This is a genomic window from Intestinimonas timonensis (assembly GCF_900626145.1).
Classification (GTDB): domain Bacteria; phylum Bacillota; class Clostridia; order Oscillospirales; family Oscillospiraceae; genus Intestinimonas; species Intestinimonas aquisgranensis.
Window position 1 is genome coordinate 1,861,224 of the sequence record NZ_LR130817.1, and the last position, 56,208, is coordinate 1,917,431.

A 56,208-nucleotide genomic window follows, 5' to 3' on the forward strand; every position below is an offset into this window, starting at 1 on the left:
CCTGCTCCAGACGGGACATGCCCAGAATATCATTGATGAGTCCCAGAAGCTGCCGTCCGGAGTCCGTGATCTTCTCCAGGTAGTCCTGGACCCGCTCCGGTTCCCGCACATGCTTCTTCGCCACATCGGTGAGCCCAATGATGGCGTTGAGCGGAGTGCGCATGTCGTGGGACATATTGCTGAAAAAGGCCTGTTTGGTCTTTTCACTCTTTCTGGAGGATTCCAGCGCATTCTCCAGCAGCTTACGCTCTTCCAGCTGCCGGCGCTTCTCCTGGTCCACTTCCCGGAAGGACAGCACCGCCTCGCCCTCCTCCAGAGTTTTGTCAAAGAGAATGCACATGTTCACCCAGCGGTACTCTGTCCCAAAGCGGCGGCGGAAATCGCCTCCAAACTCCCGGACCCCCTGCTCCACCAGTTTTTGGACGTTGGCCAGAGAAAAACCCTCCATGTACTCCTGATAGGCGGCCTCCTCCATAACCTCTCCAGCCATACGGATGAGATCCTGATACCGCCCATGGACAGACAGGCTCTGCTCAGCTTCCTCCGATCCCTTGATGATCTCATAGGTGTCCCGCAGTACATCCACACGATAGAGAGCGTAGTAGGAGTTGCCCAGGACAGTCACCGTCTCGTTGGTCCGCTCCATCCTGATACCGAGCCTGATCTCCCGCCAGGTGAGAAAACCTACACTGAGCAGACTGAAAAGATATACGAGCACAAACACTGCTTTCGCCTGCTGCAGATCCGCGAGGAGCGTGTCATACGGTATCGTAATGATCGAAAGCCAACCGTTGGGCATGTTGCTGTAATAGACGCTTCTCAGTTCCCCTGCAAGGTCAACAACATGGGTATCATAAGCCTCCAGCTCCCCACTCCATATCCGCTTCTGCAGCCCCTTGACATAGGACTCAAGCCTCTCCTGCTCATAGGACGCGGCAGTCTGAAAGTAGACCAGGTTGCCCTCCGTGTCACAAAGATAAAAGGAGGCATTCTCCGGCAGGTCCAGCATGCTGGAGCGGAATTGAAAGTCCTCCAGGAAAATATCAAAGGCCAGTACCGCATCCGAGTTCCGGCACTTCTGCGCCACTGTGATGACCGGCGTACCGTATACTGTGTCGGTATAGACATTGGTGAAGATCACATCGCCTCCGGCCATCAGGGCCCCCTGGTACCAGACGGCGTTCTCCACGTCGTAGTGCTCCATACCCTCCCACGGGTTGGCCGCCAGAATCTCACCGTTCAGAACCGCATAGGGGTCCACACCCCTCTCTCCCAGCACATCCTGAAGGCGCTGAAAATACATCGATATCCACGACTGCATCTCCTCCTGGTCCGCGTTCTCCTGAAGTCGCCAGTCGATAGCCTCCGTGCCGAAGGCAATGAGCGTCTCATAGATCGTCAGGTTGTTCCGTTCTTCCGCCGCATAGGTCTTTGCCAGAGAGGTCCCAAGCTCTTTCGCGTTTTTCAACAGATCTACACGCAGGATATGGTAGCACACCATACCGACGACCATAAATGCCAGCAGGACCAGGAAATTGGTCCGCACATTCCGAAAGATCCGTTTCCGCCTTCATCTGGCGGCCTTCATCCAAAGTTCTCCCGTATCGCCCGGTTCACCCGCTCATAGGACTGGGTGATGGCTGGCATCAGGCCGGCCGCCCCGGCTTCATCTCCCTCCCGGAGCATCTGGACCTGCCGGGTGAAGAGATCAAACAGTTCCGTCATGGAGAGGTTCCCGCACACACCCTTCAGGCTGTGGGAAGCTGTGACAGCCCCCTCCCGGTCGCCGGTATCCAGTGCCGTCCGGAGTGCCACATAGTTGCCGTCTTCCAGGAATTTTTTCAAGAATTTCTCCAGCAGCGCTTCACTGCCCATGAAACGCTCCAGTGCACCGTCCACGTCAATTCCAGCCGCCTTCAGGCGGGTACGCTTTCCCTCGTCCATGCCTTTTACGCCTCCCCGTTGGTCCCGTAAAACTTCCAGATCTCCTGCTCCACGGCAAAAAATCGCTCCAACAGCGCCGGGTTGAAGACCCCGCACTGTCCCTCCCGAATCATCTTCAGGGCTTCTCCCCGATCAAAGGCATCCTTATAGACCCGTTTACTCACCAGAGCATCGTATACATCTGCCAAGGAGACGATCTGCGCCCAAAGGGATATCTCATCACCCTTCAGGCCGTCGGGATAGCCACGGCCGTCCCAGCGCTCATGGTGATGGCGGGCGATGTCGCAGGCGTAGTGATAGGCCCCGTGCTCCTTGAGCTGAGGAATATGCTCCAGCATCCGCTCCCCTTGCACGGTGTGGGTCTTCATAATCTCAAATTCCTCCGGCGTCAGCCGTCCCGGCTTGTTGAGAATGGCATCCGGAATGGCGATCTTCCCCACATCGTGGGTAATGGCCGCCAGAGCGATGGAATCTATCTCCTCCGACGTCAGCCCCTCTCCCAGCTCAGTCTGGGTGAGCATATACCGGGTGATATTGTGGATACGGCGGACATGCTCCCCCGACTCGCCGTTGCGGAACTCAATCGCGGCAGAAAGGGATTCGATCATGCCCCGGTTGAGCTCGATGATCTGTTCCGCCTGGCGCAGCAGCTCCGACTGCTGCCGCTCCACCACGCTGCCCAGACGCCTCCGGGCCTGGTAGAGCTCCACCACCGACTTCACCCGCCGGTCCACCATGTATGGGATGACAGGTTTGCTGATAACATCCATGACTCCCAGCTCATAGGCTTCCCGCATGGTGGAGTTGCTGGCCTCTTCCGTGATGAGGAAAATGGGAATCTGGGCGGGGATCCCCTCCTCGTTCAACCGCCGCAGCACCTGCAGGCCGTCCATCTCCGGCATCACCACGTCCAGAAGCACCGCGCATAGCTGCTCCTTGTTACAGAGGATCTTCTCCAACCCTAATCGCCCGTTATCGGCCTCCGCCACCTTGTACTGGGAGGAAAAAATGTTCTCCAAAATCGCACGGTTGATCTCATCGTCATCCACAATCAGGATCGTGTCATAAGTGCTTTCCGCCGGTATATTGGTCCGTTCCTCTTCCATCCATCTCATTCCTTTCCGGCGTCATGTGCTCTTATTTTGATGCCAATTTTGGTACCTACATTCTCATCATTATAATACCTTCTACTTCCAACCGCAAGCCTGAAAGCCAGTATTCCCAAGCCATTCCGCTCCATTAGCCTGCCAGGGAAAAGCAAACAGCACCCACCCTGCACAGTCTGGGCTGTCCACAACAAGAACGCCGCCCATGCCATAACATGGGCGGCGCTGTGCTCACTCCGTAAAGGTCAAAGTGACAGGTCCGGTGTACATCCGGTAGGGCACCTGGGTCGCGGGAAGCGTGGCAGTACTTTCCAGCAAAACTACGGCAGTGCCCGGCGTCTCGGAGAAGAGGCGACCGTTCTCATCCATTTTCACTACTGCATCTCCGCCGATCTGGAGGAAACAGTCGGCATTGACCGTCTCGCTGCCGCACCGGGTCTGACGGACTACCTGGAGGGCACTGCCCCCCTCTGTGCCGGCCTTGAGGTCAGCCTCCGCACTGACGGTCTCCACCGCCGTAAGATAATAGGATGCGTAATCGGGCCGGTCGGTGGTGATGCCGTGGTAGCCGTCATAGTATTTTTGCTCAAAAAGCTCGTACTCGTCCACGGTCCAGGGGTGGATCAGGATACCGCGGTGCCGGGCCGCCCGGGTGAGGGCGGTGGTCTGGGCCTCCTGGGGGCAGCTGTAGAAGGCGCACAGAGGGTCCAGCACCTCCGCCATGGCCTTCAGATTGGCAGCCGTATCCGCCCCGCTCTGGGTGCAGGCGGCCAGATAGCCCACCGCCGCCTCCGGCATCCGGGCCCGAATCCTCTGGAGCTGCTCTGTGCTGTAAGAGAGGAAGACCACCCGGTTCTCCATGCCGGCAGCATACACCGTCTGGACCAGGGGCTCGATCAGAGCCGGGTCCTCACTTTTGATCTCCACCAGGAAAACGGTATCACTCTCCCGAACCGCCTGGAAGAGCTGGGCCAGGGTGGGCATCCGATCCCCGGCAAGGGCCTTGTCCCGGAACATCAGGCTCTGGAGCTGGAGCCGGGTGGCTGCAGAGATCCAGAGGTTTTGATTCATCAGGGCGCCGGTGGTAGCGTCATGGTTCACCATTACCACCCCGTCAGCGGAAAGGTGGACGTCGCACTCGATAGCGTCCGCACCCGCCTGCGCCGCCAGGACGGCGGATCGCTCCGTATTCTCCGGCGCCATCTCGTGAAGGCCCCGGTGGGCGGTAATGACAGGGGTACGGGTAAGAGTGCGCTGACCTGCCGGGAAGGACTCAATGGCGTCCATGACGCCCTCCCAGTCGTCGGTGACCAGGCCATCCGCCCCGGAGAGTATGGCGGTATAGGCCGCTTCTCCGCCGTTCGTACGGACCCAGACGGCTACTCCTCTGGTCTGAATAGCTTTCACCGTCTCAGGCAGGGCGTCGGACTGGTCCAGGATCACCACTCTGGCCCCCGCCCGGCCGGCCAGGGACGCGGCCTCAGTGGGGTCTGCCAGATCCATGGAGGAGCAATCCAGGACAGCCCGGACCCCCGGACTCCCGGCACAGGCCGTCTGGAGGACCTGGAGCTGGCTGGAAAAGACGTTCACATCCATGATGCCGTTTGCAGAGACATACTGGGCAAAGGCGGCGGCGGTGGTCAGGTCCTCGATGCGGAATCCCGCCAGCACCCGCTTATCCAGCCGTGACAGATACTCGTTCAGCGGAATGCGGCTGCCCCGGTCCAACACCGTGAGGTCGGAGAAGACCCCCTTAATCAGCGTGGCCGGGCGTCGCTCACCCGCCGCCGTATCTGCAGCGTACAGGCTGTCCCCCTCCGCTACCACTGTGGGGGACATGACTAACCCCGTTTTGGGCTCGTAGACCTGGGTGTCGTAGCCGTTGGCGGTGAGGGGCACCTCCGTGGGAAGGTTGGGCAGCTGGTCGGTGACCGACAGGGAGAGGAGCTCCGCCGATGCCCCGTCAAAGGTGAAGGCCACCCGGCCATCCACCGTGGATTGGTCGGCCACATCGGCCCGCAGCACCAGAGCTCCGTCCACGTACTGGCAGACCACTCCGTTCTGGTAGAGGATGGTAAGGGTATAGACCTGTCCCTCCTCCATCGCCGCACTCAATGGGGCGGCGCACTGTGTGCTCCATGCCCCGCCGGACAGCATACGGGCACACTCCACCCCGTTGGAGGCGGTGGGGTCCTGCCGCAGGCCCAGCTGCCAAAAGGAATATTTGGAGTTGGTCCCACTTCCGCCGGTGGAACGGACACCGAAGGCCAGTCCGCACCAGCGGCTGCTACTCACAGCGTCGTTGATCCGGACCTCTGCCTGAATACAGAAATCCCGGCCATAGTTCCAAACAGGAAAGACAACCGCCTCATATCCGTTACCCGCCACCCCCACGGTGTTGATGGTGCCGCCGGCCACGTAGATGTCATCGGCGGCGGCCAGCCGGATGCCGCAGCGGTTCAGAAGCGCGGGGCTGTCGAAGGTCAGGTCCACCCGGCTGTTGAGGTAGAGAGGGGCCTCCAGCTCCTGACCCTGGCGTTTGAGGGCCACATACCAGCAGCCCTCCTCTTCGCTCCAGCGAACAGTCACCGTCGTCTTCTCGTCCCCCACCATGGCAGAGGCCTGGGCGGCGATGGCCTCCGCCGTGATCTCATCCGCCGTGTCAAAGGAGAAATCCCCTGTCAGGACGGCTTGCAGCTGTCCCTCCAGCACCTCCTGACCAGTGGCGTCCCGGCGGTAGAGGCTCACCTTGGTGGGCAGGGTCACCGTCTGTCCCTCGCCCGTCAGGGTGATGGTGAAGCCCTTCTGCTCCTCCCCCGTGACCCGGATCTTTCCGCCGGCGGCGGTAAATCCGGAGGGAGCCAGGGTATTCTCGATCTTCTCCGCCACCGCTGTCCGTACCGTGAAGGCGGAGGCATCCTTCGCCACCGTCACAGTCAGCCGGTCGGGCGCCAGGGATATGGCCCACTCCAGGGCCGAAACCACCTCCAGGGACACCGTCCCCGTCCGTCCGCCAGCTTCCAGGCTCAGAGTGTAGTCTCCCACCGCGTTGCCCACCACCGGCAGCGTCGCCTCGCCTTTGTCAAATTCCAATGTGAGCTGGGTCTCGCCGTCGGCCTCCAGGGCCTGCCCCTCCACCGTGAGAGCGGGGGCCGCCCCCACCTCGTCCAGGTAACCGGAGACCGTCACGGTTTCAGCTCCGTCCAGACTGCGGGTGCCGCCGTCCAGCTCCAATACCTGCTCTGCTCCCAGAGGAAGCCGGTCCGGCGCCTCGATCTCCAGCCGTCCCGCCGCCTGGGCTCCCACGGGGAGAAGCAGCAGGGCCAGACAGCTCCCGCACAATAAATTTGACAACGCTCTGACTTTAGACATGGGCATCCTTTCCGCGCTCACTCGCTGTTTTCTGTCTCTATGGACCTCTCTGTTAGCATGACCAAAAGAAATAAAAAAACTCGCCGCAAGCCTTTTCACGCTTGCGGCGAGTTGGCGCAGAAGGAGGGATTTGAACCCTCGCACGGTTTAACCCGTCTACTCCCTTAGCAGGGGAGCCCCTTCGGCCACTTGGGTACTTCTGCATGCCGAATCAATCTCTCTGATTCACTTGTGAGCCCCGCCGCGGGGAGAAGAAATATGGCGGAGAGAGTGGGATTCGAACCCACGGCTCTTGCGAGTCACCGGTTTTCAAGACCGGCTCCTTAAACCACTCGGACATCTCTCCACGTCCCGAGCGCCACCATCATATCAAACGCAGGTGTTATCATACCATAACGTTCCCTGCTTGTCAACACCTTTGGAGAAAAAAACCGGGGCCCGCAGGCCCCGGTGGATTTCGCTCAGCTGAAGAAGGCGTGCGCGCCGATGGTAGTCACATAAGTGCGGTTGCGCTGGGCCCAGCTGTTGGGGGAAATAGAGGGATTGACGAAGTAGAGGCTACTGCCACCCACCCGGACACCCTCCAGGATCAGCTTGGCTGCCACCACGCTCTCGGCGTTGGGTTCCCGATAGATGCTGCCGCTGCTGGCAGGGGTGAACTGATTGGGGGCAAAGATCACATCATAGATGGTGTTGGGGAACCGGGGACTGTCCACCCGGTTCATGATGACGGTGCCCACGGCCAGCTTGCCGTCCAGAGGCTGGTTTCCGCTCTCCGCGTTGATGATGCGGGAGAGCCAGTAGAGGGAGTCGCTGTCATAGTAGCTGTCGCCGGAGGCAATGGGGCTCTCGCCGCTGTAAACCTCCACCACGCCGCTCTCCTGGTTCCAGCTCACCCAGCCGCCCAGGGCCTGGGCGATGGTGCGCACGGGCACCAATACGCGGCCACCGCCGTCGATGACACCATTGAGGACGTACAGGCACCGGCCGTTGGCCTGGATATACTGGTCACCCACCCGGGCCCGGAGGTCCAGACCTTCGGCGGTAACCACCACGTACTCGCCCTCCCAGCCAATGATGGCGTCAGGCCGCAGAGCCAGCACCGCATTGACCAGAGAGACATAGGTGATCCCGTTATATACGGTAAGACCGGGATCCTCACAGACATTGCCGTCCACCAGGAAGTAGCTGCCCGCGGCGGGTTCCTCCGCCGCCAGAGCCCAACTCCCCATGGGAAGGATCGTTGCCAGACAGAGCATTAGGCATAGGATACGCATGCGCATGTCGTATGCTTCCTCCTCACTGTTGTTGTAATCTTGTCGTTTCTTTTGTAACCAGATTGTAACCTATTTGAAGGCAAATTGCAAGACTTATTTTTTGCCGAGCGCTATCACATTTCCTGAAACCATTGGGGCGCAACGGTTTTCTCCATTCTGACCCCTTTGACTTTTCCGCCCTTTCCGGCGCCGGAAACGGTAACAAAACCGTTTCTCCTCCCACCGCCCACCGGATGCGAAACCGGCATCCGGCGGGCATAAAAAATGGGAGCAGGCGATGAACGCCTGCTCCCATTTTGATATCCTCTAAAGAGAGATCGTCATGCTCTCCCCGCCGCTCGTGATCGTCACCGTATATCCTTCCGTATACTCCTTAATGAAGGCAAGTGCCAGATAATCGGTGAACTCTACATCGCCAAAAACATTTTCCTCTTTAAATTCCATAAATTTGGAATTGCAGCTATCTTCAACGCTTATCTCCGATGTATCACTGAGTCCTGTGATATAAATGTAATGGTCCTCTATACCCACATACCACAAAATGTTAACTACGTATCCGTGGCCAATATTCTTTGTAATAATTTTTCTTCTGATATCTGTTCCTATTTTATACCCTGATTTCTGCCTTGGAGCAATCATCATAGTATAGCTATCTTCGTCCGTATAGAGAATCAGACTAGAGCTTTTCCCATCTACAATACAATTCACATCATCCCCACATGCATATTCCGCAACACTTTCCACCGTTGGGAAGGTGTAAAATACATTTTCGATCCTGCACAGTGAGAGAGTAATAGTTGCGATCAGTGTTGCGGCCAAAGCCACCCCCCTTCTTCTTCGTTTCTTCGAACGTTTATCCCTTAAAAACAATACCAGAGCAGCAACGAATAGTAAAAATGCAATATCCCGAATGATTAAATTCCACATTTTATTTGATTCGCCTCCCGATCCCTGCGCTGCTCTTCCGAATCGCTCTCCCATGCGGCCTTAAATCATATTTTCATTATAACACAGGTAACCCTTTTCCGCCCGCCTCCAGGGCATAAAAAAATCGGAGCAAGTGATAAACACTTGCTCCGATTTTGGCGGAGAGAGAGGGATTCGAACCCTCGAGACGCTATTAACGCCTACACGATTTCCAATCGTGCGCCTTCGACCAGCTCAGCCATCTCTCCATGGCCGGGACAACGTTGCTTATTATAACCACTTTCTCTCCATTCGTCAAGAGGTAAAATGCAAATCTCTGAAAAAATTTGACGTCGTTGCAATCCCACCCCAACTGTGCTATAACAGTAGCATCCTAACGCTATGATTGTATAAGGAGTGTTTGACCATGGAACTGACCCGCGCCCAGGCTTTGGAGCTGCTGAAAGAATATAATAAGGAGCCCTTCCACATCCGCCACGGCCTTACCGTGGGGGCGGTTATGGAGTGGTTCGCCAAGGAGCTGGGCTACGGCGACAACGCTAAATTCTGGTACCTCGTGGGTCTCCTCCACGACCTGGATTTCGAGCAGTGGCCTGAGGAGCACTGCATCAAGTCTCAGGCCCTTATGCGCGAGCTGGGTCTGGATGAAGCCCTCATTCATGCCACCGCCAGCCACGGCTGGGGCGAGGCCTGTGACGTGGAGCCGGAGCACGAGATGGAAAAGGTCCTCTTCGCCTGCGACGAGCTCACCGGTCTCATCGGCGCCGCCGCCCTCATGCGCCCCTCCAAGAGCTGCTCCGACATGGAGCTCAAGTCCCTGAAGAAGAAGTTCAAGGACAAGAAGTTCGCCGCTGGCTGCTCCCGCGAGATCATCCAGAAGGGTGCCGATCTGCTTGGTTGGGACCTGGACAAGCTGCTGGACATGACCCTCCGGGCCATGCAGGCCACCGAGGCCGACATTGAGGCCCAGTTGGCCTGACACCCACCACATCACCCAAAAGGAGTTTTTTATGAACGGGAATTCCCCCCGCAAGCCCATCGGCAAAGCTGCCCGCGTCCTCATCAGCCTGGCCGTCACCCTGGTGTTCGGCCTCGCCTACTTCTACCTCTCCCTCCCCGCCCTGAATCTCCAGGATGGGAATTTCTACACCTTTGTCTTTGTCCTCTGCATTGTCTTTGTGGTTGCCTCCCTCTTCACCTCCGGCTTCCGCATGGCCCCCGGCTCCGGCGTGAAGGAATACTTCCGCTTTGTGAAGACCCAGTGCCTCCCTGTGGGCGTCCTCATGGTGCTCCTCATCGCCGTGGGTATCATTGGCACCCTGGTCTCCATGCCCATCTTCCGGGCCTCCGCCTACCGGGACCTGCTTACTGTGGAGGACGGCAACTTCAACCAGGATATCGCCCAGATCTCCTTCGACAAGATCCCCACCCTGGACCGCTCCTCCGCCGAGTACCTGGGAGACCGCCAGATGGGCACCCTCAGCGATATGGTGAGCCAGTTCGAGTATTCCAACGACTCCACCCAGATCAACTACCAGGGCCGGCCCGTCCGGGTGGCACCCATCGACTACGCCGACCTCATCAAGTGGTTCACCAACCGGGGCGAGGGCCTGCCCGCCTACGTGCTGGTAGACATGGTCACCCAGGAGGCCAGCGTGGTGCGGCTCCAGGAGGGCATGAAGTACTCCTTCTCCGAGCCCCTCAACCGTAACATCGTGCGCCACCTGCGTTTCCGTTACCCCACCTACCTCTTTGACACCCCCCAGTTCGAAATCGATGAGGAGGGTACGCCCTACTGGATCGCCCCCCGGATTGTCCGGACTATCGGTCTCTTCGGCGGCACCGACATTCAGGGCGCCGTGCTCTGCAACGCCATCACCGGCGAGTGCCAGTATTACGACATTGACGATGTCCCAGCCTGGGTGGACAACGTCTATACCCCCGACCTCATCATGGAACAGTACGACTACCACGGAACCTTCATCAACGGTTTTCTCAACTCCATCCTGGGACAGAAGGGCGTCACTATGACCACCGAGGGCTACAACTATATCGCCCTCAACGACGACGTGTACGTCTACACCGGCGTCACCTCCGCCAATGCCGACCAGTCCAACCTGGGCTTTCTCCTCTCCAATCAGCGCACCAAGGAGACCCGGTTCTACGAGGCCCCCGGCGCCACCGAGTACGCCGCTATGGGCTCTGCCGAGGGTGAGGTACAGGACCTCAAGTACGTGGCCACCTTCCCCCTCCTTCTCAACATCGCCGGAGAGCCCACCTATTTCATTCCCCTCAAGGACGCCACCGAACTGGTAAAGAGCTACGCCATGGTCAACGTGGCCCAGTATCAGCTGGTGGCGGTGGCCGGCTCCGTGTCCCAGTGCGAGCAGGTGTATATTGACCTGCTCTCCCAGCGGGGCATCGTGTCTGAGGAGGAGCGGCCCGAGACCCAGATCTCCGGTGTGGTGGATGACATCCGCTCCGCCGTCATGGACGGCAGCACCTACTACTTCCTCCGCCTGGAGGGCGGTGAGGTCTATTACGCCGTCTCTGCCTCGGAGAACCCGGTGGCGGTGCTGCTGAACCTGGGTGACAAGGTCACCATCGGCCACGCCGTCCAGACCGGTGAGGAGGACGCCTCCATCCTCAGCGCCTACTCCCTTACCATCGACGGTAAGGCTGCCCCAGCCGAGCCGCTGGTCACCCCCAACGAGACAGAACCTGCCGGCGATTCTGCCGACACATCGGAGGACGGCGCCGTTACGGTCCCCATCTACGGCTGACGGTTCCAAGTCCACGAAAAAAGCGTCTCCCCTCCGCAAAGGAGAGGAGACGCTTTTTTCAGTCCGCTGCGGCCTTTCTGGGAATGGTCCGTCTCTCTTCCCGCCGTTCTGCCCAGGTCCGGAGCAGGCGGAAGGCCTCCGGCGACAGCAGCAGCAGAGCGATCAGATTGGGCAGAGCCATCATGCCGTTGCAGATGTCAGCCACCTGCCACACCGCCCCTACATCCCCCACGCTCCCCACTACAATGAACAGAAGGAAGCATAGCCGGTAGAGCCCCGTCCAGCGGCGGGTGCCGGTGAGGAAGGCCAGACCCTGCTGTCCATAGTAGCTCCACCCCAGCAGGGAGGAAAAGGCAAAGAGGAGGAGGCACACCGCCACAAAGGGGCCTCCCCACCGGCCCAGCACCGTGGAAAAGGCGGCGGCCGATAGGGCGGCCCCAACCATGGCGTTTTCCACCGTCCCTGCCTCCAGAGCGGCCAAGGCGGCCTGCGGGTCATAGACCCCGGAGGTCAGGATGGCCAGGGCGGTGACGGTGCAGACCAGCCCGGTGGCCACAAAGACCTCAAAAATCCCCCACATGCCCTCTTCCGCCGGGTGGTCCACATCGGCGGCGGCATGTGCCATGGCGGAGGAACCCAACCCCGCCTCGTTGGTGAAGACCCCCCGGGCCACCCCATAGCGCATGGCTGTCGCCATAGAGTATCCTAATCCGCCGCCCACCGCGGCTTTTGGGGCAAAGGCACCGTGGAAGATAGCGGAGAAAGCCTCTGGCAGGGCGTGGGCGTGGCAGAGGACCACGGCACCGCCGCCCGCCAGGAACAGAATGGCCATGGCGGGCACCAGCCGCTCGCTGACCCGGCCGATGCGGCCGATCCCTCCCAGGATGATGGCTCCGGTGAGCACAGCGGTGACCGCCCCCACTGCCAGCCGGCCCCAACCGAAGGCGTGCTCCAGGGCGGCGGCAATGGAATTGGCCTGGACCAGGTCTCCGCCACCGATGGAGGCGGTGACGCAGAAGAGGGAAAAGACCAGGGCCAGAGGCCGCAGCCCCAGGCCCTGGGTCATGTACGCCATGGGGCCTCCCTCCCAGCCGCCGTCCCGGCTTTTGTGGCGGTAGCGGACGGCCAGGGTCTTTTCCACGCAGCCCGTCATCATCCCCAGGAGAGCGGAGACCCACATCCAAAAGACGGCGCCTGGTCCGCCGTAGAAGATGGCGGTGGCCACCCCCGCGATGCTGCCGGTGCCGATGGTGGAGGCCAAAGCGGTAGAGAGGGCCTGGAGCTGGGTGAGTCCGCCCCCCTTCTCCCGCTCCTTCGGACGCAGCAGGGCACCGACAGTGGCCCCCAGCCACCGCCGCCACCCGAAGAGCTGAAAGAAGCCGGTGCCCACCGAGCACCACAGGCCCAGCAGCAGAAAGCCCCCCAGCAGCCACGGGTCCCAGATCCAATCGCCCAACCGCTCCAAAAAGGTCATGCGCCCCGCCCCCTTCTCCACAGGGGTATGCGCCCGGGGCAAAAAACATGCCCTTCCCTTTACACCTCGGAGAGCAGCTTCAGAAAGTCCCGACCGATGAAACCGTTGGCGGCGGCGATGCCGCCACCCGTAGACAGGGAGGGCTCTCCCCCCTCCGGGGTGGCCGCCATGCCGCCGGCCTCCCGGACCAGCAGCATGCCCGCAGCGTAGTCCCAGGGCTTCAGTCCATCCTCTACATAGGCGTCCAGCCGCCCGGAGGCTACATAGCTCAGGCACAGGGAGGCAGCCCCCATGCGCCGGACGTCGTGGCAGTGGTCATAGAGGGTACGCATCCAGCGGAATGCCCGGTCGGCCTTCTGCCGCTGGCTGGGGTTGGTGCCCACGTCCACCAGCGCGTCGGCCAGTCTGCGGGCACCGCTTACCGAGATGGGCCGGCCGTTGCAGAAGGCTCCCTTCCCCGCCAGAGCGGTGAAGAGTTCTCCGGCGTAGGGGTCGTACACCAGGGCCATGGTCACCTGTCCCTCCTCCGCCAGGGCCAGAGAGACGGCGCTGTGCCGGAATCCGTGGATAAGGTTGGTGGTGCCGTCCACGGGGTCCAGAATCCAGACCGCCCCGCTCAGGTCCACACCGCTGTTGTCCTGCTCCTCCCCCATGAACTGTACCTCCGGAGCCAGCTCCTTCAGCCGGCTCCGCAGCTGCTCCTGAACATTGACATCCACCTGGGTCACAAAGTCCGTGGCCCCCTTTTGGCGGATCTGCTCCGCCATCTCCTGGTGCCCGAACAGGCGTCCCGCCTGATGTACCGCCTCCGATACCCGCTCCAGCAGTTCCTCTCGCTCCGGCAGCATAGCCGTTCCTCCTTTTCCGGGCGATGTGCCCATGCTTTCCCTTCGATGATACCACCTTCCGCCCCGCTCCGCAATCAGGCCTGCTCTCCCGCGGCACCTCTTTTTTGCATTTTAAGAAAAACATCATCTTTTCTCTATGGCCCCGGCGGGCACTGTGTGGTAATCTATGGTCAGCGACAGAACAAGGAGATCTTTCCATGAAAAAAAATACCTGGTTCCTCACCCTGCTCATCACTGTTCTTTTGCTGGCCGCCGGCGGCGTCCTGCTGTGGCGGACCGGCTTCTTTCAGGCCGCGACTTCTCTGGAAGGTCTCCAGGCCTATATTGAGACCTTCTCCCCCTATTCCCACCTGGTGTTCTTCCTGATCCAACTGGCCTCCGTCGTGCTGGCCCCCATCCCCAGCAACCTGACCGCCCTGGCCGGCGCCCTCCTCTTCGGGACCCTGCCCGCCTTTCTCCTCACCTGGGCGGCGGTGGTGGTTGGTTCCGCCCTGGTTTTTCAACTGGCACGCTGCCTGGGGCAGGCCTTCGTGGACCGTTTCGTCAGCCAGGCCCTCTCCGACCGCTATCTGGATATCATCCGCCGCAAGCGCGACGTCTTTTTGGCTATGGCCTTTCTCTTTCCCTTCTTCCCCGACGACATTCTCTGCATCCTGGCAGGTCTTACCGAGATCAGCTTTCCCCGTTTCCTTGTCATGGTCATCCTCTTCCGCCCCTGGGGGCTGCTGGTAGCCAGTGCCGTAGGGGGCTCCGTCGTGAATATCCCTCTTTGGGGCATGGCTCTGCTGGGCATGGGCGGCCTGGCTGTCTTCCTCCTGGGCATGAAATACGGTGATCGGCTAGAAGAGGCACTTCTCCGCCGCTTCCGGCGCAAATGAAGAAGAAAAATACCCGTCCCCGGCGGATAGACCGTCGGGGATGGGTATTTCTTACCGCGAGACTTCGCGTCACTTCCGGCAGCAGCCGGGCAGGTCGGGCTCCCGCTTGCCGCCATCGGCACAGCCCATGGCGTTGGGCGGGAAAAACTCGTTGACAGGGAACTTCACCTGGCGGAAGAGCTCGCAGGGGTCCTCCTCGCAGCAGGAGCCGCAGACGCACTCCTTTTCCGGCATACAATAGTCGTACACCGGCATGAGGAGCTGGGTCTCCCGCTCCAGGCGGATGATGGAGAACTGGCCCAGGGTCACATAGACCCGCTTGCCCTCGCCGCCGAAGTTGAGATCGCTGCCGAAGCAGGAGCAGATGCAGGGGGGGATCTCGGTGAGCTCGCAGTCGCAGGGACGGCACTCGCACACATCCACCAGCTTCATGTTGAGCACGATGGGGTCCACCGCCTCCACCACAGCAGAGGGCAGGCCGCTCTTGCGGATCTCCTGCTCATCCATCTCCCCAAAGCAGGCCTGGGAGCTGAAGGTCTTGGCACCCCCATCGCTGCCGAAGAGGATGACCCGCTTGTCAAAGACGCACAGACCGCTGATCTCCACCGGCCGGGCGGCGCCCACAAAGGCGTCGGCGGTAACGCGGTAGAAGTAGCGTACATCCACGGTGTAGAAGCCGCGGTTGAAGCTCACAGGCTCCACATCGATGTATACATGCAGCAGCTCCGCACAGCCGGGCTTGATGCTCACGGCGCGGTCAATGGCACACTGGGAGCTCTGCGTGGGGTAAAGGCGGAGGTCCTCGATACAGTCTTTGTCCTTACAGCTATCGAAGATCTTTTTGGTGTGTATGCACACGGCCTCCCGGATGCAGGCGCTGTCCTGCACGGGACCGGGCACGACCTTTTCAGGCATTGCAATACCTCCTAAAAATGGCGTTGGGCAAAGGCGGGCGGTGTGGTCCGCCTCCACCCCATTCTATGTGCCCGGCCGGGTTTGGTGCCGCTTCAGAAAAACAGAAAAACGCCCGGACCGCAGTCCGGGCGTTTTCTGTTTCGTTGGGTTTTGGAGCTTAGAAGAACATGCCCCAGACCAGGAAGCCGCCGCAGGCGACCACACCGGTGAAGATCAGGACGATGACCAGGTAGCCCATGATGTTGCGGGCGGACAGGCCGGCAACACCCAGAGCGGGCAGAGCCCAGAAGGGCTGGATCATGTTGGTCCACTGATCGCCCCAGGCAATGGCCATGGCGGAACGGCCATAGTCGATGCCCATCTGAGTGGCAGCAGGCATCACGATAGGAGCCTGCACGGCCCACTGGCCGCCGCCGGAGGGAACGAAGAAGTTGATGATACCGGCGGACAGGAAGGTCAGCATGGGGAAGGTGATGTTGGTGGAGATGTTAGTGAAGAAGTTGGCGATGATGGAGGCCAGGGACACGCCGGTCTCGGGGTTGGCAGCCACCATCAGGCCCATGATGCCGGCGTAGAAGGGGAACTGCAGCAGGATGCCGGCAGCGCCGCCAGCGGCCTCGCCGATGGCGTCAACATACTTGCGGAGATCACCGTGGAGCAGGATACCCAGGAACATGAAGATCATGTTGACGATGTTCAGGTCCAGGTTGAAGCCCTTGGTGGCAAAGTAGTAAATGATGTAAGCGAAGCCCAGAACCAGAGTGATGACCCACAGAATCTTGCTGTGCTCGATCTTCTCAGCGGGGGTGTTGATGGTGTAGGTCTTCTCCTCTTCCTCGACCAGCAGGGCGGGGTCCACGGTGATGGTGTGGGCGGCGTCGGGATGCATGGCGTAGTTGATGAGAGGCATCAGGATCAGGATGACCAGCACCATACCCAGGTTCACGGGGTGGAAGATGGTCTGAGAGATGGGGGCGGAGTACACCACACCCAGGATCTCAGTGCCGCCCTCGGCGCCCATCTGCAGGGGGATGGAGCCGGAGAGGCCGGCGTGCCAAATCACGAAGCCGGAGTAGGCGGAGGCGATCAGCAGGGGGTAGTCCACGTCCTTCACGCGGCGGGCAACCTCCTTGGCCAGCAGAGCGCCGGCGATGAGGCCGAAGCCCCAGTTGAGCCAGCAGCAGATGGTGGACACGAAGGTGGTGACCAGGATGGCGCTCTTCTTGTCCTTGGCGATGGAAGCGATGGCGCCCAGGATCTTCTTACAGACCTTGGCGGAAGCCATGGCAGAACCCAACACCAGCACCAGGGCCATCTGCATGGAGAAGGACAGCAGACCCCAGAAGCCGCTGGAGTTACCCCAGGAATTGACCAGAGCGATGGGGCTCTGCTGGGTGCCGATCATCGAGGCAATGAAGACCACGATGGTCAGGATGATGGCGAACAGGAACGGATCAGGCAGCCACCGGTTGACTACGCGCACGCAGCCATTGGTAAACTTTTTGAACATGCGTTTCCCTCCTTATAATGTACAACCATGAACAAACCCCAACACAATTTGTTCACAATTTCGGTTCCCATTATATACGAAAAAAACCCGTTTGTCAACCGACGCCTCGTGTGCGTGTCAAAAATTCCTCAAACCCATTGTCTCCCAGTCATTTTCCGTTTTTTTGCTTTCTGCTTTTTTCGTGATTTTTGCCTGTTTTCGTCTTTCTGTTCTACTGACCAGAACAACTATTTGTGTATAAAGCGAAGAGAAATTTGCAACTTTTTTGGGCAAAAAGTGCCCAAAAACCCTCACTTTCAAGTGGCCCCACCAATTATTGAGTGGTCCTGTTTTCGGCACTGTAACTAATTTACATTTTTACCGTTGAAACAGAAAAAACGTGCAGAGATTGCTCTCTGCACGTTTCGAACGAAGGTATTTTTAGCGCCGATGCGTAATTTCGTGGCGTTTGGGGCCGGTGGAGACGATGGTGATGGGCACACCGATCTCCTTCTCCAGGAAATCCACGTAGCCCTTGGCCTCGTTGGGCAGGCGGTTGTAATCGGTCTCGCCCCGGATATCGCACTTCCAGCCGGGCAGGGTGGTGTAGACCGGTTTCGCCCGCTCCAGCAGCGGGGTGACCGGGAAGTCCCGGGTGATTTTGCCGTCGATCTCGTAGCCGGTGCAGACCTTGATCTCGTCCAGATAGCCCAGCACGTCCACGGCGGTGAGGGCCACCTCGGTGGCGCCCTGAACTTTGCAGCCGTAACGGGTCGCCACGGCGTCAAACCAGCCCACTCGACGGGGACGGCCAGTGGTGGCGCCGTATTCACCGGCGTCGCCGCCCCGGTGACGCAGCTCCTCGGCCTCATCACCAAAGAGCTCAGACACAAAGGCACCGGCGCCCACAGCGCTGGAGTAGGCCTTGGTAATGGCCACGATGCTCTTGATGTCCTGAGGGGCCACGCCCACGCCCATGCAACCGAAACCGGCCAGAGTATGGGAAGAGGTGGTGAAGGGATAGATACCAAAATCGGGGTCCTTCATGGCGCCCAGCTGGGCCTCCAGCAGGACCTGCTTACCCTCGGCCAGCGCCTCCTTAACGAAGCTCATGGCGTCGCCCACGTAGGGAGCGATCTGATCCCGGTAGCCGGTCACCTCATCGAAGATGGCCTTCGGATCAAGCTTGGGCTTATGGTACAGGTGCTCGAAGAGCACGTTTTTGATGGCACAAACCTGCTCCAGCCGCTCCATCAGGCGGGGCTCATCAAAGAGCTCACAGATCTGGATGCCGTATTTGGCGTACTTGTCGGAATAGAATGGGGCAATGCCCGACTTGGTGGAGCCGAAGGCGTGACCGCCCAGCCGCTCCTCCTCATACTGGTCCTGAAGGACGTGGTAGGGCATGAGCACCTGGGTGCGCTCATCGACGATGATATGGGGGGCGGGCACGCCGCCGTCCCGCAGGTGCTGGAGCTCCTCCAGGAATTTGGGTACATTCAGTGCCACACCGTTGCCGATAATGTTGGTGATGTGGGGATAAAAGACACCGGACGGCAGCTGGTGCAGGGCAAATTTTCCATAATCGCAGATGATGGTATGGCCCGCATTTGCGCCGCCCTGGAACCGGACGACAACGTCAGATCCCTCCGCGAACAGGTCGGTGATCTTTCCCTTGCCTTCGTCGCCCCAGTTGGCTCCGACGATCGCTTTGACCATAGTTGATTCCTCCCGTGTGTTCAGTGTTCCGAGGACTGAAGTATTATATTCCATCCATTCTTCAGATGCAAGAAAGAATTTCCCATTTTTAGACTTTTTCAGGATTTTTCTGGCCATCCAAAGTCTGGTTTTTTTGCTCCAGGGGCAACAAAAATTCTATGATCCCACTTTCGTTTGGACCCAACGCTCCCGTGGGAAAATAGATCCTGAGTCCAGCCGGCGTGAGAAAAAAGCAACCTGCAGAAAATCGGGTTTCCGCCAGTCGCTCCGCATCCTTCCATAACATGATCCCCTCCTCCCGCATGCCTCTGAGTCCTTCACGCACCTGAGCCAGCACCTGTCCCCGCCAGTGCCGTTCCCATGGAAACAGCTCCCCAAGGGTGAGCGGCAAACCATCCTGCCTGGTCCAGGTAGCCGCGGTGCGCACCGCGCGGCCCTCCTCCCTCCCCTGCCGTTCCCCACCCTCCATCCACAGGCTGCACACCCGGTCGTCCTCATAGGTCAAAGCGGCGCTCAGCCGGGCCCGCCATGGCCAGAAGGGTCGGGCACGCTCCCTGGCCCTTGCACAGTCCGCGCAGGCCGCCCGGTAAAATTCTCCCGTCCAGCGCCGGTACCACAGAGCCCCCAGACGGGCGCACCAGCGCCCCATACGGTCCGCCGCCCGATCGTGCTCCACCGGCAAGGGTACCGTCATCTCCAACTCAGCCACCGGTTCTTCCTCCCAATATAGGGTTTCCTTCCAGCAAATGTATCTCCACACCAAAAATCACCTCTCTTTCAGTATATGCAACATGAAAAAGTGCGCTTCATGCACAAAATTCCCTTTACTTTCATACTTCAGTGTAGTAAAATTTTAAGGGCCCGGCCCGTTCAACGCACGGGCCAAGGATAATGAAAGAGGTGTCTTCCCCCTATGACAAAGAAAACCAAGGAGAACGGCGACCTGCTCTATGAGAGCATCCTGACTCTGAGGGACCTGGACGAATGCAAGCGCTTCTTTGAAGACCTGTGTACCGTGGCCGAACTGCGGGCCATGGAGCAGCGGTTTGAGGTGGCTCTTCTGCTCAACGACGGAATGATCTACAACGACATTCTGGAGCGCACCGGCGCCAGCAGCGCCACCATCAGCCGAGTGAACCGGGCGCTCAATTACGGCGCCGATGGCTACAAGCAGGTCCTCCCCCGGGCCAAGGAGCTCCGGCAGCGGACCGAGGAGGATGCATGAGCAGCTATGAATCCCTGGCGCTGCGATATGACGCTCTTACCGCCGACGTGGACCACGAGGCTTGGGCCGACTATCTGGAAAAGCACTTTTCCCGCAGTCCGATCCCCATCCACACTGTCCTGGACTTGGCCTGCGGCACCGGCGCCATGACCTGCCTGCTGGCCCAGCGGGGCTATGAGATGATCGGCGTGGACCTGTCTGCGGAGATGCTCTCCGTGGCGACGGAAAAGGCGCAGGACCTCACCGGCGTCATCCCCCCCATGTTCCTCCAGCAGCCTATGGAGGAGCTGGACCTCTACGGCACCATCGACGCCTGCGTCTGCTGCCTGGACAGCATCAACTATGTGACCCGTCCCAAGGCCTTGCTGCGGGCCTTTCAGCGGGTCCATCTCTTCCTGATGCCCGGCGGGCTCTTCCTCTTCGATGTCAACACCCCGGAGAAGCTGGAGGGGCTGGACGGCGGCATGTTCATCGATGAGACCGATGACACCTACTGTGTCTGGCGGGCGGACTATGCCCGTCGGAGCAGAATCTGCACCTACGGTTTCGACCTCTTCTTCCGCCAGGACGACGGACTCTGGCGCCGGGAGGAGGAAGTGCATCAGGAGAGGGCCTACACGCCGGAGGAGCTCACCGAGCTGCTTCGGACGGCTGGCTTCACTCACATCAAGCAGTATGGCGACCGAAAGATGCGGCCGCCCAAATCCGGCGAGGACCGGATATTTTTTGCAGCCCGAAAGGAACTATAATATAGTATGGATGAGATCGTACGCATGATTACCGGCGACGGCTCGGTAAAGGCCATTGCCATCACTGGAAAGGACTTGGTGGAGCGCGCCCGTCAGATCCATAAGCTCGCCCCCCTGGCCACCGCCGCTCTGGGCCGCAGCCTCATGGGCTGCTCCATGATCGGCGCACCCCTGAAGGAGGAGAAGGGCTCTGTCACCCTGCGCATCAAGGGAGGCGGTCCCCTTGGGAGCATCATTGCCGTGTCTGACTCCCAGGGCAACGTTCGGGGCTACCTGCAGAACGGCCAGGTGGAGCTGCCCCTGAAGGGGCCCGGCAAGCTGGACGTGGGTGCCGGCGTGGGCACCGACGGCTTTTTGACCCTCATTAAGGACATCGGCCTCAAGGAGCCCTATGTGGGCAGCGTCCCCCTGGTGAGCGGAGAGATCGCCGAGGACCTCACCGCCTACTTTGCTACCAGCGAGCAGATTCCCACAGCCTGCGGCCTGGGCGTACTGGTGGACACCGACCAGTCCGTCCTCTGTGCCGGCGGCTATATGCTCCAGCTCCTGCCCGGCGCCGACGATGCCGTCATCGACCGCCTGGAGGAGGCTGTCCGCAGGCTGGGACCCGTGACTGAGGTATTACGTCAGGGCGCCGACGCCGCTGAGGTGCTGAACCGGCTGCTGGAGGGTATGGAGCCCGAGCTGCTGGAGCGCACCAGCGTCTCCTATAAGTGCTACTGTGACCGGGACCGGGTCTCCCAGGCCGTCATCAGCCTAGGCAAGGAGGAACTGCGGGACATGATCGACAAGGAGGGCTCCGCCGACCTCACCTGCCAGTTCTGCGATAAGGTATACCACTTCTCCAAGGAGGAGTTGGAGGAGCTGTTGGCCTCCGCCACGGAGGACTGAGCTTCTCCCCTTTCCGCACTGGAAGGGCCCTGCTGGGCCCTTCCAGTGGGCTGGAAAGAAAAAATGAAAAAATTTGATTTTTAGTGTTGACAGATCGGGATCTGCTTGCTATAATAACTTTCGCCGTCTGACGAGAGCGGCCAACAGGGGAGCATAGCTCAGCTGGGAGAGCGCATGCCTTACAAGCATGATGTCACAGGTTCGAGCCCTGTTGTTCCCACCATAGGTCCTGAACCCAAAGCAAAATGGCGTGGTAGTTCAGTTGGTTAGAACGCCGGCCTGTCACGCCGGAGGTCGAGGGTTCAAGTCCCTTCCGCGTCGCCATTTGCCTCTGTAGCTCAGTTGGTAGAGCAGGGGACTGAAAATCCCCGTGTCGCTGGTTCGATTCCGGCCGGAGGCACCAGAATTTCTCCGGAGGATTCTTCGGGTATCCTCCGGAGAGATTTCCTTCTTCCCTAGCATGAAACGCAGATCATCAGCATAACATGTACTGTGATTTGCAGGTGTAGCTCATCTGGTAGAGCGCCACCTTGCCAAGGTGGAGGTAGCGAGTTCGAGCCTCGTCACCTGCTCCAGCAAATGATAACAGAAGCAAGCGATTGCTTCTGTTATCCATATGGCGACATAGCCAAGTGGTAAGGCAGAGCTCTGCAAAAGCTCCACCCCCAGTTCGAGTCTGGGTGTCGCCTCCATATTGTAAAAAAGGTATAGATGCCGTAGGCTTACAGCCTACGGCATCAACCTTTTCCGGGTTTTTACCCCCCTCAAATTCAGGGTTTGAACAATAGATGACATAGGCTATTCCGGTGGATGAGCAAAGATTTGAACCACTATGCTGCCACCATTTTGCAGGATTATATGCCGGTGCCCTTTTTGAAAGCGTTTTTTTCAAAAAAGACACCGTTTTTCAGACTAAAAAGATTCACAAAATTATGGGCACCGTTTTGTTGGTTAGGGAGAACCATCAGAGTGGCGCCCTTTTTTGTTTTCCCAAAATTCAAAAAGGGCACCATTCGACGCAGGATATCAATGCACGAGGCAATTAAGCATTGTGGTTTGTTTTCCGAATTATACTAGGGCTTGTTTGAAAAAAGGCGGAGATTGTGCTAAAGCAACAAAATAGCGATGGAGGCAAGATACACAAAGGCTAGGAAGGAAGCATCCGACTTGTCATATCTGGTGGCGATTCTGCGAAACCACTTGATTTTCTGGAAAAAACACTCCACCAGATGGCGTTCTTTATACAGATGCCAGTCAACCGGCCAGGGATCGGAAACGTTGCTTTGCGGCGGGATCACATAGCTGGCCCCGTGCGCTGAGATATATTCCCGAATCGTCCGGGCACCATAGGCCCGGTCTGCCAGCACGGCACTCCCGCCGATTCTGACCTTTTTCAGCAGTTCAACAGCGTGAACCGAATCGTGGTCATTTCCAGCGGAGAGAAGGAACTCCACCGGGTTTCCCAGACCGTCTACGACAGCGTGGAGCTTTGTGTTCCACCCGCCTTTGGTACGGCCAACCGCCTTATCCGCCGTTTTTTTCCCCGCCATTTGCGCTTTCATGCACCTTTACGCAAGTGGAGTCCATGCTCAGGTTCTCCATATCCGCGTCCGCAGACCGTGTGTGGAATACCGCTTCCAGAGTGCCCTCATTCCGCCATTTGGCGAATCTTGCGTATATAGACTGCCAAGGACCATAGGTCGCCGGCAGCTCACGCCACTGCGCACCGCTCCGGACGATCCAGAGCATTCCGTTGAGCATGATCCCGCTATCCTTCCGGGGACGACCCCGCTTTCCCGTTTCTTCCGGTGGCAGCAGCGGCTTGATTCGTTCCCATTGTTCTTTTGTTAATTCATATCGTTTCATGCTCATAGCTTCGCATAACTTGGTTTCTTGTGCAACTTTTATTTTTCAAACAAGGCCTAGTAAGACTCGTGCATCCGCTGAACCCATGTAGCGATATCCCAGTTAGGCTGTCTGGCAGAGAAACGGAAGTCAAATTGATGCAATCTTGGAATGCATATGAGCACATGAGAAGGATCCCTTCTCCAATCACCACCGAGCGAATCTCGTCCCGGTACTTGTACCAAGCCGTATCCTCTGCACTCCAGTCGGGTTTTACTGTGTTGGGACCTTCATCGTACATATATCCATCACCATTGAAGGTCAGTGTACCCTCGCTGTCCAATGTCCAAGTCATATTCTCGCCGCAGATTCCGCTATCCACGATCTCCGCCGCTTCCGCTTCCGGCAGCAGCCCGCCCAATGGGGTGCACAGCCCCAGGACCAGTGCCAGGGCGGTCAGAATGCTCAGAATCCGTCTTTTTCCCTCTCTCATGTTCCTCTCTCCTTTTCTTATGTCCCGCAGGTCCGCCCCAGCGCCTCCAGCTCCGCCGCCGTCTCCTCCGCCCCCAAAGCCTGGGCGCTGGCGGGCAGGTGGGTGAGCCAGCCGTGGAAGGCCCGGCACAGGTCGGGCTCCTTTACCTGGACGGAGCAGAAGCCGTCCTGGAGCGGGAATCGCTCTGTGGTGAAGAAACCCACCCCCGAGCGCTGGGAGGTGGTCATGCTCAGGTAGTCGGGGAAGGTTCCCGACGACAGGATACGGCCGGTGATGTCCCCGCTGTGGATGTGCCCGGCCAGGGCGTTCAGCAGCTGCCGCCGCGTCTCAGGCGGGAAAGGCGCCACAAAGGCCACCGGGAAGTCGTCCAGGGAGCCGGTTTGACAAAACCGCTCCACCCCGCTGCGGGTGAAGAGGGTGTAGAACCGCTCCACCGACCGCAGCCGTCTGAACCGCTTCCGAGCCACCTCCTCCAGCCGGTCGTGGAAGGGCAGCTCTGACCGCAGGTACCAGCCGATGGTGGCCTCGTCGTAGAACCGGCCGAAGCAGGGCTGGTCCATGACCATGTAAAAGCCGTCGTCGTCGGTGCAGCCGTCATAGGACTCCAAAATCTCCACCGGGTCGGCGGTGTACTGGATCAGGGGGTGACAACGCTCCAGCAGGGTCTGGAAATGCCGGTGGTAGCCCTCCACCTGGTCCTCCCCCCGCAGGAGCATAGCCTGTCCTCCGCTTTCCGAGAGACAGACCACACAGCCGTGGGTCACCAGGAAATAGGGGTAGGGGTCGGTATATCGGGCGGCCAGGGTGTCGTCGTAATAGTAGTAGGGGTGGTAGTGCCGCTTGGACAGCAGACAGATGGGGAAAATGCTGCAAAAACACCCCAGATTGTGGAGGTTGATGTCCTCCGCCGCCCCGGAGGCGTCGAAGGCGATGATCTGCCGCACCTCCGCCCCCATACGGCCGTCCAGATATCGGCGCAGCAGCTCCCCCGCCAGAAAGGCGTCGGTGGGCGGCACCGTCAGCTCCACCCGGGCGTCTGGCCGGGTGAGCTCCTGGGAGCGCACCATCCGCAGCAGGGGCTGCACGTTGGTGGTGCCGTTGAAGATAGACCGCCGCCCGGCGTAGCCCTCTAGGTCCAGCAGCAGCCGGCTCTCCTCAAAGGCCGGCGGGGCGAAGTCCAGTTCGGCCAGATCGGCGAACATCCGGCCCACCATGGCACGGGAGCGGCGAATGCCCTCCTTTTCAAACTGGGCATCGTAGCAGTCCCGCAGCCGCCTCTCCTCATCCGGGGTCAGGCGCAGGTGGTTAATGAGACCGTCCAGTGCGTCATAGGGCAGCACCCGCTGGCCCGCCAAGGTCTTGGAGAGGGCCGTCCGCTCCACGCCTGACAGCCGCGCCAGCGCTGAAATGTTCATCTGCCTGACTTGTATCAAATCCCGGAGGTACTGGCTGAAAAGCTGCATATCTCCACCTCAAATCCCATGATATGGATTTTTATTTATTATTTAGTATACCACAGAACCCTTTTGCCGGGTGTGCAGAAAAGAAACGATTTTACCGCACACACCAGCGCACACTGTTCACCGGCCCCGCTGGGCAGTTTTCATAAGAAGAAGCCCCATATCCGACGGGATTTTCACTTGACAGCCGGCGGGAAATGTTGTATCATACTACTCGTGTAAAGCCGTCATGCTTTACAAGACGGAACGGAGGTGCCGCAATGAAGAACCAGGCCTATCGGATGGCAATGCTCTATGATTTCTACGGCGACCTGCTCACCGACCGTCAGAAAGAGTTTTACGACCTCTATTACAATGAGGACCTCTCCCTGGCTGAGATTGCTGAAAACTACGGCATCACCCGCCAGGGCGTCCGTGACGTCATTGTCCGGGCGGAGGCCTATCTCACCGAGATCGAGGACAAGACCGGCCTCATCCGCCGGTTTCACACCATGCAGGGCCAGCTCCGTGAGGTGGCCGACTGCGCCCAGAAGGTCCTGGACCTGAATGACGCCAAGCTGGGCAGCGACGAGCTGGAGACCCTGGCCGGGCGCATCAAGTCCCTGGCCGACACCCTGATTCAGGAGTGACCTATGGCATTTGAAGGACTGACCGAAAAACTCTCCAACGCGTTCAAAAAGCTGCGGAGCAAGGGGCGCCTCTCCGAAAATGACGTCAAGGACGCCATGAAGGAGATCCGCATGGCCCTCCTGGAAGCCGACGTCAGCTACAAGGTGGTCAAGGAGTTCACCAAGACAGTGACCGAGCGGGCCATCGGTGCCGACGTGCTGGAGAGTCTGACCCCCGCACAGATGATCGTCAAGATCGTCAACGAAGAGCTCACCAACCTCATGGGCGGCGAGAGTGCCAAGCTCAACATCTCCTCCAAGCCGCCCACGGTGGTGATGGTCGTCGGCCTCAACGGCGCCGGTAAGACCACCAACTGTGCCAAGCTGGCCGGCTTTATGAAAAAGCAGAATGGCAAGCGGCCCCTCCTGGCCGCCTGCGATACCTTCCGTCCCGCCGCCATCCATCAGCTGGAGGTGGTGGGCGAGCAGCTGGACATTCCCGTCTTCCAGATGGGGCAGGCCGACCCGGTGGACATCGCCAAGGCCGCCATTGAGCATGCTCGCAAGCACGGCAACGATCTGGTGTTCTTGGACACCGCCGGCCGCCTCCACGTGGACGAGGAGCTGATGGATCAGCTCAAGGTCATGAAGGCGGCGGTAGACCCCGACGAGATCCTCCTGGTGGTGGACGCCATGATCGGCCAGGACGCGGTGAATGCCGCCAAGGCCTTCGACGAGGCCCTGGACATCACCGGCGTCATGCTCACCAAGCTGGACGGCGACGCCCGCGGCGGCGCGGCCCTCTCCATCAAGGCCGTCACCGGCAAGCCCATCAAGTTCGTGGGCGTGGGCGAGAAGCTGGATCAGGTGGAGATCTTCCACCCGGACCGCATGGCCTCCCGCATCCTGGGCATGGGTGACGTGCTCTCCCTCATCGAGAAGGCACAGCAGACCTTCGACATGAAGAAGGCTGCCGAGCTCCAGGAGAAAATGAAGAAAAACCGTCTCACCCTGACGGATTTTTATGAGCAGATGCAGCAGTTCAAAAACATGGGTTCCATCGCCGACCTGGCCGGGATGCTCCCCGGCGTGGACGCCAAGGCCCTGGAGGGGGCCGATCTGGACAAGAATGCCCTAGGCAAAACCGAGGCCATCATCCTGTCCATGACCCCCGCCGAACGGGAGAACCCCTCCATCCTCAACAGCAGCCGGAAAAAGCGCATTGCCGCCGGCAGCGGTACCCAGGTGGTGGACGTGAACCGGCTCCTGAAGCAGTTCGAACAGATGCAGCAGCTCACCAAGCAGATGGCCGGCATGTCCGGCGGCAAGATGGCCCGGCGCATGAGCCGGCTGGGGAAGTTCAAGGGCTTCCCCTTCGGATAAGTTGGTCCGTACCGGCGGAGGATTCTCCTGTGGTACTGCCATATAAGGAATTTTGAAAGATCATTTGGAGGTGACGATACATGGTTAAAATCAGACTGCGTCGCATGGGCGCCAAGAAGGCTCCCTTCTATCGCATCGTGGTGGCCGACTCCCGCTATCCCCGTGATGGCCGTTTCATCGAGGAGATCGGTACCTACAACCCCACCACTGATCCCGCCGAGCTGAAGGTGGACGTGGAGCGGGCTCAGGCCTGGATCAAGACCGGCGCTCAGCCCACTGAGACCGTGAAGGCTCTGCTGAAAAAGGCCGGCGTGTAAGCCGACAGGAGGCGCACATGAAAGAGCTTCTTACCTATGTGGCTCAGAACCTTGTGGAGCACCCGGAGGCCGTTTCGGTCACCGAGACCCAGGGGGACGGCGAGACTCTGCTGGAGCTTCGGGTAGCCCCCGAGGACATGGGCAAGGTCATCGGCCGTCAGGGCCGCATCGCAAAGGAGATCCGCACCCTGATGCGCTCTGTGGCCCAGCGGAAGGGAACCAGGGTTTCCGTCGAAATCGTCGACTGAAAAGCGGCGGGCGTAAGTCCCGCCGCTTTTTCTTTCATTGGGCCATCAGGCCGGAAAGGACTACACCATATGAAAAACAAATTTCTGGAGGCCGGGCAGATCGTCAACACCCACGGCATCCAGGGCGAGGTGAAGATCGTCCCCTGGTGCGACTCCCCGGAGTTCCTCTGCTCCTTCTCTACCTTATATATAGACGGCGCCCCCATCAAGGTCCTGGCCGCCCGGCCCCACAAGGGTAATGTTCTGGCCCGGCTGGAGGGGATCACCGACGTGAACGCCGCCATGCGCCTGAAGGGCAAGACCCTTTCCATCGACCGCACCGGCGTGGAGCTCCCCGACGGCCGCCACTTCCTGGCCGACCTCATGGGCCTGGAGGTCCGGGACGCCGAGACCGGCGACGTGCTGGGCACCATCCACGACATCCTCACGCCCCCCGCCCACGAGGTCTACGTGGTCCGTGGCGGCGGCAAGGAGTATATGATCCCCGCTGTGGACGAGTTCGTCAAGGAGATCGACGTGGACGGCGGCTTCATCCGGGTCAAGCTCATCGAAGGGATGGCCAGCGATGTATAATATCGACATCATGACCCTCTTCGACGAGACCGTGGGCGACATGATGAACGAGTCCATCCTGGGCCGGGCCCAGGAGCGTGACATTCTGCGCATCGAAGCCCACCAGATCCGGGACTACACCTTAAATAAGCAAAAGCAAGTGGACGACTACCCCTACGGCGGCGGCCACGGGGCGGTGATGCAGGCCGACCCCCTCTACCAGTGCTGGAAGCACATCACCGAAACCTACGGCCCCGGTCACACCATCTTCCTCTCCCCCGCCGGCAAGACCTTTACCCAGACTGAGGCAAAGCGCCTCCTCCGGGACTACGACCACCTGATCCTGGTGTGCGGCCACTATGAGGGCATCGATGAGCGCTTCATCGAAGAGTGCGTGGATGAGGAGATCTCCATCGGCGACTTTGTCCTCACCGGCGGCGAACTGCCCGCCATGGTGGTGGCCGACGCGGTGGCCCGGATGGTGCCCGGGGTTCTCTCTGACCCGGAGTGCTTCGAGGAGGAGAGCCACTGGAACGGCATGCTGGAGTACCCCCAGTACTCCCGTCCCGAGACCTGGCACGGCCGTACCGTCCCCCCCATCCTCCGCTCCGGCGATCACAAGAACATCGCCCGCTGGCGGCGGAAGCAGAGCATCCTGCGGACCTGGCGTCGGCGGCCGGACCTCTACCAGAAGCTGGAGTTCACCTCCAAGGAGGACAAAAAGCTCTTCGCCGAGCTCCAGTCAGAGGTGCCGGAATTGCCCCTTCCCGGGGCGGAGGACTGAACTTTTTCCGTCCTCTTGCATAAAGTTTTCGTCGACGGCACCCCCTCTTTTTCCACAGGAGTCCCAAAGATATTTTCCATGTTTTTGTATTTTATACTTGATATTGGTTGTAAATGCCCTAAAATATGGGAACAGAGGGGAGAAAATCTGGGGCCAGTCCCCAGTTATCTCCCCTTTTCCCGTCCCAGTGTCCGCGGCAGCGGAGTCGGAGGCGGGAGCCGCTGAGCCCCAGGGCTTTGAGCTTGTTACTATTTGTAACCTTTTGTTTCTTTTCTCCATCCCAGGCGACGGCAAACGACGGAAAAAAATGGCTTCCTTTTTGCGTATGCCTTCTGAAAGTTCCTGGTTGATTTGACTTTTGCTAAAAAAGTGGCTATAATCCCACCTGTTCCACGCAATGCAAATGATTACAGAATCAACGGATACATCCTTCAGGAGGAATTTTTCCATGTTTGACCGATCATCCAGGGGCGACCGTACCGCCGCCCTGCTGATCTCCGGACTGCTGGCCACCCTGTTTATCACCGGTTCCGCCAGCCCCCAAACCACTTACCACATCACCGACGGCGAGGCCGTCTACACTGTCACCGGCAAATCCGATGACACTGAGGGCGCCCTGGCTCTGGCCGGGGTGGAAGTCTCCGAGCGGGACCGGGTCACCTCTGCCGTTCGGGACGACGGCTCGGTGGCCGTCACCGTGGAGCGGCCGGTGACCACCTACGAGGAGCAGGTGGTGGAGCTGCTGCCCTATGACACCGTCCGCCAGGCTGACCCCGACCTGCTGCTGGGCCAGGAACAGGTGGTGCAGGCCGGCACCCAGGGTACCGTAGCCGCCAGGAGCCGGGTAGTCACCGATCCCGACGGCAGTCTGCGCATCACCTCTATGGGCACCTATGTCTCCCAGGAGCCGGTGGACGAGATCGTAGCCTATGGCACCCGGGTAGCCCCCACCACCCAGTCCTGGCTCAGCGTCACCGACGACGTGCTTACCCGCATCGATGCCGACGCTGACGGCGGCGGTACGCTTACCACAGCATCCGGCACGGAGCTCACCTACACCCAGGTCATCAGCTGCAAGGCCACCGCCTACACCACCCAGCGCCAGTCCTGGAAACGGACCGCCACCGGCACCACCGCCAGAGTGGGCGCCATCGCCGTAGACCCCAGTGTCATCCCCTATGGCACCCGGATGTTCATTGTCTCTGCCGACGGCTCCATCACTTACGGCGTAGCCACCGCCGAGGACTGCGGCGGCAACATCAAGGGCAACCGCATCGATCTTTTCTTCGACACCTACGACGAGTGCATCAACTTCGGGGTCCGGACCTGCGACGTCTACCTGTTGGCCTGACCTCTTCTGTCCCCTTCCGGAAAATCGGAAGGGGAACTTTCTTTTCCCCGCTTTCAGTTGACTTTTCCTATGGCCTATGGTAGAATCTAATTTACAAAATGAGATTAGGAGATTGTCAGCATGAGTTTTAAAGTCATCGTGGACAGCTGCTGTGACCTGACCCCCTCTCTCCTGCGCGAGGATGCCTTTCTCAGCGTACCTCTGACCATCCGCGTAGGCGACAAGCACTTTGTAGATGACGCCGGGCTGGACCGTGCGGAGCTACTGTGGCGGATGAAGGAGTGCGAGAGCGCCCCTCAGACCGCCTGCCCTTCCCCCGCCCAGTATCTGGACGCCTTTGACTGCGGCGCTGACGATCTGTATGTGATTACTCTCTCGGCTCTGCTCTCCGGCTCACACAACAGCGCCCAGCAGGCTCGTCAGATCTGGCTGGAGGAGCATCCCGACGCCCATGTCCACATCTTCAACTCCTGTTCCGCCTCCGCCGGCGAGGTGCTGCTGGCTCTGAAGGTGCGGGAACTGGCCGCCGCCGGCCACCCCTTCCATGAGGTGGTCAGCCAGGCCACCACCTTCTGTGGTGGGATGAACACCCTCTTTGTGCTGGAGACCCTAGAAAACCTGCGGAAGAACGGACGTCTCACCGGTCTTCAGTCGGTGGTCACTGCTGCGCTGCGGATCAAGCTTCTTATGGGCTCCACCCCCCAGGGTGAGATCTGCAAGCGGGGACAGGCCATGAGCATGAAACAGGCCCTGGGCAAGATGGTAGAGATCATGGAGAAGGACCCCAACCATGTGGGAAAGCTGCTGGTCCTCTCCCACTGCAACTGCCTGGAACGGGCCTTCCAGCTCAAGGAGATGGTCCGGAAGAACTGCCGCTTTTCCGAGGTCTTCATCTGCGAGACCGGCGGTATCAGCACCGTCTACGCCAACGACGGCGGCATCGTGGCCGCATATTGAGCAATATATGAAAAATGGCCCCGCGTGTCTGAAAGACACGCGGGGCCATTTTCATTTTCTTCAGTTGAACCAGCGCTCCAGGCAATCCCGGACAGCGCCCTCGTTGTTGGAGCAGACCACGGCGTCGGCCACCGCCTTCAGCTCGGGGGCTGCGTTGGATACCGCCGCGCCGATGCCGGCCAGTTCCAGCATCTCCTTGTCATTGGGGGCATCGCCCACGGCCACTACCTCCTGAGGGTCGATCCCCTCCAGCTCCAGGATTACCGACAGAGCCGCCCCCTTAGACACTCCCAGGGGAAGGATCTCCAGATAGGTATCCTCGGAAAAGACGGTCCGGCCCAGGCCGGGGAGCTGGGGGGCCAGCCACTCCTTGACCTCCAGCAGGGCCTCGTGGTCCTGGGTCATGAGGGTCTTGTTCCAGGGCCGTGGGGAGGTGTCCACCGTGGTGGGCAGCGCGGGCCGCTTCTCCTTTGCGATGAGCCCCTCCACATAGGGCGTCACCCGGAAGGAGCAGAAGCCGTCCAGGCCGTAATAGGCCACGGCTCCCATTTGGGGGAACCGGGCGATGGCCTCCTTCATGATGGGGCAGACCTCCTTGGGAAGGACCCAGCGGCGCAGGATGCGGTCGCCCCCCCCCAGGTCCACCACCTGGCCGCCATTTCCGGTGACCACCGGCAGGTTGATACAGGGCAGCAGCTCAGGGAAAACCCGGATGGCCGCCGGCGCCCGGCCAGTGGCTACGGTGAAGAGGCCGCCTTTGGCCACATGACACCGGATGGCCTCCAGATTCTCACGAGAGAGCTGAGAGTTCTCATCCAGCAGGGTATGGTCCATATCCGAGACCAGCAGACGTCTCTTCACAGACCCGCGCCTCCCATCTCAGCCTTCTGGGCATACCGCCGGGCCAGCTTGACGCCGGAGAGGAGGATGGCGAAGAGGAACCAGAAGATGACCATGACCCTGGGATAGTTCCACAGATAGTCGGCCAGGCAGTCCACCAGAATGCCCGCCACCGCGGCGGCGGCGCCGATGGTAATGAGGCGCACCTCATGGGGGCAGTGGAGCTTGCAGGCCTTAGCGGCGGACTTCAGGCCACAGATCATGGCCGCCACGTAGGAGACCACACCCAGCAGACCGGTCTCCAACCAGATCTGGAGGTACAGGTTATGGGAATGGACAAAGGGAGCGGTGCCGTGGTAGAGGTTCATGTCCTTGATGGCCAGGCGCACCGCGTCGGTGCCCAGGCCAGCGCCCCGGATGGGTCGGGTCTCGATCATCCTCAAAGCCGCAGCATACAGGGGGAAGCGGCTGGAGGTAGAGGAGTCCTCCAGATTAAAGATGGTGAGGATACGGTTGAAGATGGTGTCGGGCAGGAAGGGAATGGCGCACAGGCCCAGCAGCAGGAAGCCGGGGATGAGCTTCCGGTTCCACAGGAACACAAAGACCGCGGCGGCAAAGGCGGCGCCGATCCAGCTGGCCCGGGAGTAGGTCATGCCCAAGGCGGCCACGCCCACGCCGGCGGCGCACAGAGCGCCGATCCGTCCCCACCAGGAACGGCTGCACAGCACCAGGGCCACCGCCAGGGGGATGAGCATCACCAGCACCTCGGCAAAGGCGTTGGGGTTTTCAAAGACGGAGAAGACACGGCCGGGCATACCCTCGTTGAGGAGGGGGTCCACATAGGAGTAGTTGACCTCCACACCCTGAATGCGCTGCACCACGCCGTAGGCAGAAGTTCCGAAGAGGGCCAGGCTGGCAAAGCCCGCCAGGCGCTTGAGGTCGTCCACATGCTCCACGGCGCTCACCGTCACCCCCACACACAGCATGGCCGTGATATGGAAGAAGAGAAAGCGCAAGGAGGCGCTGGAGGAGTAGGACACCGGCCAGGCCAGGCACACGGCGCCGGCGAAGATGAGAGGATAGGGACCCACGCTCTTCAGGTCCACCCGCAGGGACCGGTTCCTCATGCCGCCAACGATGAACAGCAGGGCCATGAGGATGAAGCCCAGGAGGGAGTACCGGTTGTCCCAATGCTCGTAGGGATAGATCATGATGCCAACCATCAGCCAGCCGATGGCGGCGGGGGTCTGGTTGCCCATGGCAAAGCCCAGCTGGGCAAAGAAGCTGTTGTCAAAGAGGGGCTTCCCCTTCCGGTAGATCCAGTGGAGGATGGCGGCGGGGAGATTGATGATGGTCTCGGCCAGACCGCAGAAGAAGCTGTCCCGCCAGGCTTTCGGGAAGGTGCCGTCCCGGACCAGCAGGTTCATGAGGGCACTGCCGTGGAACCAGCTGGTCCATACCCGGGAGATGCCCCGGAGGAGCCTGCACACACCGCTGCCCTCATACCAGCGGTACACCACATACCAGATGGAGAGCAAAATGCGCCCCACCACACTGTTTTCCATTACTTCCAAATAGAATACGCCTCCTTACCGCCGGTTCTTCACGGCGTACATCAGGGCCAGGAGCCCAAACCACCGCCGGCGGACCAGTCCGGCCACCAGCTGCTTGTTCCGCCCCATGCCTTGGGGGTTCAGGTCCCGGATGGCCTCCGCCATGCCGGGCTCCCGGGTAAAGCCCTCCACCCGGCGGCGCTTCTCCGCCAGAGGGGCGGGATTGCCGGGGGCGAACTCGTTGCCGATGGCGATGAGGAGCCCCGCCCAGCAGGTGCTCTGCCGCCACTGGGGATCGTCTCCTTCCAGGCCGTACCGCTCCACCACGGCCTCCTTGGCCGCCAGGAAACGGCGGAAGGTGTCCATATAGTCGGGCAGGTAGTTCCGGGTCACCGAGGCGGGATTCTGAAGATAATAATAGAGGGGCTCGTCCACCATGGCCAGCTTCTGCGCCAGGCAAAAATACTCCATCAGGAAGAGCTCGTCCTCCAGATAGGCGCCGGAAAAGCGGATATCATGGTCGATGATGATGGCCCTGGAGAAGAGGAACCGCCAGATAAAGCCGTTGAGGACCTCTCCCGGCTTCCCCAGCCGCTGGCCCAGGAGCCGGTCCACAATACCCTTCCGGATGGCCCCGGCGTCATACACACCGGCGGGCAGAGCACCCGGCTCAGCCCATTTCTCGCCGCCGGGCTGGATGTTCCAGTGGGCGCAGCCGGCGGAGTCGGCTCCCGCCTCCTCCAGAGCCCCCAGCAGGACCTGACAGGTATTGGGTTCGATCCAGTCGTCGGCATCGATGAAGAGGATGTAGTCCCCATTCGCCTTCTCCATGCCCAGATTGCGGGCGGAGGAGACACCGCCGTTTGGTTTATGAAAGACCTGGACCCGGTCATCCTGACCGGCGTAGTCGTCGCACAGGGCACCGCTGCCGTCGGGTGAGCCGTCGTCGATGAGAAGGAGCTCCCAGTCGGCAAAGGTCTGGGCCAGAACGGAGTCCACACACTTGGCTAACACGTTCTCCGCCTTGTAGACGGGGACAATGATGGAGATTTTTGGCATACGCCGCCTCCTTGCCTGATTTTATCGTTTCATTATACCGTTCTTTCCCGGGAAATGCAACAGCGTCGGCGGCCCGGAACGGCAAAAAGGAGGCCCGGAGTCGTGCTCCGGGCCTCCTTTTACGATTGGATGATTCAGGCCAGATACTGCTTGAGGGCCTCCACCCGGTCGGTCTTCTCCCAGGGCAGGTCGATGTCGGTGCGGCCGAAGTGGCCGTAGGCGGCAGTCTGCTCGTAGATGGGCCGCAGCAGGTCCAGGTCACGGATGATGGCGGCGGGGCGCAGGTCGAAGTGGCGCTCCACGATCTTGGAGAGCTCCTCCTCGGGGAGGACGCCGGTGCCGAAGGTATCCACCAGCACGGAGACCGGGTGAGCCACACCGATGGCGTAGGCCAGCTCGATCTGGCACTTGCGGCACAGGCCGGCGGCCACCAGGTTCTTGGCGGCATAGCGGGCCATGTAGGCGGCGGAGCGGTCCACCTTGGTGGGGTCCTTGCCGGAGAAGGCGCCGCCGCCGTGGGCGGCAGCGCCGCCGTAGGTGTCCACGATGATCTTACGGCCGGTGAGGCCGGTGTCGCCCACGGGGCCGCCCACCACGAAGCGGCCGGTTGGGTTTACGAAGAACTTCGTGTCGGCGTCGATGTACTGGGCGGGGATGATGGGCTTGATGACCGTCTCCACAATGGCCTCCCGCAGATCCTTCAGGGCAATGTCGGGGTCGTGCTGGGTAGAGACCACGATGGCGGGGCAGCGGACCACCTTACCGTCCTCGTCGTACTCCACGGTGACCTGACTCTTGCCGTCGGGACGGACCCACTTGAGCTCGCCGCTCTTGCGGACCTGGGCCAGCCGCCGGGTGAGACGGTGGGCCAGGGAGATGGGAGCGGGCATGAGCTCGGGGGTCTCATCGCAGGCGTAGCCGAACATCATGCCCTGGTCGCCGGCACCCACCAGGTCCAGGGGATCGCTGTCGCCGCCCTGCTGGACCTCATAGGACTGGTTGACGCCCATGGCGATGTCGGGAGACTGCTCATCGATGGCGGTCATGACAGCACAGGAGCGGTAGTCAAAGCCGTAGGCGGGATCGGTGTAGCCGATGCGCTCCACGGTGCGGCGGACGATGGCGGGGATGTCAGTGTAGTGGCTGGTGGTGATCTCACCCATGACCGTTACCATACCGGTGGTGGTGAAGGTCTCACAGGCCACGTGGGCATGGGGATCGCTGGCCAGGATGTCATCCAGAACAGCGTCAGAGATCTGGTCACAGACTTTGTCAGGATGTCCTTCGGTAACAGACTCAGAGGTGAATACGCGGTGGCTCATAAACATTTCCTTTCTTTTTTCCGTTGGCGGCGGAAAACGGCAACAAAAAAGCGCTCCCACCGACGGAGCGCACGAGATTTTACCCTCATCTTTCGAACACTGCCGCCGGATTTGGCACCTTGCGGTCTCCCACAGGTTGCCGGGCTTCATCGGGCCGTTCCCTCCGCCACTCTTGATAAGGTTATGGAGTTGTATCTTTATTATAGCATCTTCGTGGAAGATGTCAAGGCCTCTTAGCCGGGGCCGCACGGCGTCAAATTGGAAAGTTCACAATTTTCTCATAGACTTCCCGGCGGAAAGAGGGTAAAATACTTAGCGCACGAATCCAACATCTTTGAAGGAGGCTCCCACATGCGCTCCGTGGACAGCTGGCTGGACCGCTTCGCGTACCGGCACCCAAAATTCGGCATCCCCAACCTGATGTACCTCATCATCGCCGGCACCGTGGCCGTCTTTCTCCTGGACCAGTTCAGCGGCGGCACCTTCTCCGCCCTGCTGGACTTCTACCCTGCCGCTATTCTTCACGGCCAGGTCTGGCGGCTCATCACCTTTATCTTTGTCCCCCAGACCTATAAAATCTTTTGGTTCATCATTTCCATGTTCTTCTACGCCTTTCTGGGGCCCTTCATGGAGCGGGAATGGGGCAGCGCCAAGTTCACCCTCTTCTACGCCTGCGGCATCCTGCTCAGTGTGATCTTCGGTTTCCTCTCCTACTTCATCACCGGCTTCTCCATGGGACCCACTGCCTCCATGTACTACGTGAACATGTCCCTCTTCCTGGCCTTTGCCACCCTCTATCCCGACGCGGAGATGCGCTTCTACTTCGTCATCCCCATCCGTGCCAAGTGGCTGGCCCTCCTTTACGTCTTCCTGATGCTGTGGGACATCATCCAGACTCCTACTATGTTCCTGCCCATCGTTCTGCCTATGATGGTCCCCTCCATCTTGGCTTCCCTGGTCAACTACGTACTCTTCTTCTGGAGCTACCTCACCCCCTATTTCCGCCGCTTCCGGCACCAGAACTCCCGGCAGACCATCAATTTCAAAAAGGCTGCCCGGGAGGCCAAGAAGGACAAGGGCTACCTCCACAAGTGCGCCGTCTGCGGCATTACAGACGCCGACGACCCCAACATGGAATTCCGCTACTGCTCCAAGTGCAACGGCTACTACTGCTACTGCGCCAACCACATCAACAACCACGTCCATATCCAGTGATATTGTGAGAGGAGGTCATCCTATGACAGAACGGGAACTGGTGGAACGGGCCTTTTCCATGTTGGAGCGGTCCTATGTACCCTACTCCCACTTCCCCGTAGGCGCCGCCTTGGAGTGCGCCGACGGCAGCGTCTTTACCGGCTGCAACGTGGAAAACGCGGCCTACGGCTCCACCATCTGCGCCGAGCGCACCGCCGCAGTAAAGGCTGTCAGTGAGGGGCACCGGGACGACTTCGTCCGCATCGCCATTGTGGGCAACTCCACCGACTACTGCTGGCCCTGCGGCGCCTGCCGTCAGTTTCTTTTTGAATTTGCCCCCGACCTGGAGTGCCTCATCGCCCGGGGCGACCACGAGTACGTAAAGCTCCCCCTTCGGGAGCTCCTTGCCCACGGCTTCGGCCCCAAGTCCCTGCTGTAATCCGTTTTTTTGACGGCTGCATAAAACCTCCTCGTTTTGGTCATCCTAAGCCCCGGATACCAAAATGAGGAGGTTTTTTCCGTGATCGTGGATAAGATCGCCCTGATCCTCGCCATCGTGGGCGGGCTCAACTGGGGCAGCATCGGGATCTTCGGCTTTGACCTGGTGGCCTTCCTGTTCGGCGGCTCCGGCAGCGCCTTCAGCCGGGTGGTTTACACCCTGGTGGGCCTCTCCGCCGTGTGGTGCATCTCCCTCCTGTTCCGGGACACCACCGCCGGAAAGCAGACCTGAATGAGACCGCCGCGCATACCCAAGGGTATACGCGGCGGTCTTTGTCTGTCTATTCCACTTTATAGGTGAGCAGCCAGATGCTCGCCGTCAGGCCGGTGAGGATGACTCCCAGGCCCACAAAGCCCAGGGGGAGGCTCCTGAGGAAGAACCAGAGGAGAAGCCCGGTCAAAATAGTCATAACGGCAGCGGTAGACAGGGTGGCCCGGTGGCGCTTCTTCCCACTTTTGCAGCACAGGGCGACGGTAATGGAGAGCACATAGAGCCCCATCCCCAGGAGCAGCGCCGTCAGAAAACCCGCTCCGCCTGTCCAAGCCTCCAGCCGTGCCACCTGCTCCGCCCCGTCGGAAAAGATCTGTGGATATAGCGCCTTGAACCACTCCAGGTGGATCCAAAGGGAGGCCTGCTGGAGGGCGGAGCCCACGGCTATGACCGCCGCCCAGGCTAAAGTCCGGCCCAGCAGCGACTGCCAAGCCGGTCTGTCGCTGGTCCGCTCCAGGTCAAAGGAACCTGTGAAGGGCCACCGCAACCCCTGACACACCGCCAGGATGGCAAATACAATGAGATGGAAGCTCAGATGACCCGTCATGGCCACGCTGCCCCAGCTCCGGGCGGAGACCAGGTCGTAGATTGCCCAGAAGCCCAGAAATAAAAGGACCTTCCAGTTCAGCAGTCCGCTCTCCCGGAGCTCCCATTTGGCGCTGTTCCATAGTCCCTTCACCGGCCGCCACCTCCAAAGACCTCCATATACTTCTCCTCCACCGACACGCCCTCCCGCTGCCGCAGCCCCTCGGCGGAGGCGGACAGGACCACATAGCCAGAGCGGAGGAATAGCACGTCATCCAGGATGGGCTCGATGTCGTGGACCAGGTGGGTGGCCATGAGGAGGGTGTTGTGGTCCTCCATAACCCCCGCCGCCGCCGACAGGATCTTCGCCCGCTCCACCGGGTCCACGCCTCCCAGAGGCTCGTCCAGGATATAAAGGTCGGCGTTCCGGGCCAGAAGCAGGCCCAGGTCCAACCGCTCCGCCTGTCCCTTGGACAGCCGGGACACCGGCTCCCCCTCGGGAAGGTTCCCCGACACCGCCCGGAACCGGTCCATGTCCAGGCCTGGGAAGAGGTCCCGATACCACTGGATGGCCCGGCTTACCGTCAACTCCCGGGGCAGCAGGGTGTGGTCGGCCATATAGGCCACCTTGGGCCGCTCCCGGCGGGTGATGGGCCTTCCGTGAAGGAAGATCTCCCCGCCGTCGGGCCGCCACAGCCCGGCGATGGTCCGCAGCAGGGTGGACTTCCCCGCCCCGTTGGGGCCCAGCAGGCCGGTGATATGGCCCGGCTTCAGAGAAAAGCTGCACGCCCCCAGCACGATCTGTCCGTCCAGATACTTACAGAGCCCTTTGACTTCCAGCAGACTGTCCACCGTCTCCCTCCTCCCCACTCAGCCGCTCGGCGGCCTCCAGCCGTGAAAAGCCCAGCCCCGCCATGCCCTTGAGGTAGGTCTCCACCAGAGTCTGGGCCATCTCCTCCCGGAGGGCGGAGAGCCGTTCCCAGTCCCCGGTGACGAAGGAGCCCACCCCCCGCCGGGTCTCCAGCAGGCCCTCCCGCTCCAGCTCGGAGCACACCCGCTGCATGGTGTTCAGATTGATGCCGTACCGGGCGGCCAGCACTCGTACCGACTCCACCCGGCTCCCAGCCAGCAGGCCACCCGTCACCATCTCCCGCTTCATGTCCTCCATGACCTGGAGGTAGATGGGTACGCTGTTGCTGAACTGCACGGTGTTCCCCTCCTTGTGTCTCAGTGTTCTATATAAATAATACACTAGTACAGAAAAAATAGCAAGAAATTTCTTGGCCGTGCCGCTGAAAGCGGCACATGGCCCATTTTGCTCTGCTTTTGCAGCGCAAAAAAGGCTTGACAGGGACACCCCCTGGGGGTATTATAAGAACACCCCCCACCCCCGAGGGGTGTAATTAGGACCATCTAACATGGGAGGGACCGGCCATGATGGCAGATCAGAAGACGGTGCTCCGGCTCTTGAAGACGGCGCGGGGCCAGATAGACGGCATCATCAAGATGGTGGAGGAGGACCGGTACTGCATCGACATCTCCACCCAGGTCATGGCGGCGGAAGCCATGCTGAACCGTGCCAACAAGGAGATCCTCACCGCACACCTGAAGCACTGCGTCAACACCGCCCAGACCCAATCAGAGCGGGAAGAGAAAATCGACGAACTGGTGGACATGCTGGGCAAAATCCTGAAGTGACTTCTTTTTCTTGCCTTCTTTTTCTTGAAAGAAAAAGAAGGCAAAAAGAACTTTGGGCTTTGAACTAGCTCTAACTCTCCGCTTTTCCACTCTTTTCCTTCTTGCTAAAAGCAGCACCACACAAAACAAGCCACGGGGGAAAAGTGTGAAAGGGGGGCGGTGAGCCCCCACTTTCGCGTGCAGTCAGGAACTTTTTCGATGCAATCGAAAAAGTCAGCAGCTTGTTGAAAAGACATTTGGATCTTTTCAACAAGCTGCAAGAAGCAAAAAGAACTTTAGGCTTTGGACTGGCTCTGACTTAAACGCATTTTCCTCTATTCATAGGTTTCTTACATGGAAAGACTGAGGTATTTATGAAACAGAAGTTTACCGTAACGGGCATGACCTGTTCGGCCTGCTCTGCCCACGTGGACAAGGCGGTGCGGAAGCTGGAGGGCGTCAGCGAGGTCAACGTGAACCTGCTGGGCGGCTCCATGACGGTGGAGTACGACCCCGCCTCTGAGTCCCCGGAGGCCATCATCGCCGCCGTGGACGCCGCTGGTTACGGCTGCGCCCTGCCCCAGGCGGCAGCCAGCAAGGGCAATGCCCGGGTGGACGCCCGGGCCGAGGCCGCCAAACAGATGGAGGAGGAGCTGGGCGGCATGAAGCGCCGCTTCCTGGTGTCCCTGTGCTTCCTGGTTCCCCTCTTCTACATCGCTATGGGCCACATGATGGGCTGGCCCCTCCCCGCCTTCCTCCACGACAGCCGGAACGCCCTGGCCTTTGCCTTTATCCAGTTCCTGCTGGTACTGCCCATCATGTATATCAACGACAAGTACTACCGTGTGGGCTTCAAGACCCTCTTCCACGGCGCCCCCAACATGGACTCCCTCATTGCCGTTGGCTCCGCCGCCGCCGTGATCTACGGCATCGCCGCCATCTTCCAGATCGGCTACGGCCTGGGCCACGGCGATATGGAGCGGGTCAACCACTGGGCCATGGACCTCTACTTCGAGTCCGCCGGCATGATCCTCACCCTCATCACCCTGGGCAAGTTCCTGGAGACTCGGTCCAAGGGCAAGACCTCCCAGGCCATCAGCCGCCTCATGGACCTGGCTCCCAAGACGGCCACCGTCCTCCGGGACGGCGTGGAGACCGAGGTACCCGTGGAGGAGGTGGCGGTGGGCGACCTCATCCTGGTCCGGCCCGGCGCCTCCATCCCCGTGGACGGGGTGGTCACCGAGGGCAGCTCCTCCGTGGATGAGTCCGCCCTCACCGGCGAGTCCATCCCCGTGGAGAAGGGTCCCGGCAACAAGGTGGTCTCCGCTGCCATCAACAAGTCCGGCTCCTTTACCTTCCGGGCCACCCGGGTGGGCGACGACACCACCCTGGCCCAGATGATCGCCCTGGTGGACGAGGCCGCCTCCTCCAAGGCCCCCATCGCCAAGCTGGCCGACAAGGTGGCCGGGGTCTTCGTCCCTGTGGTCATGACCATCGCCGCCGTCACCGCCATCGTCTGGCTCATCGCCACCGGTGGCGACATCACCCGGGCCCTCACCGCCGGAGTGGCCGTGCTGGTCATCTCCTGCCCCTGCGCCCTGGGCCTGGCCACCCCCGTGGCCATCATGGTGGGCACCGGTAAGGGCGCAGAAAACGGCATTCTCATCAAGTCCGCCCAGGCCCTGGAGACCCTCCACAGCATCCAGACCATCGTTCTGGACAAGACGGGCACCGTCACCCAGGGGAGGCCCAGGGTCACCGATATCCAGCCCGCCGAGGGCGTCACCGCCGAGGAACTCCTCTGCGTAGCCGCCTCCCTGGAAAAGCCCTCCGAGCATCCCCTGGCCGAGGCCATCGTACACGAGGCGGAGGATCGCAGCATCCCCCTGGTCCCCGCCGAGAACTTCAAGGCCCTCCACGGCCGGGGTGTGCAGGCCGACCTTCAGGGCTCCGCCTTCCTGGCAGGCAACCGGGCCATGATGGAGGAGCACGGGGTAAACCTGGGCACCCATCTGGCCGCTGCCGACGCCCTGGCCGAAAATGGGCGGACGCCCCTCTACTTCGCCCAGGATGGCAAGTTGATGGGTGTCATCGCCGTGGCCGACACGGTGAAGCCCACCAGCGCCGCCGCCATCGCCGCCTTCCGTGACCTGGGCATCGACGTGGTCCTCCTCACCGGCGACAACCGTCGCACCTCTGATGCCATTGGCCGGGAGCTGGGAGTGAGCACCGTCATCGCCGAGGTGCTGCCCCAGGACAAGGAGCGTGTCATCGCCGACCTCCAGGCCCAGGGCAAGAAGGTGGCCATGGTGGGCGACGGTATCAACGACGCCCCTGCCCTGGCCCGGGCCGACGTGGGCCTGGCCATCGGCGCCGGCACCGACGTGGCCATCGAGTCCGCCGACATCGTCCTCATGAAGAGCGACCTCATGGACGCCGTCACCGCCGTGGAGCTCTCCAAGGCCACCATCCGCAACGTGAAGGAGAACCTCTTCTGGGCCTTCTGCTATAACTCCATCGGCATCCCTCTGGCCGCCGGGGTCTTCTTCCCCATCCTGGGCTGGCAGCTCTCTCCCATGTTCGGCGCCGCCGCCATGAGCCTGAGCTCGGTGAGCGTAGTGTCTAACGCCCTGCGGCTCAAGCTCTTCAAGCCCAAGCACACCGCCCCGGCCTCCCCCGAGGTCCCTGCGGGATCTGAAACTACAAAATCTACACCACAAACTGAAAAAGGAGTGTCTATTATGGAAAAAAAGATCATGATCGAAGGTATGATGTGCCAGCACTGCGTGGCCCACGTCACCAAGGCCATCACCTGCCTGCCCGGCGAGTCCGCCACTGTGGACCTGGAGGGCAAGTGCGCCACCGTCAGCGGCCCCGCTACCGACGAGGAACTGAAGAAGGCCGTGGAGGACGCCGGCTATCAGGTGGTCTCCATCCAGTAACTTTCAATCGCAAAGAGGGCGGGCCCACATCGTGGGCCCGCCCTCAGGTTGTCGAAAAAGGGCATATACGTCAGATTTTGTGCAAGAGCCTCGCAGAGTTCCGTCGTCCGCAGACGACGGAATCAAGTACAGTCTGTTTTTTCCGGGGACATGTGCCTCGGAAAAAACACTGCTCAGGCCGCAAACGTGCGAGCGAAGCGAGTGCGATGCAGCGGCCTGCATCTTTTCGAAAAAATGCCTGCATTTTTGAGAGAGCCTGTCGACTTTGTCGACAGGCTCGGGCGGGCCCACATCGTGGGCCCGCCCTCTTCCTATCTTCTTTAACCGGCCTGCCGGACCCGTTTCCGTAGCTTGAGGATGAGCACCAGGGTCACCGCCACCACGGCGGCCACTAGCACCGCTGCCAGGATGACCTGCGTCCGCTGAGCGCTCCTTACCTCGTCCGCCCGGGCCTCCACCCGCTCCACCACGGCCTGGTCAGGCTCCACCGATGTCCCCGCGGGGTCGGACAGGCAGATCCACACAAAGCGGTGTCCATAGATGTAGCTCGCATAGGCCCAGAACTGCCCATTGCTGTCCACATAGCAGGGACCCAACTCGTTCGCCGGATAACCCTCCGCGGTAAGGGTACACAGGGACTCCGCCGCCCCGGGATAGAGCCATAAGGCGGTCACCACCGGCCCCTCCAGGGCGTCCGTGTAGGAGAGATCAAATTCCACAAAGCCACCGCCGTAAAGCTCGGCGAAGGCGGTGGTCTCCTCCGCGGGTTCCGGGGGCTTCTGCCCGGGGGCCACCACGTCGGCCCGGGCGGCAGCTGGCAGCACCATCAGCGTCAGGAGCAGGACACAGGCCAAAAGTCTCTTTTTCATCACAGGATACCTCCAATCACAAGTCCGAGTCCGAAGGAACAGCCGTTGGCCCACAGGGAGAACAGGAAGGGCCGCCGGATGCGCCGGGCGCACTGTAGATAGACCAGCCCCTCCACCCCCACGGCGGCACACTCCAGCAAAAGCAGAAGCCAAGTGGCCGGAAAGAGCAGGTTTAGTAGGACCACCGCCGGGTTGGTGAGCACGTTGGCCAGGGTGCACAGGAGCAGGTCCTGTCCCCGTATGCCCCACAGCAGGGCCAGGGGCAGCTCGATGGCCAGGGTGAGGGCCAGGCAGAGCAGGAAGTGATTCAGCGTGACGCATCCCCCCTTCCCAAACCCAGAAGGAGCAGAGGCAGGGAGACGATGGCGGCCAGGGCGGCGGACAAGGGGCCCGCCGGAAGGAGCGAATACCCAAGCAGAGAGGGGACTACCCCCAGGAAGAGGGCGAAGGTGAGCAGGCCGAAGGCCAGACCCCGGGCGCCGGGGAGGCGGCGGGCGGCGCCCCAGAGGGTGATGGGCATCGTCATATTGAAGAGGCACACGGCGGCCAGGCCGGGTCCTGCCCGCCCTGCCAGGAGGAAGCAGGCCGCCGCCGGGACCAGGGAGAGCCAGGCCGTCCGCCGGGGGCCCAGCCGGTCGGCCAGCAGGCCGCCGGCGGCCTTGCCCCCCGCCGTGGCGCAGGCCAGGACCAGAGGCAGCTCCCCCTTCCAGGGAAAGGCAAAGAGAGTACCGGCGAAGGACCGCAGCACCACCACGGCGAAGAGGCACAGCAGGGGGAGCAGGGCCTCTGTCCCACCCACCGGCGCCAGGTCCAGAGGGGCGTTGGGGACTCCCCCGCCCCAGCGGAGGAGGGCGGCGCCCAAGCCCAGGAGGGCCAGGACCACCGCCGGAGCTGGGAATGCGTTCCCTGGAGCCAGCAGGGTACCCAGGGCGATGCCCAAGGCGCCCGGTGAGACAAAGAGCCCCAGTGGGCCGCATTTCCCGCTGCCGCCCAGGGTATAGACTCCGCCCCCCACGTGAAAGCAAGCATTACCCAGCCCGGCGCAGACGGCGGCGGGGAGCAGGCCGGGCAGCCCCCAGGCCAGGGCGGTGAGGCCGCAGCCCAGGGCGGCAAACCGCTCCCCAGCCCCCAGGGCGTGGCCAGCAGGCCTACCGGCATCTGGACGGCAAAGGCAAAGCAGTTGTAGAGCAGCAGCGCGGTGACGGCGTTGCCGCCTCCCTCCAGCCGGCCCAATACCAGCAGAGCGCAGGCGAAGTCCACCCAGAGGTGGGCGGCGGCGTAGAGGGGCAGGGCGGTGAGCTTCATAGGACGGCCTCCTTCCCAACAGGCGCACAATGGGTGCTTTTACCTCTTCAGACGCAGTTTCGTTTGAAAAGTTCCCTTCCAGGCGGAAAAATAGCTTGTCCAGCAACTCTTTCCTCCCCTTCCAGAAGTTCAAACTTGCAAAAAGCAGAGCGATTTAGTATTCTTTTCGGCGCACCCGGCACTCCGGTCCAGCCGGACGGCGCTGCCGCCTAGCCCCCACGACGGCAGACCCGCCTTTCCGATTTGTTACAGAAACACACAAAGGAGCATTACCATGCGAAAGATCCCTGCGGCCCTTCTGGCCCTGACCCTGACCGCCTCCCTCACCGCCCCCACGGCTGTGGCGCTCAAAACGGACAGTCTCCCCGAGCTGAACGGCCACTGGAGCCAGGCCGCCTTCCAGCGCTGGCACGGCTACGGCATCGTGGAGGGAGACGACCGGGGCATGCGCCCCGATGATGCCATGATGGTGAGTGAATTTGCCGCCCTCCTCAGCCGCACCATGGGCTATACCAAGCAGGCGGAGAACCACTACGCCGATCTGAAGGGCGACGAGTGGTACGCCCCCTACATCCTCCAGCTCACCGCCGCCGGCATCCTGGAGGGCGACGGCGTCAACTGCAACGCCGATGAGCTCATGACCCGTGAGCGGGCCACCGTCCTCTTTGCCCGTGCTCTGGGCATCCGCCCCTCTGAGGCCCCCAACTTGAGCAGCTTCGTGGACGGCGATTCTGCCGCCGAGTGGTCTGCCGGCTACATCGATGCCATGGCCAGGGCCGGCATCATCTAGGGCGTGGGCAACAATACCCTTGCTCTGGGAGCCGATATCACCCGCGCCTCCGTAGTCACCATTCTGGACAACGCCGTGGCCGAGTACGCCAACGAGAAGAACGCTCAGGTGACCGGCGACGTAGACGGCATTCTGCTGGTGACCGCCGACGGCGTCACCGTGAAGGACGCCAGTGTGTCCGGCAGCCTGCTGATGGCCCCCAAGGCCGGAGAGGCCACCCTTACGGTAGAGGACTCCACCCTGAAGGGCGACCTGCTGGTGGAGACCAGCGGCGCCGAGGTCTCCCTCACCGGCACCCAGGTCCAGGGCGAGGTGGCCTTTACCGGGGACGAGAACGCCCTCACCCTGGGCAAGGGAGCCAAGGCCGCCCGGGTGGCCTTGGACGGCGGCAAGAACACCATCGCCGTGGCGGAGGAGGCCTCCATCGGCACCCTCACCGCCCGTGCCGCCGTGGAGGTGGACAACCAGGGCACCATTGACAAGGCCCTGATTCAGGCCGACGGCGTTGTGCTGGACGGCAACAAGCCCGGTGACATTCGGGTAGACGAGGATGTGGACGCCCCCACCGACAGCGAGGGCAACCCCGTTGTGGATGACGATCAGGACAATGGCGACAACGGCCAGGACGGCGAGGACAATGGCTCCGGCGGTAGCAGCGGTGGCTCCGGCGGTAGCAGCGGTGGCTCCGGCAGCGGCGGCAGCGGCTCCGGCGGTGGCCAGGAGGATACCCTTCCCGTCGTCGTGGGGGTTCGTCCTGTGGACCAGGACAGCCCTGAGACCCCGCTTCCCCAGGTGACCGCCCAGGCCGAGCAGGAGGAGGGCTTCCTCCGCGTCTCCCTCTCCACTGAGGACATTGTCCCCGTCCACCAGAGCGAGGGCGCCGGCAAGGGCGCCTGGGTGGGCGTGGCCTTCCAGGCCCCCGAAGGCTATGAGGAGGAGACCTTCCGCTACTCCTTCGGCACCGAGGCCAGCGAGACCGCCGATCACAGCGCCGACCTCACCCAGGACCCCGCCATCGGCGATGGAAAGTACGCCGTTTTCTTCATCAACGCCAGCTCCATTGCCCCCAAGACCCACATCACCCTCCAGTGGGGAGAGGAGGCTGAGGCCGTCCGCTACGAGGTGGATCTGTCCGGCGTGAAGACCCCTGCCGTAGAGCTCTCCGATGTGACCGTCTCCACCCACGAGCTGCCCGAGGGCGTCTCTTCCACCGCCGAGGGTCTCTCCTTTGACGAGAGCACCGCTCTGGTCCAGAACGGCGGCAGCGGTGAGCTCAGCCAGGACCAGATCTCCGGCATGGGCGGCGGCGAGTACACCGTCTACTACGCCGTGCCCCAGGCCCTGAACGACGGCACCCTCAAGTTCGACAAAATCGCCCGCTCCATCAACGGCGGCGCCCTGAACACCTGGGCCGTCTCCAGCGAGACCGGAGCCGAGGAGGGCGCCGGCTGGTGGACCAAGGACGAGGACCACTACTTCTTCAAGTGGGGTGCCGTCTTTGCCAAGCAGGCCGACGGCCTCTATCAGATGACCGACGGCGGCATCTATGATTACACCCTCTACTTCCTGGAGAGCGACGGCAGCCAGGACAACGTGGTGGCTACCTACACCTTCCGCATCGACCTGAGCTGCTACACCATCTCCGAGGAATAACCCCCTTACGTCTGAGGCGCCGGACAACATGTCTGGCGCCTCTCCCTTTTGTTGCGCTCCCATATCCTTCATGTTATACTGGACCCATAGAAGGGGGATCTTGATGTTCCAGCACAGACAAAAGCGTGTCATGCTCCTTCTGCTTTTTACGGCCCTTGTCCTGCTGCTTGCGGCCTTCTTTCTCTGGAACAGGCCACCCCGTCTGAACCGTATCCTATATCAGGAGGGCTATACCATCACCGGCTATACCGAGCAGAGCCTGTCCATCACCATATCCAAGGCCCTGCTGCCGGACGGCTTTCCTCAGGAGGCGGAGGCCTTTGAGGCCTCCGACAACCTGGACCTCCTTTTATGGAGCAACGGCAGCTCCAGCCTCTATCTGGACGCCCTCTGCTACGCCAACGGACGGACGCCCGACCTGCTCTGGGCCTCCTTCCATTTCCAGTATGAGCCCTCCAACCACGGTTCTCTCCTGCTTCCCTACCGGCCTGACGGCAAGGGCGGTTCCACCCGAAGCCTGGGGCTCAGCAGCGCTGAGGCGGAGGTGGACTCTTCCCCCTGGCCAGACGCCGTCCATATCGCCGGACAGGGACCGGACGAGATCTTTTCCGTCTATCTGGACGCCGCCGCGTTCCAGGCCGCCAGCGAGTCCTTTACCTTCCGGGTAGATGACCTCTGGGAGGTCTCCTATCAGCCTACGTAGATATGACCCGTTTCGTCCGTCTTTTCCTTCAAAGGAGGTCCTGGATATGTCTACCCTGCTCATCAAAAATGCCCGGTTCGTGGTATCCTGCGATGACGATGACACCCTCTACGAGCGGGTGAACCTCTTTATCCGGGATGGCGTCATCGTCTCCATCGGCCCCGACTACCACCAGGCTGACACCGTGCTGGACGCCTCCTCCATGGTGGTCTACCCCGGCCTCATCAACACCCACCACCTCTATCAGATCTTCTCCCGGAACCTGCCCGAGGTGCAGAAGATGGAGCTCTTCCCCTGGCTGGTCACCCTATACGAGGTGTGGAAGGGTCTGAACGAGGAGGTGGTGACCTGGTCCGCCCTCACCGGTCTGGGAGAACTCCTCAAGACCGGCTGCACCACCTGCTTTGACCACCACTATGTCTTTCCCCATGGCGCCGGCGACCTCATCGCCGCCCAGTTTCGGGCAGCCAGCCAGGTGGGAATCCGCTTCATGGCCTCCCGTGGGTCCATGGACCTCTCCCAAAAGGACGGCGGCCTGCCCCCCGACTCCGTGGTACAGACCATCGACGAGATTTTAGCCGACTCGGAGCGGCTGGTCCGGGTGTGGCACGATCCGTCTCCTTACTCCATGCGCCAGGTGGCCCTGGCCCCCTGCTCCCCCTTCTCCGTCTCCGGTGATCTGATGCGGGAGACCGCCGGACTGGCCCGGAGCCTGGGCGTGCGGCTCCACACCCATCTGGCCGAGACGAGGGACGAGGTGCAGTTCACCACTGAAAAATTCGGCATGCGCCCTTTGCAGTACATGGAGTCCCTGGGCTGGGTAGGGCCCGACGTGTGGTTTGCCCACGGCATCCACTTTGACGACGACGATCTTCTCCTCCTGGCCGAGACCGGCACCGGCGTGGCCCACTGCCCCATCTCCAACATGAAGCTCTCCTCCGGGGTATGCCGGGTGCCCGACATGCTGGGTCTGGACATCCCGGTGGGCTTGGCCGTGGACGGCGCCGCCTCCAACGACGGCTCCAACCTGCTAGAAGAGCTGCGGGTGTGCTATCTCCTCCACCGGCTCCACGCCAGCGCTGACGCCCCCACCGGCTACGAGATCCTGAAGATGGCCACCCGAGGCTCCGCCCGGCTCCTGGGACGGGACGACATCGGCTGTCTCGCCCCCAGTAAGGCCGCCGACTGCTTCCTCATCGACCTGGACCGTCTGTCCCTGGTGGGCGCCCAGCTGGACCCCATGTCCCTCCTGGGCACGGTGGGTTTCAAGGGAAATGTGGACTACACCATTGTAAACGGCATCCCCGTGGTACAAAACGGTGAGCTCACCACCATTGATGAGGAGGAGACCGTCCGCTCCGCCAATCAGGTGGTCAGGCGCTATTTGAACCGCTGAGCACCTCCCCGGCGGACCCCGCCAGTCCAGGGCTGGGTCTGCCGGTTTTTTTATGTAAAATCTACGTTGTATTTCTGTAAACCTGTGGTAAAATTTATTTTTGTTCCGATCATGTTGTGTATTGGGGGAGGCAGCATATGGCGGCGCAAGCTCAGGCAACGCTTCGGACCCAGGAAAGGGCCCCTCTTTTTTCCGCAGACGCTCTGCGGCGGCTCATCATTCCTCTGGTGATCGAGCAGTTTTTGGCCATGACCATCGGTATGGCCGACACCATCATGGTGACCTCGGTGGGTGAGCACGCCGTCTCCGGCGTGTCCCTGGTGGACAACATCAGCACCCTGCTCATCAACGTCTTTTCTGCCCTGGCCACCGGCGGCGCGGTGGTAGCGGCCCAATATCTGGGCTCACGAGACGTGGAAAACGCCTGCTCCGCCGCCAAACAGCTCTTCTACGCCATTGGCGCCCTTTCGGCCGCCACCATGGCCGTCTGTCTTCTCTTCCGGGAGCCCATCCTCCGGCTGGTCTTCGGCCAGCTGGAGGACAACGTGATGGAGGCCGCCATGACCTATTTCCTCCTCACGGCCATCTCTTACCCCTTGCTTGCCATCTATAATGCCGGCGCCGCCCTCTTCCGGGCCATGGGCAACAGCAAGGTGTCCATGCTGGCCTCCCTCCTCATGAATATTGTCAACATCGGCCTCAACGCCATCCTCATCTACGGCGCCGACATCGGCGTGGCGGGCGCCGGCTTCGGCACCCTCTTTTCCCGGCTGGCCGGTGCGGTGCTCATGACCTGGCTCATCTGCCAGCACGGTCACCGCATCCACATTGACCACCTGCTGCATTTTGAGTTCCGGGGGCAGCTGGTAAAGAAGATCCTTCGCATCGGCGTCCCCAACGGCCTGGAAAACGGCATGTTCCAGATCGGCAAGCTGCTGGTTCTGGGGCTGGTCACCCCCCTGGGTACCTCCGCCACCGCCGCCAACGCCATCGCCAACTCCGTGGCCGGCGTGGTCAACGTGCCCGGCAACGCTATCTCCCTCTCCCTCATCACCGTGGTGGGCCAGTGTATGGGCGCGGGCGACTCCAAACAGGCCGTGCGCTACACCCGCAAGCTCATGATCATCGTCTATCTGGCCATGGGCAGCCTCAGCGTCCTGCTCTTCTTCTTTGCCACCCCTGTGGTGGGCCTCTTCGGCCTCACCCCCGGTGCCGCCGTTATGGCCATCCAGGTCCTCCGGTGGTGCGCTGTTTTCGACCTCATCTTCTGGCCCATGTCCTTCTCCCTGCCCAACACCCTCCGCGCCTCCGGCGATGCCAAGTTTACCATGATCGTCTCCATGTGCTCCATGTGGATCTTCCGCATCGGCTTCTCCTACCTGCTGGTGCCTCAGATCGGCCTGCTGGGCGTGTGGGTGGCCATGTTCATCGACTGGATCGTCCGGGCGGTTGTCTTCCTCATCCGCTTCCTCAGCGGCCGCTGGAAAACCAAGACCGTCATTTAATTTTAAACGCCCTCCGCTCCAAAAGAGCGGAGGGCGTTTTGCCTGTTGCATTGGGCCGCCATATCTGGTACCTTATTCCTTGGGAATGGGTGGGCGTCCTTCGGGAATGGGACGCCCCATCAAAAGAACAGGAGGCACCACTGTGCAGTATATGGATTTCAGCCTGCTCCTCTACATCGGGATGCTGGCTCTGGGCGTCCTTGTGGGCTCCCGCAAATCGGTCCGGAGCCGGAAGCTCCCCTGGCTGGGCCGGCTCCAGTCCGTGGCCCTCATCGCCCTCATCGCCATTTTGGGGGTGGAGATCGGCGCCGACGACAAAGTCATCTCCTCTCTTGGTGAAATCGGCCTTTCCGCTCTGGTCATCACCGTCTTTGCCCTGGCCGGCTCCCTGCTGGCCGTCACCCTGGTCCGCCGCCTTCTGGGTCTGGACAGCCAGGGACGGACCTCCTCCCAGCGGGAGGAGCACGAGGAGGAGGTGAAGGGGGCATGACCGGCTGGATCATCGGCGCCGTCCTGGGCGGCATCGCCGCGGGCTATCTCTTCATCCCTCAGGCCCTGGCAGAGCACTGCGGCACCCTCATCACTGTGGGGCTGTGTCTCATCCTCTTCCTGGTCGGCGTGGACATGGGCCGTCAGGGCAACGTGTGGCGGGACATCAAGGCCGCCGGCTTCAAGGTCCTTCTCATCCCCGTGGCCGTGGCCGCCGGCACTCTGGGCTTCGCCGCCCTGGGAAGCCTTCTCCTCCCGCTCAGCGCCCAGGAGACCATGGCCGCCAGCGCCGGCTTCGGCTGGTACTCCCTGGCACCCATGCTCCTCTCCACCTACTCCGCCACACTCTCCGCCGTGGCCTTTCTCTCCAACGTCATGCGTGAGGTGGGCTCCATTCTCCTCATCCCCATCGTGGCCAAACGCCTGGGCTATATCGAATGCGTGGCCCTCCCCGGCGCCGCCGCCATGGACACGGTGCTCCCCGTTGTGGTGGGGTCCACCCATGAGCGCATCACCATCTACTCCTTCGTCTCCGGGGTCATTCTCTCCTTTGCCGTCCCCGTACTGGTGCCCCTCATCATGAACCTGTAAGGAGGCAGTCCCCATGACAGAGAAGGAAAAAATGGATGCCGGACTCTGGCATGACGCCAATTTCGACCCCGAGCTTCTCGCCGCCCGCACGAAGGCGGAGGAACTCTGTGCCGCCTTCAACGCCGCGGCGCCGGGCGACACCGAAACACGGAGCGCACTGCTCCGTACCCTGATTCCCGGGCTTGGAAAGGGCGTCACCATCCTCTCCCCTTTTTACGCCGACTACGGCGCCAACTGCCGCATCGGCGACGGCAGCTTTCTCAACCACGGGGTCTACCTCATAGACGGAGCCCCCATCACCCTGGGCAAGAACTGTTTCCTGGGACCCAACTGCGGGCTCTATACCGCCAACCACCCTCTGGACGCCACCCAGCGGGCCCAGGGCCTGGAGCGGGCCCTCCCCATCACCCTGGGGGACGACGTGTGGCTGGGCGGCAACGTGGTGATCCTCCAGGGGGTCACCATCGGCAGCGGCAGCGTCATTGGGGCGGGGAGCGTAGTCACCCACGACATTCCACCCGGCGTGGTGGCAGCGGGGAACCCCTGCCGGGTGCTGCGCCCCATCACCGAGGCCGACCGCATCAATCCATGATCTGGGCGTGAAAAAAACTCTTGCATTTTCATGCAAAAAATGGTATGCTACCTCCTGCCGCTTCATGCGGCTTCTGATTGGAGTCATTTGATCAAAGATTTTGACCGCTCCTCTGCCTGGGGAGCCGAGGCTACACGGACGGCCGGGTCAAATGCCGAAAACCCGTCGAAGAGCCGGGGACCGTACCGCGGGTACGGATTGGCAACTTTTGTTGCCTTATTGATTGAGCGTTTGGACGCTCAGGTTTTATAAGTTGGAAAACGCATCAACTTGTGAAATGGTCAATAAGATTGGAAAAGTCATCTTTGCACCCGGTGCTCCTGTGCAGAAGCCACCCTCCCGGCGGCCCAACCACGGCACTGATACGCGGCGCCCTCTCCGGCGGCGTATCCCTCTTGACACATTATAGGGCAGCCCCCTGTGCGGAGTCGTGCCCTTCACAGGCGGTGCGCTTTCCGGCGCACCGCCTTTTTTGTCCTCATTTCTCTTTGCGGTGCGCCTCCCGCCGGTAGACGGCCCGAAGTTGGGCTGTTTATAGAAAGAGACTTTGAGGAGGAACACAGAATTGAAAAGACGACTCACCGCACTGCTCCTGACCCTGGGCCTGGTCTCCGGCCTGGCCGCCTGCGGCACCACGGCTCAGACCACCCCCGCCCCCACCGGCGAGGTCCCCGCCGCCAATGACCCCGGCACCGCCTACGAGAGCTTTCTCTCCGCCGCCTCCGCCGATTATGCCTACGACGTGGCCCTGGAGCTGAGCACCAACCCCGATTTCTTCAACTCCGAGCTGGGCGGCCGGAACGCCGGCAGCGACGCCGAACACGCCACCGCCGACTATCTGGCCGGCCTCATGGAGGAAATCGGCCTCACTGACGTGGAGAAGGCCGCCGCCGACTGCGACCGCTGGCAGTTCAACGGGGCCAGTCTCACCGTGGACGGGGAGGAATACACCGTCTATTCCTACGCCACCGCCTCCACCCCCGTCGAGGGTCTTACCGCCGAGATCGTCTACGTGGGCGACGGCACCATGTGGGACTACGAGGGTCTGGACGTGACGGGCAAGATCGTCCTCATCGATATCGACCAGCGCAGCAACTGGTGGATCACCTACCCCATGCTGGAGGCCCAGCATCAGGGCGCTGCCGCCATTCTGGCCGCCAATGTGGGCGGCTTTGCCCAGGTGGCCGACGACGCCCTCAACTGCCAGGACATCTGCGGCCCCATCGCCATCCCCACCCTGTCCATCGGCCTTGCCGACTCTCAGGCCATCCAGGCCAAGCTCTCTGAAGGCCCCGTCACCGCCACCCTGGTGGTGGACAACGAGGTCAGTGAGGACGGCACCACCTACAACATCCTGGGCCGCATCCCCGGCAAGTCCTCCGACTACCAGATCATCGTGGGCGGCCACTACGACGTCCACTTCACCGGCTTCCAGGACGACAACTGCGCCGTGGGTCTGGTGCTGGCCATGGCCAAGGGCATGATCGACTCCGGCTACCAGCCCGAGAACGACATCGTCTTCTGCCTCCATGGCGCCGAGGAGTGGGGCTCCTCCTACACCCAGTACGACTGGACCGTGGGCGCCTGGGAGATGATCAACAACGTCCACCCCGAGTGGGTGGGCAAGACCCTGGCCTTTCTCAACTTTGAGCTGCCCGCCTATGAGTTCGACACCTACACCAGCACCTACTCCGCCCCCGAGATGTACGCCATGCTGGACTACTTCGCCAACGAGTACCCCTACTCCCCCGATCCCGAGGGCTGCTTCCCCGACGGCGTCCTCACTGAGGGCCACCAGACCTACACCTACTCCGACGACTTCTCCTACTACGCCGCCGGTGTGCCCTCCACGGTGAACGGCTTCCTCCTCCAGAAGGATATGGAGACCGTCTTCCCCTTCTACGTGGACATCTACCACAGCCAGTACGACACCCCCGACACCTACAATGAGGCCGTCATGGACTTCAACCTGAAGTACTACGGCGCCCTGGCCATGTACATCGACCAGACCCCCGCCCTCTACCTGGACTTCACTGCCCAGTATGACCGCATCCTCGCCTCCATGGACGAAGAGCTGATGGCGGAAGCCGGTGTGGACGTGGAGGCCTACAAGGCCGCCCTGGAGGGCCTGAACACCGCCGCCCAGACCATGGCCGATCAGGTCAAGCAGGTCAACGACGACTACGCCGCCGCTCGCGCTGAGGGTGACACCGCCGCTATGGCCGAGCTGTGGGCCCAGGGCCGTGCGCTGACGTCCAAGAACCTGGCCGCCTTCCAGTTCGCCCAGAAGAACCTGCTGGGCCTCATGTACGAGCGGCCCATTGTCCCCCACGAGGCTCCCCAGGAGAACATCCAGCTCTGCCGGGATATCATCGCCTGCCTGGAGACCGGCGACGTGGCCACCGCCGTGGACGAGTACGCCTGGACTGTGAACAACGTGCTGGAGTGGTATGCCATATACTTCTCCCCCGAGGTCATCGCCATCCAGGACGACATGCTCTGGGGCGAGGACAACCAGGACAACCTCTACTGGGGCACCGACATCGGCTTCACCAAGGCCGATGTGGACGCCGCCACCCGCAGTCTCTTTGTCCGCTACGAGGAGACCGGCGGCGACTTCACCCAGGAGATCGCCGTCTATGAGGCCGCCATCCAGGCTCAGACCCAGATCCTGGCCGACCTGGGTGCGAAAGAGACGCAGGCTATGATTGATCTGTCCACCCTGCTGGGCTGAATACCTGTCCATACACAGAAAAACAGAGGAGGTCCGTCACCGGACCTCCTCCGTTTTTTATCCCTTCACCTGTTCCACCTGCCCGGTCTCCCGGTCCAGGCGGTA

Annotated in this window: 53 protein-coding genes, 8 tRNA genes, 1 pseudogene and 1 riboswitch (2 of these 63 running past the window's edge); of the genes and pseudogenes, 33 read left to right on the forward strand and 29 right to left on the reverse strand. The window is 61.1% G+C overall.

Annotated elements, in window-relative coordinates; translation table 11 throughout:
* From E0E29_RS16005 to E0E29_RS16045, 9 genes are all read right to left on the reverse strand, one after another.
* On the reverse strand, positions 1–1,546 hold the 5' portion of the coding sequence (locus tag E0E29_RS16005; protein ID WP_130850655.1) for a sensor histidine kinase. The gene continues 416 nt to the left of window position 1, outside the view; the window shows 1,546 of its 1,962 coding nt (coding positions 1–1,546); the start codon lies at positions 1,544–1,546; its stop codon lies beyond the left edge, outside the window.
* A 38-nt stretch (positions 1,547–1,584) separates the two neighbouring features.
* Entirely contained in the window at positions 1,585–1,944 is a 360-nt protein-coding gene (locus E0E29_RS16010) for an Hpt domain-containing protein (RefSeq protein ID WP_130850656.1), read from the reverse strand.
* 5 nt (positions 1,945–1,949) lie between these two features.
* Positions 1,950–3,050, reverse strand: coding sequence for an HD domain-containing phosphohydrolase (locus E0E29_RS16015; RefSeq protein WP_130850657.1), 1,101 nt, complete (start codon positions 3,048–3,050; stop codon positions 1,950–1,952).
* 231 nt (positions 3,051–3,281) lie between these two features.
* Positions 3,282–6,422 (reverse strand): glycerophosphodiester phosphodiesterase family protein, encoded by a 3,141-nt coding sequence (locus E0E29_RS16020; RefSeq protein WP_165449938.1) that lies wholly within the window; start codon positions 6,420–6,422, stop codon positions 3,282–3,284.
* 112 nt (positions 6,423–6,534) lie between these two features.
* Positions 6,535–6,625 (reverse strand) — tRNA-Ser (locus E0E29_RS16025).
* A 56-nt stretch (positions 6,626–6,681) separates the two neighbouring features.
* Positions 6,682–6,768: transfer RNA gene (locus E0E29_RS16030), tRNA-Ser, on the reverse strand.
* 115 nt (positions 6,769–6,883) lie between these two features.
* Positions 6,884–7,705: a cell wall hydrolase gene (locus tag E0E29_RS16035; protein ID WP_130850659.1), complete on the reverse strand. Its 822-nt coding sequence runs from the start codon at positions 7,703–7,705 to the stop codon at positions 6,884–6,886.
* A 300-nt stretch (positions 7,706–8,005) separates the two neighbouring features.
* The gene (locus E0E29_RS16040) at positions 8,006–8,680 is read right to left on the reverse strand and encodes a head-tail connector protein (protein WP_130850660.1); all 675 of its coding nucleotides are present in this window, start codon (positions 8,678–8,680) and stop codon (positions 8,006–8,008) included.
* Positions 8,681–8,782: 102 nt separating this feature from the next.
* Positions 8,783–8,874 (reverse strand) — tRNA-Ser (locus E0E29_RS16045).
* Positions 8,875–9,032: 158 nt separating this feature from the next.
* Here E0E29_RS16045 and E0E29_RS16050 point away from each other — a divergent pair.
* Together E0E29_RS16050 and E0E29_RS16055 are read left to right on the forward strand one after the other, a co-directional pair.
* On the forward strand, positions 9,033–9,605 hold the full coding sequence (locus E0E29_RS16050) for a hydrolase (RefSeq protein ID WP_130850661.1): 573 nt from the start codon (positions 9,033–9,035) through the stop codon (positions 9,603–9,605).
* 31 nt (positions 9,606–9,636) lie between these two features.
* Positions 9,637–11,409 (forward strand): CvpA family protein, encoded by a 1,773-nt coding sequence (locus E0E29_RS16055; RefSeq protein WP_242622531.1) that lies wholly within the window; start codon positions 9,637–9,639, stop codon positions 11,407–11,409.
* Between the two features lie 58 nt (positions 11,410–11,467).
* On the opposite strand, the gene E0E29_RS16060 is transcribed toward E0E29_RS16055, so the two are convergent.
* Both E0E29_RS16060 and E0E29_RS16065 read right to left on the reverse strand, forming a co-directional pair.
* Entirely contained in the window at positions 11,468–12,883 is a 1,416-nt protein-coding gene (locus tag E0E29_RS16060) for an alanine/glycine:cation symporter family protein (protein ID WP_130850662.1), read from the reverse strand.
* Positions 12,884–12,942: 59 nt separating this feature from the next.
* Positions 12,943–13,731, reverse strand: coding sequence for an inositol monophosphatase family protein (locus E0E29_RS16065; protein WP_130850663.1), 789 nt, complete (start codon positions 13,729–13,731; stop codon positions 12,943–12,945).
* 197 nt (positions 13,732–13,928) lie between these two features.
* Here E0E29_RS16065 and E0E29_RS16070 point away from each other — a divergent pair, with 197 nt between their 5' ends.
* Entirely contained in the window at positions 13,929–14,609 is a 681-nt protein-coding gene (locus tag E0E29_RS16070; protein ID WP_130850664.1) for a TVP38/TMEM64 family protein, read from the forward strand.
* 69 nt (positions 14,610–14,678) lie between these two features.
* Here the strand turns inward: E0E29_RS16070 and E0E29_RS16075 are convergent, their stop codons facing one another.
* The 4 genes from E0E29_RS16075 to E0E29_RS16090 all read right to left on the reverse strand — a co-directional run bounded on the left by E0E29_RS16075 (position 14,679) and on the right by E0E29_RS16090 (position 19,441).
* A complete protein-coding gene (locus E0E29_RS16075) occupies positions 14,679–15,524 on the reverse strand; it encodes a hypothetical protein (RefSeq protein WP_130850665.1) in 846 nt (281 codons plus the stop codon).
* 157 nt (positions 15,525–15,681) lie between these two features.
* Positions 15,682–17,034 carry a short-chain fatty acid transporter gene (locus E0E29_RS16080; protein WP_130850666.1) on the reverse strand — a complete coding sequence of 451 codons (1,353 nt, stop codon included), beginning with the start codon at positions 17,032–17,034 and terminating at the stop codon, positions 15,682–15,684.
* A gap of 420 nt (positions 17,035–17,454) precedes the next feature.
* Complete coding sequence (locus tag E0E29_RS16085) at positions 17,455–18,732, reverse strand: adenylosuccinate synthase (protein WP_130850667.1); 1,278 nt, start codon at positions 18,730–18,732, stop codon at positions 17,455–17,457.
* Positions 18,733–18,820: 88 nt separating this feature from the next.
* Positions 18,821–19,441, reverse strand: coding sequence for an RsiV family protein (locus tag E0E29_RS16090; protein ID WP_130850668.1), 621 nt, complete (start codon positions 19,439–19,441; stop codon positions 18,821–18,823).
* 204 nt (positions 19,442–19,645) lie between these two features.
* Between E0E29_RS16090 and E0E29_RS16095 the strand changes: the two genes are divergently transcribed.
* From E0E29_RS16095 to E0E29_RS16130, 8 genes are all read left to right on the forward strand, one after another.
* Entirely contained in the window at positions 19,646–19,957 is a 312-nt protein-coding gene (locus tag E0E29_RS16095; protein WP_130850669.1) for a YerC/YecD family TrpR-related protein, read from the forward strand.
* Positions 19,954–20,706, forward strand: coding sequence for a class I SAM-dependent DNA methyltransferase (locus E0E29_RS16100; protein ID WP_130850670.1), 753 nt, complete (start codon positions 19,954–19,956; stop codon positions 20,704–20,706). Before E0E29_RS16095 ends, E0E29_RS16100 begins: the two co-directional genes overlap by 4 nt.
* A 6-nt stretch (positions 20,707–20,712) precedes the next feature.
* Entirely contained in the window at positions 20,713–21,597 is an 885-nt protein-coding gene (hslO, locus tag E0E29_RS16105) for an Hsp33 family molecular chaperone HslO (RefSeq protein WP_130850671.1), read from the forward strand.
* Positions 21,598–21,744: 147 nt separating this feature from the next.
* Positions 21,745–21,820, forward strand: a tRNA-Val gene (locus E0E29_RS16110).
* Positions 21,821–21,844: 24 nt separating this feature from the next.
* A tRNA-Asp gene (locus E0E29_RS16115) sits at positions 21,845–21,921 on the forward strand.
* A 3-nt stretch (positions 21,922–21,924) separates the two neighbouring features.
* Positions 21,925–22,000, forward strand: a tRNA-Phe gene (locus E0E29_RS16120).
* A gap of 96 nt (positions 22,001–22,096) precedes the next feature.
* Positions 22,097–22,172 (forward strand) — tRNA-Gly (locus tag E0E29_RS16125).
* Positions 22,173–22,215: 43 nt separating this feature from the next.
* Positions 22,216–22,289, forward strand: a tRNA-Cys gene (locus E0E29_RS16130).
* 414 nt (positions 22,290–22,703) lie between these two features.
* Here the strand turns inward: E0E29_RS16130 and E0E29_RS16135 are convergent.
* The 3 genes and pseudogenes from E0E29_RS16135 to E0E29_RS16145 form a co-directional block, all read right to left on the reverse strand.
* Positions 22,704–23,469 (reverse strand): annotated as a pseudogene (locus E0E29_RS16135) (IS5 family transposase).
* On the reverse strand, positions 23,450–23,935 hold the full coding sequence (locus E0E29_RS16140) for a leucine-rich repeat protein (RefSeq protein ID WP_130850672.1): 486 nt from the start codon (positions 23,933–23,935) through the stop codon (positions 23,450–23,452). Before E0E29_RS16140 ends, E0E29_RS16135 begins: the two are co-directional and overlap by 20 nt.
* 17 nt (positions 23,936–23,952) lie before the next feature.
* Positions 23,953–25,398 carry a helix-turn-helix domain-containing protein gene (locus tag E0E29_RS16145; RefSeq protein WP_130850673.1) on the reverse strand — a complete coding sequence of 482 codons (1,446 nt, stop codon included), beginning with the start codon at positions 25,396–25,398 and terminating at the stop codon, positions 23,953–23,955.
* A gap of 257 nt (positions 25,399–25,655) precedes the next feature.
* Here E0E29_RS16145 and ylxM point away from each other — a divergent pair, with 257 nt between their 5' ends.
* The 8 genes from ylxM to E0E29_RS16185 all read left to right on the forward strand — a co-directional run bounded on the left by ylxM (position 25,656) and on the right by E0E29_RS16185 (position 31,595).
* Positions 25,656–26,024 (forward strand): YlxM family DNA-binding protein, encoded by a 369-nt coding sequence (gene ylxM, locus E0E29_RS16150; RefSeq protein WP_130850674.1) that lies wholly within the window; start codon positions 25,656–25,658, stop codon positions 26,022–26,024.
* A gap of 3 nt (positions 26,025–26,027) precedes the next feature.
* Positions 26,028–27,386: a signal recognition particle protein gene (gene ffh, locus E0E29_RS16155; protein WP_130850675.1), complete on the forward strand. Its 1,359-nt coding sequence runs from the start codon at positions 26,028–26,030 to the stop codon at positions 27,384–27,386.
* Between the two features lie 80 nt (positions 27,387–27,466).
* The gene (rpsP, locus tag E0E29_RS16160; protein ID WP_130850676.1) at positions 27,467–27,703 is read left to right on the forward strand and encodes a 30S ribosomal protein S16; all 237 of its coding nucleotides are present in this window, start codon (positions 27,467–27,469) and stop codon (positions 27,701–27,703) included.
* Positions 27,704–27,720: 17 nt separating this feature from the next.
* A complete protein-coding gene (locus tag E0E29_RS16165; RefSeq protein WP_130850677.1) occupies positions 27,721–27,951 on the forward strand; it encodes a KH domain-containing protein in 231 nt (76 codons plus the stop codon).
* 69 nt (positions 27,952–28,020) lie between these two features.
* Complete coding sequence (gene rimM, locus E0E29_RS16170; RefSeq protein WP_130850678.1) at positions 28,021–28,524, forward strand: ribosome maturation factor RimM; 504 nt, start codon at positions 28,021–28,023, stop codon at positions 28,522–28,524.
* Positions 28,517–29,287, forward strand: a complete 771-nt coding sequence (gene trmD / locus E0E29_RS16175) for a tRNA (guanosine(37)-N1)-methyltransferase TrmD (RefSeq protein ID WP_130850679.1) — start codon at positions 28,517–28,519, stop codon at positions 29,285–29,287. Before rimM ends, trmD begins: the two co-directional genes overlap by 8 nt.
* Positions 29,288–29,735: 448 nt before the next feature.
* Complete coding sequence (locus tag E0E29_RS18500; RefSeq protein ID WP_207303618.1) at positions 29,736–30,638, forward strand: G5 and 3D domain-containing protein; 903 nt, start codon at positions 29,736–29,738, stop codon at positions 30,636–30,638.
* A gap of 120 nt (positions 30,639–30,758) precedes the next feature.
* On the forward strand, positions 30,759–31,595 hold the full coding sequence (locus E0E29_RS16185; RefSeq protein ID WP_130850681.1) for a DegV family protein: 837 nt from the start codon (positions 30,759–30,761) through the stop codon (positions 31,593–31,595).
* A gap of 60 nt (positions 31,596–31,655) precedes the next feature.
* Here E0E29_RS16185 and E0E29_RS16190 read toward each other — a convergent pair whose 3' ends face one another.
* The 4 genes from E0E29_RS16190 to metK form a co-directional block, all read right to left on the reverse strand.
* Positions 31,656–32,456 (reverse strand): HAD family hydrolase, encoded by an 801-nt coding sequence (locus E0E29_RS16190; protein WP_130850682.1) that lies wholly within the window; start codon positions 32,454–32,456, stop codon positions 31,656–31,658.
* On the reverse strand, positions 32,453–34,000 hold the full coding sequence (locus E0E29_RS16195; RefSeq protein ID WP_242622566.1) for an O-antigen ligase family protein: 1,548 nt from the start codon (positions 33,998–34,000) through the stop codon (positions 32,453–32,455). Before E0E29_RS16195 ends, E0E29_RS16190 begins: the two co-directional genes overlap by 4 nt.
* Before the next feature lie 24 nt (positions 34,001–34,024).
* Positions 34,025–35,047, reverse strand: a complete 1,023-nt coding sequence (locus tag E0E29_RS16200; RefSeq protein WP_130850684.1) for a glycosyltransferase — start codon at positions 35,045–35,047, stop codon at positions 34,025–34,027.
* 134 nt (positions 35,048–35,181) lie between these two features.
* On the reverse strand, positions 35,182–36,369 hold the full coding sequence (gene metK, locus E0E29_RS16205; protein WP_130850685.1) for a methionine adenosyltransferase: 1,188 nt from the start codon (positions 36,367–36,369) through the stop codon (positions 35,182–35,184).
* A gap of 82 nt (positions 36,370–36,451) precedes the next feature.
* Positions 36,452–36,551, reverse strand: a riboswitch (SAM riboswitch).
* Positions 36,552–36,720: 169 nt separating this feature from the next.
* Between metK and E0E29_RS16210 the strand changes: the two genes are divergently transcribed.
* The 3 genes from E0E29_RS16210 to E0E29_RS16220 all read left to right on the forward strand — a co-directional run bounded on the left by E0E29_RS16210 (position 36,721) and on the right by E0E29_RS16220 (position 38,293).
* Entirely contained in the window at positions 36,721–37,584 is an 864-nt protein-coding gene (locus E0E29_RS16210) for a rhomboid family intramembrane serine protease (protein WP_242622532.1), read from the forward strand.
* A gap of 22 nt (positions 37,585–37,606) precedes the next feature.
* The gene (gene cdd, locus E0E29_RS16215; protein WP_130850686.1) at positions 37,607–38,002 is read left to right on the forward strand and encodes a cytidine deaminase; all 396 of its coding nucleotides are present in this window, start codon (positions 37,607–37,609) and stop codon (positions 38,000–38,002) included.
* 81 nt (positions 38,003–38,083) lie between these two features.
* Positions 38,084–38,293 carry a DUF378 domain-containing protein gene (locus tag E0E29_RS16220; protein WP_130850687.1) on the forward strand — a complete coding sequence of 70 codons (210 nt, stop codon included), beginning with the start codon at positions 38,084–38,086 and terminating at the stop codon, positions 38,291–38,293.
* Between the two features lie 49 nt (positions 38,294–38,342).
* Here E0E29_RS16220 and E0E29_RS16225 read toward each other — a convergent pair whose 3' ends face one another.
* Genes E0E29_RS16225 through E0E29_RS16235 form a run of 3 tightly spaced genes read right to left on the reverse strand, consistent with a single transcriptional unit; the run spans position 38,343 to position 40,064 of the window.
* Complete coding sequence (locus E0E29_RS16225; RefSeq protein ID WP_130850688.1) at positions 38,343–39,011, reverse strand: hypothetical protein; 669 nt, start codon at positions 39,009–39,011, stop codon at positions 38,343–38,345.
* Positions 39,008–39,709 (reverse strand): ATP-binding cassette domain-containing protein, encoded by a 702-nt coding sequence (locus tag E0E29_RS16230; protein WP_165449939.1) that lies wholly within the window; start codon positions 39,707–39,709, stop codon positions 39,008–39,010. Before E0E29_RS16230 ends, E0E29_RS16225 begins: the two co-directional genes overlap by 4 nt.
* Positions 39,675–40,064 carry a GntR family transcriptional regulator gene (locus E0E29_RS16235; protein ID WP_130850690.1) on the reverse strand — a complete coding sequence of 130 codons (390 nt, stop codon included), beginning with the start codon at positions 40,062–40,064 and terminating at the stop codon, positions 39,675–39,677. The genes E0E29_RS16230 and E0E29_RS16235 overlap by 35 nt, the downstream gene beginning before the upstream one ends.
* 227 nt (positions 40,065–40,291) lie before the next feature.
* Between E0E29_RS16235 and E0E29_RS16240 the strand changes: the two genes are divergently transcribed.
* Together E0E29_RS16240 and E0E29_RS16245 are read left to right on the forward strand one after the other, a co-directional pair.
* Positions 40,292–40,555 carry a metal-sensing transcriptional repressor gene (locus E0E29_RS16240; RefSeq protein ID WP_130850691.1) on the forward strand — a complete coding sequence of 88 codons (264 nt, stop codon included), beginning with the start codon at positions 40,292–40,294 and terminating at the stop codon, positions 40,553–40,555.
* Between the two features lie 353 nt (positions 40,556–40,908).
* Positions 40,909–43,476, forward strand: a complete 2,568-nt coding sequence (locus E0E29_RS16245; RefSeq protein ID WP_130850692.1) for a heavy metal translocating P-type ATPase — start codon at positions 40,909–40,911, stop codon at positions 43,474–43,476.
* 320 nt (positions 43,477–43,796) lie between these two features.
* Here E0E29_RS16245 and E0E29_RS16250 read toward each other — a convergent pair whose 3' ends face one another.
* From E0E29_RS16250 to E0E29_RS16260, 3 genes are all read right to left on the reverse strand, one after another.
* Positions 43,797–44,345 (reverse strand): hypothetical protein, encoded by a 549-nt coding sequence (locus E0E29_RS16250; protein WP_130850693.1) that lies wholly within the window; start codon positions 44,343–44,345, stop codon positions 43,797–43,799.
* Positions 44,345–44,548, reverse strand: a complete 204-nt coding sequence (locus tag E0E29_RS16255) for a hypothetical protein (RefSeq protein WP_130850694.1) — start codon at positions 44,546–44,548, stop codon at positions 44,345–44,347. The genes E0E29_RS16250 and E0E29_RS16255 overlap by 1 nt, the downstream gene beginning before the upstream one ends.
* A 104-nt stretch (positions 44,549–44,652) precedes the next feature.
* Positions 44,653–45,756 (reverse strand): MFS transporter, encoded by a 1,104-nt coding sequence (locus E0E29_RS16260; protein ID WP_130850695.1) that lies wholly within the window; start codon positions 45,754–45,756, stop codon positions 44,653–44,655.
* A 168-nt stretch (positions 45,757–45,924) separates the two neighbouring features.
* On the opposite strand from E0E29_RS16260, the gene E0E29_RS18895 reads away from it, so the two are divergent.
* From E0E29_RS18895 to E0E29_RS16295, 9 genes are all read left to right on the forward strand, one after another.
* Positions 45,925–46,440 (forward strand): S-layer homology domain-containing protein, encoded by a 516-nt coding sequence (locus E0E29_RS18895; RefSeq protein WP_242622533.1) that lies wholly within the window; start codon positions 45,925–45,927, stop codon positions 46,438–46,440.
* Positions 46,441–46,443: 3 nt separating this feature from the next.
* Positions 46,444–48,093, forward strand: coding sequence for a hypothetical protein (locus E0E29_RS16265; protein ID WP_242622534.1), 1,650 nt, complete (start codon positions 46,444–46,446; stop codon positions 48,091–48,093).
* A 103-nt stretch (positions 48,094–48,196) separates the two neighbouring features.
* Positions 48,197–48,796, forward strand: a complete 600-nt coding sequence (locus E0E29_RS16270; RefSeq protein WP_130850696.1) for a hypothetical protein — start codon at positions 48,197–48,199, stop codon at positions 48,794–48,796.
* A gap of 46 nt (positions 48,797–48,842) precedes the next feature.
* Positions 48,843–50,192, forward strand: coding sequence for an 8-oxoguanine deaminase (locus E0E29_RS16275; protein ID WP_130850697.1), 1,350 nt, complete (start codon positions 48,843–48,845; stop codon positions 50,190–50,192).
* A gap of 137 nt (positions 50,193–50,329) precedes the next feature.
* A complete protein-coding gene (locus E0E29_RS16280) occupies positions 50,330–51,697 on the forward strand; it encodes an MATE family efflux transporter (RefSeq protein WP_130850698.1) in 1,368 nt (455 codons plus the stop codon).
* 151 nt (positions 51,698–51,848) lie between these two features.
* Positions 51,849–52,187, forward strand: a complete 339-nt coding sequence (locus E0E29_RS18900; RefSeq protein WP_242622567.1) for a LysO family transporter — start codon at positions 51,849–51,851, stop codon at positions 52,185–52,187.
* Entirely contained in the window at positions 52,184–52,777 is a 594-nt protein-coding gene (locus E0E29_RS18905) for a LysO family transporter (protein WP_227604165.1), read from the forward strand. The genes E0E29_RS18900 and E0E29_RS18905 overlap by 4 nt, the downstream gene beginning before the upstream one ends.
* Positions 52,778–52,790: 13 nt before the next feature.
* Positions 52,791–53,369 (forward strand): sugar O-acetyltransferase, encoded by a 579-nt coding sequence (locus tag E0E29_RS16290; protein ID WP_130850699.1) that lies wholly within the window; start codon positions 52,791–52,793, stop codon positions 53,367–53,369.
* Positions 53,370–53,934: 565 nt separating this feature from the next.
* Positions 53,935–56,103 carry a M28 family peptidase gene (locus E0E29_RS16295; protein ID WP_165449940.1) on the forward strand — a complete coding sequence of 723 codons (2,169 nt, stop codon included), beginning with the start codon at positions 53,935–53,937 and terminating at the stop codon, positions 56,101–56,103.
* 57 nt (positions 56,104–56,160) lie between these two features.
* Here the strand turns inward: E0E29_RS16295 and E0E29_RS16300 are convergent, their stop codons facing one another.
* Positions 56,161–56,208: the final stretch of a hypothetical protein gene (locus E0E29_RS16300; protein ID WP_130850701.1), read on the reverse strand. The gene runs 714 nt beyond the window's last position; the window shows 48 of its 762 coding nt (coding positions 715–762); its start codon lies beyond the right edge, outside the window; its stop codon occupies positions 56,161–56,163.

What these genes read in the sequence shown, in the direction of transcription:
- E0E29_RS16015 (WP_130850657.1), bottom strand. Translation starts at nt 3,050, where the DNA reads ATGGAAGAGGAACGGACCAATATACCGGCGGAAAGCACTTATGACACG.
- E0E29_RS16275 (WP_130850697.1), top strand. Translation starts at nt 48,843, where the DNA reads ATGTCTACCCTGCTCATCAAAAATGCCCGGTTCGTGGTATCCTGCGAT.
- E0E29_RS16085 (WP_130850667.1), bottom strand. Translation starts at nt 18,732, where the DNA reads ATGGTCAAAGCGATCGTCGGAGCCAACTGGGGCGACGAAGGCAAGGGA.
- hslO (WP_130850671.1), top strand. Translation starts at nt 20,713, where the DNA reads ATGGATGAGATCGTACGCATGATTACCGGCGACGGCTCGGTAAAGGCC.
- E0E29_RS16080 (WP_130850666.1), bottom strand. Translation starts at nt 17,034, where the DNA reads ATGTTCAAAAAGTTTACCAATGGCTGCGTGCGCGTAGTCAACCGGTGG.
- E0E29_RS16075 (WP_130850665.1), bottom strand. Translation starts at nt 15,524, where the DNA reads ATGCCTGAAAAGGTCGTGCCCGGTCCCGTGCAGGACAGCGCCTGCATC.
- E0E29_RS16010 (WP_130850656.1), bottom strand. Translation starts at nt 1,944, where the DNA reads ATGGACGAGGGAAAGCGTACCCGCCTGAAGGCGGCTGGAATTGACGTG.
- E0E29_RS18895 (WP_242622533.1), top strand. Translation starts at nt 45,925, where the DNA reads ATGCGAAAGATCCCTGCGGCCCTTCTGGCCCTGACCCTGACCGCCTCC.
- rpsP (WP_130850676.1), top strand. Translation starts at nt 27,467, where the DNA reads ATGGTTAAAATCAGACTGCGTCGCATGGGCGCCAAGAAGGCTCCCTTC.
- E0E29_RS16070 (WP_130850664.1), top strand. Translation starts at nt 13,929, where the DNA reads ATGAAAAAAAATACCTGGTTCCTCACCCTGCTCATCACTGTTCTTTTG.
- E0E29_RS16250 (WP_130850693.1), bottom strand. Translation starts at nt 44,345, where the DNA reads ATGAAAAAGAGACTTTTGGCCTGTGTCCTGCTCCTGACGCTGATGGTG.
- ffh (WP_130850675.1), top strand. Translation starts at nt 26,028, where the DNA reads ATGGCATTTGAAGGACTGACCGAAAAACTCTCCAACGCGTTCAAAAAG.
- E0E29_RS16240 (WP_130850691.1), top strand. Translation starts at nt 40,292, where the DNA reads ATGATGGCAGATCAGAAGACGGTGCTCCGGCTCTTGAAGACGGCGCGG.
- E0E29_RS16280 (WP_130850698.1), top strand. Translation starts at nt 50,330, where the DNA reads ATGGCGGCGCAAGCTCAGGCAACGCTTCGGACCCAGGAAAGGGCCCCT.
- E0E29_RS16145 (WP_130850673.1), bottom strand. Translation starts at nt 25,398, where the DNA reads ATGCAGCTTTTCAGCCAGTACCTCCGGGATTTGATACAAGTCAGGCAG.
- E0E29_RS16270 (WP_130850696.1), top strand. Translation starts at nt 48,197, where the DNA reads ATGTTCCAGCACAGACAAAAGCGTGTCATGCTCCTTCTGCTTTTTACG.
- trmD (WP_130850679.1), top strand. Translation starts at nt 28,517, where the DNA reads ATGTATAATATCGACATCATGACCCTCTTCGACGAGACCGTGGGCGAC.
- E0E29_RS16200 (WP_130850684.1), bottom strand. Translation starts at nt 35,047, where the DNA reads ATGCCAAAAATCTCCATCATTGTCCCCGTCTACAAGGCGGAGAACGTG.
- E0E29_RS16050 (WP_130850661.1), top strand. Translation starts at nt 9,033, where the DNA reads ATGGAACTGACCCGCGCCCAGGCTTTGGAGCTGCTGAAAGAATATAAT.
- E0E29_RS16020 (WP_165449938.1), bottom strand. Translation starts at nt 6,422, where the DNA reads ATGTCTAAAGTCAGAGCGTTGTCAAATTTATTGTGCGGGAGCTGTCTG.
- E0E29_RS16245 (WP_130850692.1), top strand. Translation starts at nt 40,909, where the DNA reads ATGAAACAGAAGTTTACCGTAACGGGCATGACCTGTTCGGCCTGCTCT.
- E0E29_RS16165 (WP_130850677.1), top strand. Translation starts at nt 27,721, where the DNA reads ATGAAAGAGCTTCTTACCTATGTGGCTCAGAACCTTGTGGAGCACCCG.
- E0E29_RS18500 (WP_207303618.1), top strand. Translation starts at nt 29,736, where the DNA reads ATGTTTGACCGATCATCCAGGGGCGACCGTACCGCCGCCCTGCTGATC.
- E0E29_RS16140 (WP_130850672.1), bottom strand. Translation starts at nt 23,935, where the DNA reads ATGAGAGAGGGAAAAAGACGGATTCTGAGCATTCTGACCGCCCTGGCA.
- E0E29_RS16055 (WP_242622531.1), top strand. Translation starts at nt 9,637, where the DNA reads ATGAACGGGAATTCCCCCCGCAAGCCCATCGGCAAAGCTGCCCGCGTC.
- E0E29_RS16095 (WP_130850669.1), top strand. Translation starts at nt 19,646, where the DNA reads ATGACAAAGAAAACCAAGGAGAACGGCGACCTGCTCTATGAGAGCATC.
- E0E29_RS16060 (WP_130850662.1), bottom strand. Translation starts at nt 12,883, where the DNA reads ATGACCTTTTTGGAGCGGTTGGGCGATTGGATCTGGGACCCGTGGCTG.
- E0E29_RS16100 (WP_130850670.1), top strand. Translation starts at nt 19,954, where the DNA reads ATGAGCAGCTATGAATCCCTGGCGCTGCGATATGACGCTCTTACCGCC.
- E0E29_RS18905 (WP_227604165.1), top strand. Translation starts at nt 52,184, where the DNA reads ATGACCGGCTGGATCATCGGCGCCGTCCTGGGCGGCATCGCCGCGGGC.
- cdd (WP_130850686.1), top strand. Translation starts at nt 37,607, where the DNA reads ATGACAGAACGGGAACTGGTGGAACGGGCCTTTTCCATGTTGGAGCGG.
- E0E29_RS16035 (WP_130850659.1), bottom strand. Translation starts at nt 7,705, where the DNA reads ATGCGCATGCGTATCCTATGCCTAATGCTCTGTCTGGCAACGATCCTT.
- ylxM (WP_130850674.1), top strand. Translation starts at nt 25,656, where the DNA reads ATGAAGAACCAGGCCTATCGGATGGCAATGCTCTATGATTTCTACGGC.
- E0E29_RS16185 (WP_130850681.1), top strand. Translation starts at nt 30,759, where the DNA reads ATGAGTTTTAAAGTCATCGTGGACAGCTGCTGTGACCTGACCCCCTCT.
- metK (WP_130850685.1), bottom strand. Translation starts at nt 36,369, where the DNA reads ATGAGCCACCGCGTATTCACCTCTGAGTCTGTTACCGAAGGACATCCT.
- E0E29_RS16290 (WP_130850699.1), top strand. Translation starts at nt 52,791, where the DNA reads ATGACAGAGAAGGAAAAAATGGATGCCGGACTCTGGCATGACGCCAAT.
- E0E29_RS16065 (WP_130850663.1), bottom strand. Translation starts at nt 13,731, where the DNA reads ATGCTGCCGGAGCGAGAGGAACTGCTGGAGCGGGTATCGGAGGCGGTA.
- rimM (WP_130850678.1), top strand. Translation starts at nt 28,021, where the DNA reads ATGAAAAACAAATTTCTGGAGGCCGGGCAGATCGTCAACACCCACGGC.
- E0E29_RS16210 (WP_242622532.1), top strand. Translation starts at nt 36,721, where the DNA reads ATGCGCTCCGTGGACAGCTGGCTGGACCGCTTCGCGTACCGGCACCCA.
- E0E29_RS16195 (WP_242622566.1), bottom strand. Translation starts at nt 34,000, where the DNA reads ATGGAAAACAGTGTGGTGGGGCGCATTTTGCTCTCCATCTGGTATGTG.
- E0E29_RS16040 (WP_130850660.1), bottom strand. Translation starts at nt 8,680, where the DNA reads ATGGGAGAGCGATTCGGAAGAGCAGCGCAGGGATCGGGAGGCGAATCA.
- E0E29_RS18900 (WP_242622567.1), top strand. Translation starts at nt 51,849, where the DNA reads ATGGATTTCAGCCTGCTCCTCTACATCGGGATGCTGGCTCTGGGCGTC.